The organism is Microcoleus sp. F10-B2 (assembly GCF_036704965.1).
In the GTDB taxonomy this organism is placed as follows: Bacteria; Cyanobacteriota; Cyanobacteriia; order Cyanobacteriales; family Microcoleaceae; genus Microcoleus.
In genome coordinates, this window is sequence record NZ_JAUBTB010000036.1 from 1 (window position 1) to 57,671 (window position 57,671).

44 protein-coding genes and 1 riboswitch (1 of these 45 running past the window's edge) are annotated in these 57,671 nt (G+C 45.9%); of the genes, 29 read left to right on the forward strand and 15 right to left on the reverse strand.

The genetic code is table 11. From position 1 onward, the window contains the following. Positions 1–82 precede the first annotated feature (82 nt). Both QUA99_RS15555 and QUA99_RS15560 read right to left on the reverse strand, forming a co-directional pair. On the reverse strand, positions 83–1,618 hold the full coding sequence (locus QUA99_RS15555; protein WP_333238203.1) for a mercuric reductase: 1,536 nt from the start codon (positions 1,616–1,618) through the stop codon (positions 83–85). A gap of 16 nt (positions 1,619–1,634) precedes the next feature. Continuing rightward, positions 1,635–2,366, reverse strand: coding sequence for a TVP38/TMEM64 family protein (locus QUA99_RS15560; RefSeq protein ID WP_333238205.1), 732 nt, complete (start codon positions 2,364–2,366; stop codon positions 1,635–1,637). Positions 2,367–2,443: 77 nt separating this feature from the next. On the opposite strand from QUA99_RS15560, the gene QUA99_RS15565 reads away from it, so the two are divergent. Next, entirely contained in the window at positions 2,444–3,472 is a 1,029-nt protein-coding gene (locus tag QUA99_RS15565; RefSeq protein WP_333238206.1) for an isochorismatase, read from the forward strand. Between the two features lie 170 nt (positions 3,473–3,642). After that, positions 3,643–4,131, forward strand: a complete 489-nt coding sequence (locus tag QUA99_RS15570; protein WP_333238208.1) for a hypothetical protein — start codon at positions 3,643–3,645, stop codon at positions 4,129–4,131. A 277-nt stretch (positions 4,132–4,408) separates the two neighbouring features. Here the strand turns inward: QUA99_RS15570 and QUA99_RS15575 are convergent, their stop codons facing one another. Beyond that, on the reverse strand, positions 4,409–5,431 hold the full coding sequence (locus QUA99_RS15575; RefSeq protein ID WP_333238210.1) for a cysteine peptidase family C39 domain-containing protein: 1,023 nt from the start codon (positions 5,429–5,431) through the stop codon (positions 4,409–4,411). Between the two features lie 39 nt (positions 5,432–5,470). Here QUA99_RS15575 and QUA99_RS15580 point away from each other — a divergent pair, with 39 nt between their 5' ends. From QUA99_RS15580 to QUA99_RS15590, 3 genes are all read left to right on the forward strand, one after another. Beyond that, on the forward strand, positions 5,471–5,782 hold the full coding sequence (locus QUA99_RS15580; protein ID WP_333238212.1) for a hypothetical protein: 312 nt from the start codon (positions 5,471–5,473) through the stop codon (positions 5,780–5,782). 97 nt (positions 5,783–5,879) lie between these two features. Continuing rightward, the gene (locus QUA99_RS15585) at positions 5,880–7,337 is read left to right on the forward strand and encodes a CHASE3 domain-containing protein (protein WP_333238214.1); all 1,458 of its coding nucleotides are present in this window, start codon (positions 5,880–5,882) and stop codon (positions 7,335–7,337) included. A 553-nt stretch (positions 7,338–7,890) separates the two neighbouring features. Beyond that, positions 7,891–8,118 carry a hypothetical protein gene (locus tag QUA99_RS15590; protein WP_333238216.1) on the forward strand — a complete coding sequence of 76 codons (228 nt, stop codon included), beginning with the start codon at positions 7,891–7,893 and terminating at the stop codon, positions 8,116–8,118. A 257-nt stretch (positions 8,119–8,375) separates the two neighbouring features. On the opposite strand, the gene QUA99_RS15595 is transcribed toward QUA99_RS15590, so the two are convergent. Together QUA99_RS15595 and QUA99_RS15600 are read right to left on the reverse strand one after the other, a co-directional pair. Continuing rightward, positions 8,376–9,509 carry a succinylglutamate desuccinylase/aspartoacylase domain-containing protein gene (locus tag QUA99_RS15595; RefSeq protein WP_333238218.1) on the reverse strand — a complete coding sequence of 378 codons (1,134 nt, stop codon included), beginning with the start codon at positions 9,507–9,509 and terminating at the stop codon, positions 8,376–8,378. 99 nt (positions 9,510–9,608) lie between these two features. Continuing rightward, the gene (locus QUA99_RS15600; protein WP_172185199.1) at positions 9,609–9,770 is read right to left on the reverse strand and encodes a hypothetical protein; all 162 of its coding nucleotides are present in this window, start codon (positions 9,768–9,770) and stop codon (positions 9,609–9,611) included. Between QUA99_RS15600 and QUA99_RS15605 the strand changes: the two genes are divergently transcribed. The 16 genes from QUA99_RS15605 to QUA99_RS15680 all read left to right on the forward strand — a co-directional run bounded on the left by QUA99_RS15605 (position 9,760) and on the right by QUA99_RS15680 (position 34,862). After that, positions 9,760–12,498, forward strand: coding sequence for a DEAD/DEAH box helicase (locus QUA99_RS15605; protein ID WP_333238220.1), 2,739 nt, complete (start codon positions 9,760–9,762; stop codon positions 12,496–12,498). The genes QUA99_RS15600 and QUA99_RS15605 overlap by 11 nt on opposite strands. A gap of 364 nt (positions 12,499–12,862) precedes the next feature. After that, positions 12,863–15,604, forward strand: a complete 2,742-nt coding sequence (locus QUA99_RS15610; RefSeq protein WP_333411438.1) for a family 10 glycosylhydrolase — start codon at positions 12,863–12,865, stop codon at positions 15,602–15,604. A 406-nt stretch (positions 15,605–16,010) separates the two neighbouring features. After that, positions 16,011–19,955 (forward strand): PAS domain S-box protein, encoded by a 3,945-nt coding sequence (locus QUA99_RS15615; protein ID WP_333238224.1) that lies wholly within the window; start codon positions 16,011–16,013, stop codon positions 19,953–19,955. Positions 19,956–19,962: 7 nt separating this feature from the next. Continuing rightward, on the forward strand, positions 19,963–21,387 hold the full coding sequence (locus QUA99_RS15620; protein ID WP_333238226.1) for a response regulator: 1,425 nt from the start codon (positions 19,963–19,965) through the stop codon (positions 21,385–21,387). 318 nt (positions 21,388–21,705) lie between these two features. Continuing rightward, the gene (locus tag QUA99_RS15625) at positions 21,706–22,098 is read left to right on the forward strand and encodes a response regulator (RefSeq protein ID WP_333238228.1); all 393 of its coding nucleotides are present in this window, start codon (positions 21,706–21,708) and stop codon (positions 22,096–22,098) included. After that, positions 22,095–24,656, forward strand: coding sequence for a response regulator (locus tag QUA99_RS15630; protein ID WP_333238230.1), 2,562 nt, complete (start codon positions 22,095–22,097; stop codon positions 24,654–24,656). Before QUA99_RS15625 ends, QUA99_RS15630 begins: the two co-directional genes overlap by 4 nt. Continuing rightward, a complete protein-coding gene (locus QUA99_RS15635; RefSeq protein ID WP_333238232.1) occupies positions 24,631–26,289 on the forward strand; it encodes an adenylate/guanylate cyclase domain-containing protein in 1,659 nt (552 codons plus the stop codon). The genes QUA99_RS15630 and QUA99_RS15635 overlap by 26 nt, the downstream gene beginning before the upstream one ends. A gap of 125 nt (positions 26,290–26,414) precedes the next feature. Next, positions 26,415–26,873, forward strand: a complete 459-nt coding sequence (locus tag QUA99_RS15640; protein ID WP_333238233.1) for a DUF1499 domain-containing protein — start codon at positions 26,415–26,417, stop codon at positions 26,871–26,873. 458 nt (positions 26,874–27,331) lie between these two features. After that, entirely contained in the window at positions 27,332–28,186 is an 855-nt protein-coding gene (locus tag QUA99_RS15645; RefSeq protein ID WP_333238235.1) for a DUF2382 domain-containing protein, read from the forward strand. Between the two features lie 215 nt (positions 28,187–28,401). Continuing rightward, a complete protein-coding gene (locus tag QUA99_RS15650) occupies positions 28,402–29,289 on the forward strand; it encodes a DUF2382 domain-containing protein (RefSeq protein ID WP_333238237.1) in 888 nt (295 codons plus the stop codon). 189 nt (positions 29,290–29,478) lie between these two features. Beyond that, entirely contained in the window at positions 29,479–29,964 is a 486-nt protein-coding gene (locus QUA99_RS15655) for a glutathione peroxidase (RefSeq protein ID WP_333238239.1), read from the forward strand. A gap of 562 nt (positions 29,965–30,526) precedes the next feature. Beyond that, positions 30,527–30,988, forward strand: a complete 462-nt coding sequence (locus QUA99_RS15660; protein WP_333238241.1) for a VOC family protein — start codon at positions 30,527–30,529, stop codon at positions 30,986–30,988. Between the two features lie 1,192 nt (positions 30,989–32,180). Beyond that, on the forward strand, positions 32,181–32,945 hold the full coding sequence (locus QUA99_RS15665) for a sulfotransferase domain-containing protein (RefSeq protein WP_333238243.1): 765 nt from the start codon (positions 32,181–32,183) through the stop codon (positions 32,943–32,945). A gap of 618 nt (positions 32,946–33,563) precedes the next feature. After that, positions 33,564–34,424 carry a 3-deoxy-7-phosphoheptulonate synthase gene (aroF, locus tag QUA99_RS15670; protein ID WP_333238245.1) on the forward strand — a complete coding sequence of 287 codons (861 nt, stop codon included), beginning with the start codon at positions 33,564–33,566 and terminating at the stop codon, positions 34,422–34,424. A 24-nt stretch (positions 34,425–34,448) separates the two neighbouring features. Next, a complete protein-coding gene (locus QUA99_RS15675) occupies positions 34,449–34,619 on the forward strand; it encodes a hypothetical protein (RefSeq protein ID WP_333343403.1) in 171 nt (56 codons plus the stop codon). A 42-nt stretch (positions 34,620–34,661) separates the two neighbouring features. Further along, on the forward strand, positions 34,662–34,862 hold the full coding sequence (locus tag QUA99_RS15680) for a heavy-metal-associated domain-containing protein (RefSeq protein ID WP_333238247.1): 201 nt from the start codon (positions 34,662–34,664) through the stop codon (positions 34,860–34,862). Between the two features lie 2 nt (positions 34,863–34,864). Here the strand turns inward: QUA99_RS15680 and QUA99_RS15685 are convergent, their stop codons facing one another. After that, complete coding sequence (locus tag QUA99_RS15685; protein ID WP_333238313.1) at positions 34,865–35,275, reverse strand: metalloregulator ArsR/SmtB family transcription factor; 411 nt, start codon at positions 35,273–35,275, stop codon at positions 34,865–34,867. A 146-nt stretch (positions 35,276–35,421) separates the two neighbouring features. Between QUA99_RS15685 and QUA99_RS15690 the strand changes: the two genes are divergently transcribed. Together QUA99_RS15690 and QUA99_RS15695 are read left to right on the forward strand one after the other, a co-directional pair. Next, the gene (locus tag QUA99_RS15690; RefSeq protein ID WP_333238250.1) at positions 35,422–35,589 is read left to right on the forward strand and encodes a metallothionein; all 168 of its coding nucleotides are present in this window, start codon (positions 35,422–35,424) and stop codon (positions 35,587–35,589) included. Between the two features lie 286 nt (positions 35,590–35,875). Continuing rightward, positions 35,876–36,136: a DUF7219 family protein gene (locus tag QUA99_RS15695; RefSeq protein WP_333238252.1), complete on the forward strand. Its 261-nt coding sequence runs from the start codon at positions 35,876–35,878 to the stop codon at positions 36,134–36,136. Between the two features lie 109 nt (positions 36,137–36,245). On the opposite strand, the gene QUA99_RS15700 is transcribed toward QUA99_RS15695, so the two are convergent. Beyond that, on the reverse strand, positions 36,246–37,295 hold the full coding sequence (locus QUA99_RS15700) for a metal ABC transporter solute-binding protein, Zn/Mn family (RefSeq protein WP_333238255.1): 1,050 nt from the start codon (positions 37,293–37,295) through the stop codon (positions 36,246–36,248). A gap of 90 nt (positions 37,296–37,385) precedes the next feature. Here QUA99_RS15700 and QUA99_RS15705 point away from each other — a divergent pair, with 90 nt between their 5' ends. Both QUA99_RS15705 and QUA99_RS15710 read left to right on the forward strand, forming a co-directional pair. After that, positions 37,386–38,105 carry a metal ABC transporter ATP-binding protein gene (locus QUA99_RS15705; RefSeq protein ID WP_333238257.1) on the forward strand — a complete coding sequence of 240 codons (720 nt, stop codon included), beginning with the start codon at positions 37,386–37,388 and terminating at the stop codon, positions 38,103–38,105. A gap of 192 nt (positions 38,106–38,297) precedes the next feature. Continuing rightward, positions 38,298–39,134: a metal ABC transporter permease gene (locus tag QUA99_RS15710; RefSeq protein WP_333238259.1), complete on the forward strand. Its 837-nt coding sequence runs from the start codon at positions 38,298–38,300 to the stop codon at positions 39,132–39,134. Positions 39,135–39,563: 429 nt separating this feature from the next. Here QUA99_RS15710 and QUA99_RS15715 read toward each other — a convergent pair whose 3' ends face one another. The 6 genes from QUA99_RS15715 to cynS form a co-directional block, all read right to left on the reverse strand. Beyond that, on the reverse strand, positions 39,564–40,619 hold the full coding sequence (locus QUA99_RS15715) for a WD40 repeat domain-containing protein (protein ID WP_333238261.1): 1,056 nt from the start codon (positions 40,617–40,619) through the stop codon (positions 39,564–39,566). A 189-nt stretch (positions 40,620–40,808) separates the two neighbouring features. Continuing rightward, entirely contained in the window at positions 40,809–41,780 is a 972-nt protein-coding gene (locus tag QUA99_RS15720; RefSeq protein ID WP_333238263.1) for a GTP-binding protein, read from the reverse strand. Between the two features lie 332 nt (positions 41,781–42,112). After that, positions 42,113–43,147 (reverse strand): cobalamin biosynthesis protein CobW, encoded by a 1,035-nt coding sequence (gene cobW, locus QUA99_RS15725; RefSeq protein WP_333238265.1) that lies wholly within the window; start codon positions 43,145–43,147, stop codon positions 42,113–42,115. 290 nt (positions 43,148–43,437) lie between these two features. Beyond that, positions 43,438–43,848 (reverse strand): DUF1636 domain-containing protein, encoded by a 411-nt coding sequence (locus QUA99_RS15730; protein ID WP_333238267.1) that lies wholly within the window; start codon positions 43,846–43,848, stop codon positions 43,438–43,440. A 22-nt stretch (positions 43,849–43,870) separates the two neighbouring features. Continuing rightward, positions 43,871–44,017: riboswitch (cobalamin riboswitch) on the reverse strand. A 148-nt stretch (positions 44,018–44,165) separates the two neighbouring features. Then, complete coding sequence (gene clpX, locus QUA99_RS15735) at positions 44,166–45,545, reverse strand: ATP-dependent protease ATP-binding subunit ClpX (protein ID WP_333238269.1); 1,380 nt, start codon at positions 45,543–45,545, stop codon at positions 44,166–44,168. Positions 45,546–45,904: 359 nt separating this feature from the next. Beyond that, a complete protein-coding gene (gene cynS, locus QUA99_RS15740) occupies positions 45,905–46,348 on the reverse strand; it encodes a cyanase (protein WP_333238271.1) in 444 nt (147 codons plus the stop codon). Between the two features lie 569 nt (positions 46,349–46,917). Between cynS and QUA99_RS15745 the strand changes: the two genes are divergently transcribed. Both QUA99_RS15745 and QUA99_RS15750 read left to right on the forward strand, forming a co-directional pair. After that, the gene (locus tag QUA99_RS15745; RefSeq protein WP_333238273.1) at positions 46,918–47,262 is read left to right on the forward strand and encodes a slr1659 superfamily regulator; all 345 of its coding nucleotides are present in this window, start codon (positions 46,918–46,920) and stop codon (positions 47,260–47,262) included. Between the two features lie 148 nt (positions 47,263–47,410). Continuing rightward, positions 47,411–49,546, forward strand: a complete 2,136-nt coding sequence (locus QUA99_RS15750) for an ATP-binding protein (protein ID WP_333238275.1) — start codon at positions 47,411–47,413, stop codon at positions 49,544–49,546. An 831-nt stretch (positions 49,547–50,377) separates the two neighbouring features. Here QUA99_RS15750 and QUA99_RS15755 read toward each other — a convergent pair. After that, positions 50,378–50,734, reverse strand: a complete 357-nt coding sequence (locus QUA99_RS15755) for a hypothetical protein (protein ID WP_333238276.1) — start codon at positions 50,732–50,734, stop codon at positions 50,378–50,380. 2 nt (positions 50,735–50,736) lie between these two features. Here QUA99_RS15755 and QUA99_RS15760 point away from each other — a divergent pair, with 2 nt between their 5' ends. Continuing rightward, entirely contained in the window at positions 50,737–53,322 is a 2,586-nt protein-coding gene (locus QUA99_RS15760; protein WP_333238278.1) for a PAS domain S-box protein, read from the forward strand. 409 nt (positions 53,323–53,731) lie between these two features. Here QUA99_RS15760 and QUA99_RS15765 read toward each other — a convergent pair whose 3' ends face one another. Continuing rightward, positions 53,732–54,088, reverse strand: coding sequence for a hypothetical protein (locus tag QUA99_RS15765; RefSeq protein WP_333238315.1), 357 nt, complete (start codon positions 54,086–54,088; stop codon positions 53,732–53,734). On the opposite strand from QUA99_RS15765, the gene hpsA reads away from it, so the two are divergent. Then, positions 53,979–57,671, forward strand: the 5' portion of a protein-coding gene (hpsA, locus tag QUA99_RS15770) for a hormogonium polysaccharide biosynthesis protein HpsA (protein ID WP_333238281.1). It continues 1,551 nt past the right edge of the window; only the first 3,693 of its 5,244 coding nucleotides appear in the window; it begins with the start codon at positions 53,979–53,981; its stop codon lies off the right edge, out of view. The genes QUA99_RS15765 and hpsA overlap by 110 nt on opposite strands.

Below are 57,671 nucleotides of genomic sequence, written 5' to 3' on the forward strand. Positions count from 1 at the left end.
TAACTCGTCCAATTTTTCAAAACTTTAACATCCCTGATTTTAATTTTTCATCTGCCTAGAGTGACAAAAGAGGGTTATTTACTTATCGCGTCCAAGCCAGCCAGCGATTAAACAAATTTTTCACAAACGGCGTCAAACGAGTGCGATTGTAAGCATCTCCGGCTTTCCGAATTGCATCAGCTTGTGTTGGATACGGGTGAATTGTGCTAGCAATCTTTCCCAAACCAATATTGTTAACCATTGCCAAAGTAATCTCGCCGATCATATCCCCAGCGTGTCGAGCTACAATAGTTGCACCTAATATTTTATCGCTGCCTTTTTTGACGTGAATTTTCACAAATCCTTCCTCTTCGCCGTCAATAATTGCCCGATCGACTTTATCGAAAGGAATCAAAAACGTATCGATATCAATGCCTTTTTCCTTAGCTTCGTGTTCCCCAATTCCGACGCGCGCAATTTCCGGATCTGTGTAAGTACACCAAGGTATCGTCAAAGCGCTGAGCTTTTTGCGCCCGAAAAATAGAGTGTTTTGAATTACCATTCTCGCGGCAAAATCAGCAGCGTGAGTAAATTTATGTTTCATGCAAATATCGCCTGCGGCATAAATGCGGGGATTAGTAGTTTGCAAATTGTCGTTGACAAATACACCTGTGTGTGTATCGTATTCAACGCCGATCGCCTCCAGATTCAATCCTTCGACGTTGGGCGATCGCCCTGTACTCACAATAATTTCATCTACTGTTACCGATGCTTCCTTACCTTGAGATTTATAATAAATTACTTTGCCTGCATTTGTTTGCTCAACGCACTCTATTTGGGATTCTAGTATTAGTTGAATTTCTTCCCGTACAAAAGCCTCCTGCACGATTTTAGCAGCATCCGCATCTTCCTTATCTAAAATCTGAGCATTTTTGTGCAGCAATACGACTTCCGAACCCAGCCGCCGAAAGGCTTGAGCCAATTCGCAGCCGATCGGCCCTGCACCAATTACGGCCAAACGTTGAGGTCTTTCTGTGAGGTTAAAAACAGTTTCATTTGTCAGATATCCAGCTTCTTGTAGACCTGGAATTTGCGGTTGTAGCGCCCTTGCACCTGTGGCAATTACTGCTTTTTTAAAGCGGAGAGTTTGACCTGCAACTTCTACTGTATTGTTGCTAGTAAAACGACCGGAACCTAAGAAAACATCGACTCCTAATTTGTGCTGGTAGCGTTGAACAGAATCAACATCGCTGATTCCCGCCCTGATGCGGCGCAGCCGTTGCATCACAGCGGCAAAATCCACTTCTACACTGTCAGAAACATTAACGCCAAATTTACTGGCATTCCAGATGTCGCCCGCAGTGCGGGACGATCGAATTAAAGCTTTTGACGGCACGCAACCGACATTCAAACAGTCGCCGCCCATCAAATGTTTTTCAATCAAAGCAACTTTCGCGCCCAAACCGGCAGCACCGGCAGCAACAATTAATCCAGCGGGACCCGCGCCAATTACTACTAAATTATAAGAACTAGCCGGCTGCGGATTTACCCAATCGGGGGGATGCAAATAGGAGACTAATTTCTGGTTGTGTTCGTCCATCGGGGGGACAGTTACGCGATCGACTTTTGACTGCGACATTGGCAAATTCTCCTAATTAAATACTTTCTTCCAAAGCTTTGCTGGCTATCCGAGTGATCGAGACAGTAACAGCGACAGTAGCCAGAAAACTGATAATATTAATCAACCATTTTACGGCGGCATCTTGAGGACTTGCATACACAGTTGCCGTGCCTATCGCAGCCACCTCTCCCACCAAAGAACCCGAGTAAACGTACATAATTGTACCCGGTATCATGCCAAAGGAACCCAGCACGTAATCTTTCAAAGAAACCTGAGTGATTCCCAGAGCGTAATTCAATAAATTGAAAGGAAATAAAGGACAAAGACGAGTCAAAAAAACTATTTTTAATCCTTGTTGGGAAACTGCGCGATCGAGAGCTTTAAACTTGGGGTGAGATTCCATATATTTTACCACGCGATCGCGGCACCAATAGCGCCCGATCGCAAAAGCAAATACAGCACCTAAAATGGACGCCGCAAATACGTAAACTGAACCCCACCACAAACCAAAAATCGCCCCCCCTCCCAGCGTCAGTACCGAACCCGGTACAAACAGCACAGTAGCCAAGTTATAAGTAGCGACAAAAGCCACTGGCCCCCACCACCCTAAATCCTCGATCCGCATTAACAGAGTTCTCAAAACATCTTGAACGTAGGCAGATCTAGTTGCTACAATCAAGAGAGCAAGCAAAAGGGCGATCGAAAAAAACAACACGATGCGTTTAAGTTTTACCCTAGCATAATCTTGGATTCGTTCTTTTGCCATGATTCACCCGCAAATATTTATCAGCATTATACTCGCAACTTAAATTATTACTGTAAACTACCCTAAAAGCGATCGTCATGACACAAAAAACCCAACTTCCAATCCCCGAACATTTCGACCCCAAAAAAGTAGGCGAAGTCTGGCGAGTCCCCTACCGAGAACGCGCCGCCCAAGCGAAAGATTGGGCAAAGCAGCACAGCATCCAGCCAGCCTCCAGCGACAAAAACCGCATTTGTTTGCTGATAATCGATGCCCAAAATACCTTTTGTTTGCCCGAATTTGAACTATTTGTTGGCGGGCGTTCCGGTAGCGGTGCAGTTGATGACAACCTGCGGCTGTGCGAATTTATTTACCGCAATTTAAACGCAATTACAACCATTGCGCCAACAATGGATACCCACACCGCCATGCAAATTTTTCATCCAATCTTTTGGATAAACGAAGCAGGCGAACACCCCCTACCCGCCGCCACTTCTATTACACTAGAGGATGTCCAAAAAAGCATTTGGAAAGTCAATCCCGCCATCGCCCACAGCATCAGCGGGGCTAATTTTTCAGCACTGGAAAAACAGGCTTGCCACTACGTCAAAAAACTCAGCGACGATGGGAAATATCCCCTGACAATTTGGCCCTATCACTCGATGCTGGGTGGCATCGGACACGCGCTGGTTTCTGCTGTGGAAGAAGCAGTATTTTTTCATACTATCGCCCGCAACAGCCAAGCACTTTTTGAAATCAAAGGCGGGAATCCACTGACAGAAAACTATTCGGTTTTGCGACCGGAAGTTTTAGATGGGTTCGACGGCAACCCGATTGCGGAAAAGAATACTAAGTTTATGGATAAATTACTCAATTTTGATGCAGTAATTATTGCCGGACAAGCCAAAAGTCACTGCGTTGCTTGGACAATTGATGATTTGTTAACGGAAATTTGGGCGCGAGATACGAATTTGGCAAAGAAGGTTTATTTGCTAGAAGATTGCACTTCGCCTGTGGTGGTTCCGGGTGTTGTTGATTTTACGGAACAAGCAGATGCAGCTTATCAAAAATTTGCGGCGGCGGGAATGAATATTGTTCAATCTACTGAGTTAATTCTGGGCGATTAAAGACGATCGTTTTCTGTTGGGGTTTTCAGTGCAAAAAAATATACATGATTAATCAGAGGCGGTAATTTTTGTTCCCTTGGCACTCTGCTGCGATCGCATTTAACTGATAGCTTATGATATCATATCGGAAACGCACACTGACTATATAAGTTTAATCAAGGAGTTTCCCGATGACTGAAAGCGAAATTTATAGTGTTGTTCTGTTTCGGGAGGCGAGTGTTCAAGCAATTTCAAAACTCTCGGTGGCCATCGCCACGACTCTTCTGAGCACATTTGTAACTGCAACCCAAGCCTACGCAGTTCCCGTCACCTACGATTTCACCATCACTGTTACCAAAGGCGGTTTAGCGGGCAATACATTCGACGGTTCTTTCAGCTACGATGATGCAAAATTGAAGGGAACGGGAGTGGAAGAATTGGGAATTACTGAGGGATTAACGACCTGCCTAAATTACCTGGGACGCACTTATCGCGAAACCGATGATACCAGTTATCCTAACTTTCCCACACTCAGATTTGAGGATGGTAAGATTACACAACTAAACTTTTGGATTCAGCCGAATCAGCGAGTTAATTGGTGGAATTTACCTGGATGGGAAGTCAAGCTGTCTGAGCCTAAAAGGAGCGATTCAACTGTTCCCAACTGTCAAAAACGGTGAGGCGCGGCTAAGGTGCGATCGACCGTAAGAATAGAGGAGGAATTAGATGCAACTGCCTACGCTTACGGTAATTTCATGCAGCCACGCTACCAAGCGATTAAAAGGGCGGGTTTTGGAGATTGGAGATTGTTGGCAGATATTTTTCGTGAGGGGATCCCCTACGGTATTAGGGGTAATAGACCGGACATAATATGATTCAACTATTGGTTGAAAAAAACTGCATGATTCATATTTTCTGTCGGTCAATAGTGCGTCTGCGGTTGATGATTTTCAATAACTATTTCCCATCCAATCTCGGAACACCCTCCAAAAAAGAGCCGCTCAACATTAATTCAGTCATCCTATCTAGTGTACCGCTGACTTGCAATTTTTTATCGGTTTGAAAGCGCTCTATATCTGCTTTTAAATTGCCGGTATTATATCCTAATAGACTCAAATAGTCAATAGCTTGTTTGTCACTTAACAAGATATCCGCAGACCGGAAAATCGGCACGTATTGATCGCGCCAAATCTGGGCAAAAGTTGCCCTATCTAAATAGAAAATCCTGCCCCGCGCCGGGTCTCCAATGGCAGCTACACTGTCATTCATTCCCAGCAAAGCCACCGCGTGCGGTAGCTTCCGAGGGCCGTCAAACAGCCAAACTGCTAGCACTCCGGGGCGATTAATTTGCTGAATTTGCTCCCAAGTTGGCGTTAGTTCGATCGCATTTACGCCCAAAGCTCTTGCTGCCACAATTATTTGTGGCATGGAAGTTCCCAAGCGACTCGTACCGGCAAAACGCGCTACACTCGATTCCGTCGCATCGATTCCCCAACGCCTTAACACTGTTGCTAGCGCCGCCGGCGCACAACTGCTGTTAGATGTTTGTCGAAACACACCGTTTGGCTGCAAATTATCGATTAAATCAGCATAAATTGGCGCCATAAAATAGTTTTCAGCGCCTGTAAATCCTGCCAATCCCAAGCAACCAATTAAGATTACTGCGATTACTTGCGATCGCGCTGTCAACCAACTTATACTAAACCCAATACCGCAGACTCCCATCAACATCGCCCTCAGCAAAGTCCAAGTAACTTGCATCCCGTGAAAGCGCCACTCGATAGGCAAAGCTGGCATTTGAGGTAGATTTAGAGCCAGTAGCAACAAGGCAATATAAAAACCCAAAAACAGCAGGGCGATGGAATTTCTGCCCTTAAACAAATCATTAGCCGTCACTCCAGAGCGAACTAACACCCGCCCGAACCGCATTCCCCAGACAAACAGCACCGAACCCAGCACCAGCGTCACAAGTATTTCCATAAGTTCAGAATATGGTCGCTTAACTAGGTTGTAACATTTATGCGATCGACTTGGAGGCAAATCAAGAGTGGGAGAGAGGAAGAGTGGGGGAGAGAATTTGACGATGTTTGGGTTTCGTTCCTCAATTTATCGCTACAATCGAATAAACAGGATTTATCCAAAATCGCAGCCGGTAAAACCACCATCAATCCTAAAGGCTTTGACCTGCATAGCTTGCTCGACATTAAGTTTTGCCAGATTTTTCTTGATCGGTCAGAGTCAATGGTTGAGTTAGTAAAGCAAGGAAAGCAAAAAGAAGCGCGGGAAGTTTTTTCCACCAAAAAAGGGGCATTAATTGTGAATGAGTATTAGGAATTAAATAACTACTTTGGTGAAAAAGAGCAGAAAATTATTGAGGCTGCAACTTCCAACGCAAAAGTAAACAACTAATTGAGGAGTAAAAATTTAAATGTCGCCAAACATTATTCGGCTTAGTAAAGTAGTTCCGTTGGGCTTCGGCTCTATTTTTTTGTTAATGATTGGTATCGGATTCACAACTAAATTGAGTATGGATAATTTAGCCGAATCTATTGAGTGGCAAACGCACACTTATGTAGTCAAGACAAATTTGCAAGCCCTAGAAAAAAATTTAGTGGATGCTGAAACAGGACAGCGCGGGTTTATCTTCACGGGTAAGGAGGAATTTTTAGAACCTTATAAAAAGGGGACAATCGCCTTTAATCAAATAGCAAATGAGACAAAAAAGTTAATAAAAGATAATCCAGAACAAGTTAAAAGATTAGAGCAAATTGAAAAATTGGCTCAGCAAAAACTAGATGAATTAGCGGAAACGATATCTCTGAAAAGAGCTGGAAAAGAACCTGAACTAAGAACATTGGTGATTTCAGGTAAAGGCAAGATATTTATGGATGAAATCAGGGATAAGCTGGCAGAAATGCTTAAGCTAGAAGATAATCTACTGCTTCAAAGAACAAAAATAGCAAAACAGTCGGAGCAATTAGCGACGACTGTTTCTATGGGAGGTACGGTTGTTGGTCTAGTATTGGGTTCATTTATTGTATTATTTATTTTTTATAAAATTATCCGACCAATCAATCAGGTAGCAAATTCGATCGCCAGTTCTTCCACAGAGATTGCTGCCACAGTTGAACAACAGGAACGCACCGCCGCACAGCAATCTAGCTCTGTAAATCAAACTACAATCACAATGGATGAGTTGGGCGCGGCTTCCCAACAATCAGCCCAGCAAGCCCAAGCTGGTGCGGAATCTGCACGGCAAGCTTTAAAGATCGCTGAAAAGGGAACCCTAGCAGTGGAGCAAACCCTGGAATCGATGAGAATTTTGAAAGGAAATGTCGGGGCAATGGCGGCACAAATTCTGCGATTGAGCGAACAAACCCATCAGATTGGCAATATCTCTAGTGATGTTACAGATTTAGCCAATCAAACAAATATGCTGGCACTGAATGCCTCAGTAGAAGCAGTCCGGGCGGGCGAAAACGCCAAAGGTTTTACTGTCATAGCCACAGAAATCCGCAAACTAGCAGATCAAAGTAAGAAATCAGCAGAGAAGATTAACCGCCTTGTCGATGATATTAAGAATGCGATCGATTCCACCGTAACGGCGACAAAGGAAGGTACTAAAACAGTAGAAGAAGGAACCAAAATTAGTCAAGAAACAGCAGCAGCTTTCTCGGCAGTAGCAAATGCTGTTAACAATGTGGTATTGAACAATCAACAAATTTCTCTAACTGCCCAACAACAAGCAGTTGCTATTCAACAAGTAGTCGATGCTATGAACAGCCTCAACCTAGCGGCAAAAGAAACCGCTAGTGGTATTACTCAAACCAAATTAGGCACTCAACAATTGAACGATGCCGCCCAAAATCTCAATTCAATTGTCTAAAGGGCGCTTAGTCTTTTGGGTGAGCCGACTAGCAATTGATAGCATTGAGTCATGAATTGATCTCGCTGCCATCCCAGCTTGTCAAACCGCCTGCATCCAAGTTAAAATGATCGCAGGCGATGGCATCGCGAAAGCCAGGGCGATGGAATTTCTGCCCTTAAACAAATCATTAGCCGTCACTCCAGATCCATTGGTGACAAGTTAAGACTTAATTGCATTTGTCAATCAGTAATATTACTCAAAAAAACTGCTTTTTTAGGAGTGGAAAATTCACGATTCGAGAGGGAGTAGGTATAAATATCACCCTCGGCAAGATCGCACGATCGCCCAAATCTCAGTTTTGAGCCCAAAATCCGAGTAAATCTCGAGCATAATTGCTGATTGACAAATGCTTTTTAGCTCAACTTGTTACCAATGCTCCAGATCGAACTAACACCCGCCCGAAGCGCATTCCCCAGACCAACAGCACCGAACCCAGCCCTGCCTTGCTAAGGGGGGGGAGTAATAGTTAGCCCCTTGCGGGGGAGTAAAAGTTTCTATAATCAAAAATCGAGTGGCTTGTTTGTATGTGATGATAACGGGATATTCCCCGCGAAGTTTGCAGGATCGAGACCCGTTTTTGGCGGTTTTGCAAAATGATGCTGTTTTTGTGCGCGATCGCACTTCTGCGATTCCCAAGCAGCTAACCACAGTTATCGATCGCGCTTTAATTGACAATCCTGAAATTTATTATCAAAGTGCGGCTGAATTTAAACAAGCCCTGTTCAATAGTATATCGTAAATTATGGTTCGACTACCAATAGGTTTTCAGAAACCCGGTTTCTTCAAAAAACCGGGTTTTTTGGTAGGGAACATCTCATATTTGTAAAAACACTTCTTCTGGCTCCTTCCTTCTTCCTCTTTCCTTCTTCCTCTTTCCTTCTTCCTCTTTCCTTCTTCCTCTTTCCTTCTTCCTCTTTCCTCCTGCCTGCTGCCTCCTGCCTTAAAACTCCAATTTCTAGCTTAACTGCAAAAGTGAGATGCTCCCTTTTGGTATTCTCAATCTGCCATCACACACAATACATACTCTCCTTGATTTACTGAGTGATTGGTCGAAACATCAAAAATGAAAAGATCCGACTCAGCACAAACATCAACCAAAGTCGGAAATTCCCCATTCTTATTAAAGCTGAGAATTTGATAAAGCCGATCGCCCTTTTTGACATAACTCCCCAATTGCACTCGATTTTGAATCATCCCGCCCGCCGGCGCATAGTAGGTGTTCAGCGAATGCTTGGGGGTGAAAATAACTTGATGATTCGCAGTTGCCGGGAGAGGGAATCCATCTATTTTCAATAAACCCTTACTTGCTAAGTAATTTTTGATGCCCCGCAAGCCATTCGCCACCGACTGGGGATTCATTTCCATCCCCGAACCTAATTCTAAAGTCCAAGCTTCCACGTCAAATTTGAGTGCACTTCCCAACTCTGCCAAAACCTTCTCCAAAGCCAGCCAAGGCTTGAGAAACGCCTCGTCAAAAGCATCGCCGTCGTACTCGTCCATCAAGATTGCGCGATCGAGCAAAAAAGCTTTTGCACTCTCCTCGCGGGAATTAAAACAGTAAAGGTAATCTAAACTTTGATTCGTAGAACTGTGCAAATCCAGCACATAATCCGCATCCAAACACAAAGATTGTAGCTGATATCGGTAAAGTTCGCTGTAGGGGCGGCAACTAGGAGCATTAATTTTTGCCAACTCTTTGGCAAAACTCAAAGCAATCGCTTTTCTGTAATTCACTTTGACAGTATCGGCATCGAGATGGATGTGAGACTTAGCAAAACCCAGAATATCTTCCCCTTGTTTTTCAAAATCCCAGAAAATCCGGTTCCAATTTACCCCATCATAAAGATTGTAGCGACCAGGAGAAAAATGGTGCGATCGCTGACTGACACCCACAGGATTGCAAACAGGAACCAGCCAAATTTCCCCGCTTAACTGACTGCTGTCCAAAGACCTTAAAAACTCAATTAATTGGTAAATCACAGCATTACCGCTAATCTCAGCGCCGTGGAGGTTAGATTGGAGATAAGCTTTTTTGCCGGGAATCGCACCTTGGAACTGATAGACTTGCAGTGAAAGCCGATCGCCCGAAGCAAGCTGCACCACAGGAATAGTCGAAATAACTGGAATCATAGAGAAGGAAGAAGAAAGAAGGAAGAAGGAAGAAGGAAGAGGGAAGACGGAAGAAGGAAGAAGGAAGAGGGAAGACGGAAGAAGGCAAAAATTTTTTCTTTATTCTGCCAACTGCCAACTGCCAACTGCCAACAGACTTATTCCTTCATAGCCGATTTGGTGGCGAAGGTTTAAAATCAGTACAGTCCTCTGCTGATTTGCTTTTAGCAAGATTTCAGCATACTTACCCTGAAACCTGATAATAATCCTTGTGCCAGACACTGCCCAGAACCGCCCAGAGCTGGATCTGAAGACCATATTTCCATTCGAGCTAGATAACTTTCAGAGAGAGGCGATCGCCGCCCTCGATGCAGGTAAATCCGTTGTCGTGTGCGCTCCCACAGGCTCTGGGAAAACGTTAATCGGGGAATACGCCATCCATCAAGCACTCGACCGGGGGCGGCGCGTCTTCTATACCACTCCCCTCAAAGCACTCTCCAACCAAAAGCTGCGCGACTTCCGGAGTCAATTTGGAGACGACAACGTAGGTTTGCTCACCGGCGACATCTCCGTCAACCGAGATGCGCCGATTTTGGTGATGACTACCGAAATATTTCGGAATATGCTCTACGGTACGCCGATCGGAGAAGTCGGTACTTCCCTCACCGGAGTCGAAACCGTGGTGCTAGACGAGTGTCACTACATGAACGATCGCCAGCGCGGTACCGTCTGGGAAGAATCCATCATCTACTGTTCGAGCGAAATTCAACTGCTCGCCCTCTCAGCAACCGTTGCCAATAGCGAGCAACTCACAGACTGGATTAACAAAGTCCACGGGCCCACAGAGCTCGTCTACTCAGACTTTCGGCCAGTGCCGCTGCAATTCCACTTCGCCAACCAAAAAGGGATATTTCCCCTGCTAGACGAGACCGGCAAAAGAGTTAATGTCCGGTTAGTCCCCAAAAAAAAGCAGCAAAAAGTAGAAAGAGGCAGCATCCCCACTCCAAGTTTGACCGATGTTTTGGCCCGGTTGGACGATCGAGATATGCTACCAGCAATTTACTTCATCTTCAGCCGTCGCGGGTGCGACCAAGCAGTCGCAGAAGTCGGCAATTTCTCCCTGGTTAACGAAGCCGAAACAGCCGAACTCAAACGCATCATTGACGATTTTTTACAGCGAAACCCAGAAGCAGAACGCTTCGGTCAAAAAGAAGCACTTTTAAAAGGCATCGCCGCCCACCACGCAGGCATTTTGCCCGCTTGGAAAGGTTTAGTAGAAGAACTCTTTGGCAGAGGTTTGATTAAAGTCGTATTTGCCACCGAAACCCTAGCAGCCGGGATTAATATGCCCGCCCGCACCACAGTCATTTCCACCCTGTCCAAGCGCACCGACAAGGGACACCGACTGCTAAACGCTTCAGAATTCCTGCAAATGGCCGGTCGGGCGGGTCGGCGGGGCATGGACAAGCTGGGGCACGTCGTCGCAGTTCAGACGCGCTTTGAAGGCGCAAAAGAAGCCTCATATTTGGCAACAGCCAAAGCCGACCCCCTCGCCAGTCAGTTTACGCCCAGCTACGGCATGGTGCTGAATTTGCTGCAAACTCACACTCTCGACGAAGCTCAAGAGTTGGTAGAGCGGAGTTTTGGTCAATACCTGTCTACCTTGTACTTGCAGCCGCAGCAAGCAGAATTAGACCGATTGCAAACAGAATTGGCGGTGCTGGAAGAGTCCCTGGCGGCCGGAGGAAATGTCTCCACCCTGGAAAAACACCTCGCCCATTACGAAAAATTGCAGGGAAGACTCAAAGAAGACAAACGTTTGCTGAAAACTTTATTGCAGCAAGCTGAAGAAGCCAGATTTAAGGAAATGTCCGTAGCTGTGGCTTTTGCAGTGCTCGGAACGGTTCTGAGCCTCAAAGGCAAGCACGTTCCGACAGCAAAACGATCGCACACAAATCCTGTACCCGCCGTATTGGTTGCCAAAATCGCAGGTTCCGGCCAAGCACCAAATTTGGTGTGCTTGGGCAAAGATAACCGCTGGTATGTCGTCGCCATTAGCGATGTCGCTACCCTGCACGCCGAATTACCCCGCTTGAGCGTAGCAGATACCTTGAACCCCCCGTCGGAAATGCCCCTGAGACTCGGCCAGTGCCGCTTGGGAACTGAAGAAACTGCTTCAATTGCTGCATCGATCCCACAATTGCCGACACCGGAACCGAGCCCAGAGGCGATCGAGCAACAGCAGAAAATCGCAGCCCTAGAAGCTAAGCTAGAAATTCACCCGGTTCTAGAATGGGGCAATCCCGGTACTTTGCTCAAACGCCAGCGCCGCCGGGAAGAATTGAAAAAAGAAATCCGCAAAAGCGAACAAGACTTAGAAAAGCAGCGAGCTCGCTACTGGGAGCAATTTCTCAACTTAATCGACATCTTGCTGAATTTCGGCTGCTTGGAAAGAGTAGTTTCGGCAAATGGAAACCGAGATGACTCCTCCGACAGGTTGGTACCCACAATCTTGGGCCAAGCTTGCGCCGCCATTCGCGGTGATAATGAACTGTGGCTGGGTTTGTCGCTGATGTCTGCGGAGTTTGACGAACTCGACCCCCACCACCTCGCTGCTGCTTGCGCGGCCTTAGTTACAGAAGTTTCTCGGCCCGACAGTTGGACTCACTACTCGCTGTCGCCAGAAGTTTTGGCACCTCTGGACAATCTGCAAAAAGGCTTGCGCCGCCGATTGTTTCAAGTTCAGTACCGTCATGAAGCTGCAATCCCGATTTGGCTGGAACGGGATTTAGTGACTTTGGTCGAACAGTGGGCTCTGGGCGTTGAATGGCTGGAACTGATTAGTCATACCAGTTTGGATGAAGGGGATGTGGTGCGGATTTTGCGCCGGACTTTGGATTTCTTGTCTCAGATTCCTCATGTTCCTCACGTCTCTGATTCTTTGCGGAGGAATGCTTGTCGGGCGATGCAGTTAATCGATCGTTTTCCGGTTAATGAAGCTGCTAGTTGAAAAATAGTTCACAGCCAACAGTTGACAGTTGACAGTTCACTGTTGACTGTTGTCCTGGAATCACTAATAATATCAAATCTGTTGGTATCGGAATTATTCATCTTTCTCTTCTGGCCCTCTGCGCTCTCTGTGACCTCTGCGGTTTAATAATTCAGAAATAACCGTAAACGATCTAACCTAATTATGTCATTCACAAGTGTTGCGAAGAATCTCAAACCCTTGCAATACCGCTAGAATGCGTAATTCTAGGACTGTTGACTGTTGAACGCAGCTTTTAATCTAAAATCTAAAATCTAAAATCTAAAATCTACTTGTGTGGTGGCTAATTCTCATATTTATGCAACAAATCAATAAGCCCGATCAAATGCCTGAGGCCTGCTCCCAGGCTCAAAAAATTCGCTTTTTTACTTTCTTGCAAAGAGTCTTAATTGGAACTCTAGCGAGTACATTACTCAATCTCTTCATCGTATTTCCGTCTCCCAGTTTCGCAGAAGTAGTTTTGGGCGTTGTTCGCAGTTCCGAGAATTCTCCCGATTGGGTGAAGATTACCACGCGCCTCTGGGAAAGCGGCATTGCTTACAAACCAATCAATCTCGAAGAAATCAAAAATTTGGCGGATTTAGCAGGCGTTAACGTGCTGTTTTTGCCCAACATTGAAACTTTGACTCCGGCGCAAATTAAAGTTTTACAAGCTTGGGCTTCCCAGGGCGGCCGCTTGATTGCTTCGGGCCCCGTCGGCCGCAGTTCTCCGGCATTGGTGCGCCAATCTTTGCGATCGCTCCTCGGGGCCTATTGGGCTTTTCCGTTAACCCAGCCGGCGACCCCGCAACCGCGCAGCCGCTGTCGGGATCTGGCTTGCACTACTTCTAGCAGTTGGGTGCCGACTGTACAACAAAATGCCTCAGTCCTAGGCGGTGTCTTGATTCCCGCCGACGCAAACAGTCAAACTGTCGCTACTTGGAAAGATAGTTCTGGTTCCTCGGCAGCCATTGCCACGGATCGCGCTACCTATCTCGGCTGGCGCTGGGGTAGCGACGGTTCGGCCAATGTAGACACGGCTTGGCTGCAAGCCTCGATCGCCCGCTGGGGAGGCACAATCGCTGCGCCGCCTGCTGCGCCGCCAACAGCGACCGCGACCCCACTCCCCAATCCCCCCTCCAGAGTCACTAGAAACACGCCTGGTTCGCCGCGCAGTACCCCGCTGAGCCGACTTTCTCCCTCGGGTGCGCTGCCCGATCCAGTACCTGCAACTTTTACAGACCCTTCGGATCAGTCAGCGCCGGCGGGTTTGGACGTGCAGGCAAATTCCAATAAGCCGATCGTCAGCATTGAAGCGTATTTGATGCGCCAAGAACTCACCAACCTCCTCGGCAGGTTTGAAAGCGCCCTGACAGCAGCTAATTCATCTAATACGCCTGTTAATCTCAATGCTGCTACCCCCCCTCAACTGGTGGCGGCAAGCAACAGTGCCGGCGGCCCGGCAGCCAGCCGCCCGCCTGTTCTGCAAGGGGCAACGGCGCGGGCGATCGCCTCTGCGCGGCAGGTTTTGCAAACTTTTGACCAACTCCTGCAAGAGCAAAAGTACGCCGAGGCTAGGAAGCAGTGGGTGGAAGCGCGGCAGTTGCTGTGGCAAAATTACCCGAAGGAAGGGCAGCGCGTTGGGGCGGAAATTCGCGCGGTTTGGCTCGATCGCGGGACGATCGTCGCAGCGCGATCTGAGCAGGGTTTGGCCTCGGTGTTCGATCGGCTCGCCGCCGCCGGTATCAATACCGTTTTCTTTGAAACTTTGAATGCCGGATATACGATTTATCCCAGTCAAGTTGCACCGCAACAAAATCCCCTGACTGTTGGCTGGGACCCGCTGGCATCTGCGGTTAAATTAGCTCACGAGCGAGGCATGGAGCTGCACGCTTGGGTTTGGGTTTTTGCCACAGGAAATAAGCGCCACAATACTTTAATTGGCCAGCCTAGTTCTTATCCAGGCCCGGTGCTTTCCGCTCATCCACAGTGGGCAAATATAGACAATAAAGGACGCACGCAAAATCCGAACGATGGTAAATTTTATCTCGATCCTGCTAACCCGGAAGCGCGGAATTATGTGCTGCAAATTGTCAGCGAAATTGCCAACAACTACAAAGTTGATGGGGTACAATTAGACTATATTCGCTATCCTTTTCAAGATGACAATGCGAATTTTATTTACGGTTACGGTATTGCGGCGAGGCAGCAATTTAGGCAGTTGACTGGTGCAGATCCGGTGAATATTTCCCCCAGGGACGGCAGTTTGTGGCGGCAGTGGGTTGAGTTTAAAACTAATCAAATTAATACTTTTGTAGCTGAAGTTTCTCAGCTTTTGCGGCAGAATTATCCGCGCACAATTCTGTCGGTGGCAGTGTTTCCGCATCCGGAAAGTCAGCGGATTTACAAAATTCAGCAAAATTGGGAAGTTTGGGCTCGTCAGGGCATTGTAGATTTGATTGTGCCGATGACTTATGCTTTGGATACTAACCGACTTCAGCGCATCACCGAACCGCTGGTAAAGGAACAAATGCTCGGTTCGGCTTTGATTTCTCCCTCGGTTAAGTTGTTGACTCTCCCGGAAGTTGTGGCGATCGACCAAATTCAAGCTTTGCGGGATTTGCCGACAGGGGGCTATGCTATTTTTGCGGTCGAAAGTATCAGCAGCGGGATGCAGGGGTTTTTTAACCGCACTCAAGGCCGGCCGGTGCGTTCCACTTCTGCTGCGGAGCCGATTCCTTACCGACAGCCGTTTGCAGCGGCGGCTTCGCGCTATACTGCTCTCAAGCAGGAATGGAGTTTTTTGTTGGCTAACAATCAGTTGCGGGTGTCGGAATCTGAACTGAAAGTTTTGCAAAGTCGATCGGACGAATTGGCGCAAGCTTTGAGCAAATTGGCGGCAAATCCTTCAACGGAAAGTTTAGCAACTGCTAAAAGATTGTTAAGGAGTTTTCAGTCTCAATTTCAATCTTCGATGCGCTTGCATTCTGCCGAAAATAGCTATCAAGTTCAAACTTGGCAAAATCGTTTGGAGAGTTTGGATATGCTGTTGCGTTACGGCGAAAGGATGGAGTTGAATCGCAGGTAAATGCAGGTTGTTGGGCGGAGTGCTCGTTAGCTACTGTTTGTTTAAACTTACATCTTGCACCATTCTCGCTTAACAGGCTTTCGGGCCAGTTCCGTGAAGAGTGAGTTTGATTGTCGGCCGTTGCTCTTCTAGCGGGCCCGTCCAAGACTTATTGAGAATGGTGCAATAAATCAGATGATTTAGACTTAGGTCGATCGCGCTTGGGCGATCTGTATCAGTAGTTACGAAAAAACTCTGATTAGAAATACGCTATTTTGATTGAAATCTATCGGCGGTACTGTTGTCAGTAAACTACAGCAGAAGGAGAAAAGGAAGAGCAAAGGGAAGATGATTTTCAATCAGAACTCAAAACAATTACCAATGCCCAATTCCCCATTTCCAATTCCCAATTCCTCTTAAGATGACTATGTTTTCTAAACCGCTCAATCGCTTTGCTACCAAAATTATCGGCAAAGCTCCATTACAAACTGTTTTCGTGGTTCCTTTTTTAGTGCAAATTGTCGGCACGGTAGGAGTTGTAGGTTGGCTGTCGTTCCAAAACGGTCAGCGGGCAGTCAACGATGTGGCCGCTCAGTTGCGGGGAGAAATTAGCGATCGCATCAAAGACCGCATGGAAAATTATATGTCAATTCCCCACATTGTCAATCACCTGAACGTTCAAGGTATAAAATTGGGGCAGTTGAACTTACAAGAAAAACAAAAACTAGAACTTCATTTTATCCAACAAATTCAATATTTTGATTCGATCAGCATCATTTACACAGCCACAGAAAATGGAGACCACTCGGGAGCAATCCGCACTAAAGACCAGACTTTGATATCGGCTGCTGACAGCTCTACTGGCAATAAATTAGCTCGATATACTGCCGATTCTCAGGGAAACCGCGTTCAATTAGTGCAAATTTCACCCAATATTTACGACCCGCGAACTCGCCCTTGGTACATAGCTGCCGCTGCGGGCAAAAAACCTATTTGGACTCCAATTTATACGGATTTTTTGACTAGGGAACTGGCAATTACTGCTGCTTTGCCTATTTACGACGACGCTGGCAAGCTGTTAGGAGTAGCTGGCAGCGATCTGCTGTTTTCCCGAATCAAAGAATTTCTCGTCAGCCTCAAAATTGGCAAATCGGGACAAACTTTTGTGATGGAGCGATCGGGGATGTTAATTGCCACTTCAACGGCGAGTCCAGAATTCGTGGTGGAAGGTAAAGAAACCAGACGTATCAAAGCTTCAGAAAGCGAGAATCCGGTAATTAGACAAACCGCACAGCATTTAGAGAAATCCTACGACAGCTTAGCTAAAATCTCTAATTCTCAACAGCTTACTTTTGATGTAAATGGCAAGCGAAATTTTATTCAGGTAGCTCCTTTTAAAGACGATCGCGGGTTGGATTGGCTGATTGTAGTAGTTGTACCCGAGTCCGATTTTATGGAGCAAATTAACCTCAATACGCGCACCACTTTTTTACTGTCGGTTGCAGCTTTGATTGGGGCGACAATTCTGGGGATTCTTACTGCTAAATGGGTGGTGCGGCCGATTTTAAGATTGAATGCGGCGGCGAAAGCTTTGGCGCGGAATGAATGGGATACAAAGCTCAGTCTGAATCGCAAAGATGAACTCGGAGAACTTGCCGCTGCTTTTAACAGCATGGCCGAGCAATTGCAGCATTCATTTACTTCTCTCTCGGAAAGCGAAAGCAGAGTCAAACAATTTCTTAATGCAGTACCGCTCGGAATTTTTATTGTAGATAAAAACGGTAAACCTCACTACATTAATCCTAGCGGCGAGCAACTTTTATCTCAAGGAATTGTGACCGCAACTGCCGAAAATTTACGTCAAATATACGGAATTTATTTAGCTGGAACTCAGAAAATTTACCCGGCGGAACGCGACCCAATTTTAAATGCTTTGCAGGGTAAAAGTGTAACTGTTGATGACATTGAAATCTCCTCCAGTGACAAAACGGTTCCCCTGCAAGTTTGGGGAACTCCTATTTACGATGCTCGAGGAAATGTTATCTACGGGATGTGCGCTTTTCAAAATATTACGGAACGGAAGCTAGCGGAGAAAGTATTAAGGGAATACAACCAAAATTTAGCAGTGCAAGTTGCAGAACGCACTGCCGATCTTGCTAAGGCTAAAGAAAAGTTTTCTAAAGCTTTTCGTTCCAGTCCGAATGCGATTACGATCACGAGAATTAGTGACGGGTGTCACCTAGAAGTTAATGATAGTTTTTGCCGGATGATGGGCTACAGTCAGGAAGAAATCATCGGTAAAACAGCGGTGCAGCTCAATTTCTGGGCGAGTTTGGAAGAGCGCGATCGCATGATTCAAATGTTAAAAGATAAGACAGCTATTCACAATTACGAACTCAGGTTTCGCAATAAAAATGGTACAGAAAGAACGGCACTGCTGTCGATAGAAACCATCGACATTGACGGAGAAGCTTGTTTTTTGTCGATTTCGAGCGATATTACCGATCGCCAACAAGCAGAAACTGCCCTCCGAGAAGCAGAAGAAAAGTACCGCAACATTTATGAAAATGCTTTGAATGGAATCTTTCAAACTGCTAGTGACGGGAAATACATCAGCGCTAACCCCGGTTTAGCTCAGCTTTACGGTTACGAATCGCCCGCAGAATTAATAGCAGCACAGCCCAATTTCAAGAACCAGCTTTACGTCAAGCCCAACCGCCGCGACGAATTTGCAGCGCTGATGAACGAGTACGGGATACTATCCAACTTTGAATCGGAAATCTACCGCAAAGATGGCAGCATAATCTGGATTTCGGAAAATTGTCGCGCTGTCTGCGATGAAGCCGGAAATTTACTTTACTACGAAGGTTTTATTAAAGACATTACTGATAACAAACAAGCGGAAATCAAAATGCAGCAGGCGAAAGAAGCGGCGGAAGCAGCAAACAAAGCTAAGAGTACGTTTCTCGCCAACATGAGCCACGAATTGCGATCGCCCCTGAACGCGGTCATCGGCTTTGCTCAAGTCATGATCCGCAGTAAAACTCTGTCTCCTGAAAATCAAGAAGATGTCGCAATTATCCTGCGCAGCGGCGAACATTTGCTGGCTTTAATTAACCAAGTTTTAGATTTGTCAAAAATTGAAGCCGGACGCACTACAATCTATGAAAAAAACTTCGATTTGTACAGACTGCTCGACGATTTAGAAGATATGTTTGCTCTCAAAGCTGAGGAAAAAGGCTTGCAATTAGTGTTCGAGCGGGGCGCGGAAGTGCCCCATTATATTTGTACCGATGAAGTGAAATTGCGCCAAGTTTTAATTAATTTGCTCAACAATGCAATTAAATTCACTTCACAAGGCGGAGTGTCCGTGCAAATCAAAGGAGGAAGGCGGGGTGTAGACCAAAATAGCCGCGATCGATTGCCCGATCGCTACTCGCTACATTTTGAAGTTCAAGATACCGGTGCAGGCATTGCTCCTGATGAAATCCATCAGTTGTTTGAAGCATTCGTGCAGACAAAAACAGGTAAAGATTCTCAGGAAGGAACGGGTTTAGGTTTAGCGATTAGCCGCCAGTTCGTGCAATTAATGGGAGGTGAAATTACTGTTACCAGCCACCTCGGAAAGGGTGCAGTATTTCAGTTTTACATCCAAGTTCGTCTGGTTGAAGCTGGTGACATTGAAAGCAAAAAAACTCAACGTCGAGTCGTTGCCCTCGAACCGAATCAGCCAAGTTATCGCTTGCTAATTGTGGACGACAAACCTTTGAACCGCCAACTGTTGGTAAAACTTCTCAGTCCACTTGGATTTGAGTTAAGAGAAGCTAATAACGGTAAAGAAGCGGTGGATATTTTTATGGAGTGGGAACCGCATCTGATTTGGATGGACATGAGAATGCCCGTGATGGATGGCTACGAGGCAACGAAACAAATTAAAACTACAACTGGCGGGCAAGCAACGGCGATTGTTGCCCTGACTGCTAGCGTTTTGGAAGAAGAACGGGCGGTGATTCTTTCGGCTGGTTGCGATGATTTTATGCGGAAACCATTCCGAGAGGAGGACATTTTTGTGGCAATGGAAAAACATTTAGGAGTACGCTATATTTATGAAGATCCAACCGCAGTCAGTGGGGCAGGTATAGGGGAGTCAAGTCAGGAGGTGCTGACACCGGAGGCTTTTGCCTCTCTTTCTCCAGACTGGATGACCGAATTCAAACAAAATATTTTGAGTGTGGACATGGAGGCGATCGCGACTTCGATCGCACAAATCCGCACTGTCAATCCCTCTCTTGCGGGTCGGCTTCAAGATTGCATTAATAATTTTGAATATGACAGAATTTTGAACATAATCGAGATTAGCGAGAACCCGTAAATACCCGATGACTTCAACTTTACCTAAAACCAATCGAGCTAATATTTTAGTAGTGGACGACACGCCAGAAAACCTGCGGCTGCTGGCAGGAATATTGAGCGAAAAAGGCTATCAAGTTCGCCCGGTTCCCAACGGCAAGCTAGCACTGTCGGCAGCTCAAAAAATGCCCCCGGATCTAGTGCTGCTGGATATTATGATGCCGGAGATGGACGGCTATGAAGTTTGTCAGCGCCTCAAAGATTCTCAAGTAACCAAAGACATTCCGGTGATTTTTATCAGTGCAATTAACGACGTGATGGATAAGGTTAAAGCTTTTGCCGTTGGCGGAGTGGACTTTATTACTAAACCGTTTCAGGTTGAAGAAGTTTTAGCCCGGATAGAAACTCATTTAAAAATTTGTTCGCTGCAACAAACTTTGCAAGAAAAAAATCAAGATTTAGCAACTGCGCTCCACCAACTGCAAGCCACCCAAGAGCAGTTGATTCAATCGGAAAAAATGGCTGCACTCGGACAACTGATTGCCGGCATTGCCCACGAAATCAATACCCCGCTGGGCATTATAGGTTCCTCTATTAATAATATAGCTAATTTTTGGGACTATAATTTAGACAAGATGCCTCATTTTTTTCAACAGCTTTCTGAAGAAAGTCAAGCTTATTTTTTAAGTTTACTGTACAGATCTACCCATCAAGAAACTTTATTTACCAGCCGAGAGAAACGGAAGTTTAAGCAGCAGTTGACGGGAGAGTTGATGGCAGAATCAGTTGAAAAGCCAGATGAAATTGCCGATACTTTAGTTGACATGGAAATCTACGACAACATAGAACACTTGTTGCCGCTATTTAAATTGCCGGATTGGGAAGTGGTTTTAAATACTGCTTACCAGTTTGCAAGCTTTAAAAAAAGTATTAGCCTGATCCAAAGAGCGACAGGGAAGTCGGGAAAAGTAGTATTTGCCTTGAAAACCTACGCTCATTTCGATAGCAAACCAGAAAAAGTCCAGGCGAACTTGCACGACGGCATTGAAACGGTGTTAACCCTTTATCAAAATCAACTGAAACACGGTATAGAAGTAGTTAAAAAATATGGAGATTTACCCAAAATTATGTGCTATCCAGATGACTTAAATCAAGTTTGGACGAATCTCGTTCATAATGCCCTGCAAGCGATGGATTATAAAGGTATTTTGACAATTGAAACTAACCAGGAAGAGGCAAATATTTTCCTCAAATTTACTGATAACGGCAAAGGCATTCCCCCAGAAGTTATTCCCAAAATTTTTCAGCCATTTTTTACGACTAAATCTGCAGGCGAAGGTAGCGGTTTGGGATTGGATATTGTGAGAAAAATTGTGGAAAAACACGAAGGCACAATTGCTGTAGATTCTGTACCGGGGCAGACAACTTTTACAGTCTCGCTGCCAATCTCTTAAACAAAAATTATTTGTAGGGGACTGATTCCCGGTGAAACTCGTCGCTGTCTCCCTGGCAAAGACAAGATTTAGGGCGATAAACCGAGTTTCTGTTCGGAAGTTCTATTAAAATAATACCACTTAAAAAAAAAATGTAACTGTAGGCAAGTTCCCAACTCTTATGAAATTATTCATTCCGCATCTCAAATCTCAAATCTCAAATCTCAAATCTCAAATGGTATAAGATAGGGGACAGATATCCTGCATCCCCGCCCGAAATCAATAAGGTAGAAGCAAGTCATGTCGGGAAACCACTAAAATGAAAGCAGAGAGGAAAAGATGAATAAGCCTGTAATTCTTTGCGTAGATGATGAGCCCGATATCTTGAATAGTCTCAAGATTCAGCTCAAGAATGAATTCAAAAATGATTACTTTTACGAATTAGCTGAAAGTGGTGATGAAGCTTTAGATTTACTTGAGAATTTCCAAGAAGAAGCTCAGGTAATTGTGGTTGTTTCTGATTGGCTGATGCCCGGAATTAAAGGTGACGAACTTTTAATTAAAGTTCACCAAAAATATCCTAAAATTATTAAGGTGATGTTGACGGGACAAGCTGATGCAGCGGCACTTCAGCGGGCAGTAGAAGCAGCAGATTTATACTGTTGTTTGTACAAACCGTGGCAAAGCAAAGACTTAATAGAAATTATAAAATCTGGGCTGGCTAAGTTATGAAAAAACCTGTGATTGTTTGTATTGATGATGAACCTGACGTTTTGAACAGTTTAAAGATTGAACTGAAAAAGGCAATCGGCGATCGGTGCATAATTGAAACGGCTGAAGGGGGGGTTGATGCTTTAGAGTTGCTGGCAGATTTGCAGGCAGATGAATACGAGATTGCTTTGGTGCTTTCCGATTATATCATGCCGGATATTAAAGGGGACGAACTGCTCCGAAAAATTCACGAAAGCTCGCCGGAGACGCTGACGATTATGCTGACGGGGCAAGCAGATTTGGAAGCCCTGAGCAATGCTATTAAGTATGCTAAATTGTACCGTTATATCCCTAAACCTTGGCAAAATGAAGACTTAAAATTAACGGTAGTAGAAGCTGTTCACAGTTACTTGCAAGATCAAAAGTTAACTGATGAAATTCATAAGCGTCAAGAAGTAAACGAGGAGTTAAAGCTAGTAAATGAGGCGCTGTCTGCGAGTGAAAGGCGCCTGAGTCAATTTTTAGAAGCTTTGCCAGTGGGGGTATCTGTTTATAATCCCGATGGCTCGATCGCCTATTTTAACCAGGCAGCGCGGGATTTGCTGGGTGCAGACACTATCCCGGAAAGCACTGCGGAACAATTAGCTGCCACTTATCAACTTTATGTTGCCAATACTGATGAGCTGTACCCGCCGGATAATCTGCCAATTTTGCGCGCACTGAAAGGAGAATTTGTCAAGGTTGACGATGTAGAAATTCGTCAAGATGGCAAAGTAATTGCGATCGAGATCAATACGACGCCGATTTTTGACGCTAGCGGAAATATTGCTTATGCGATCGCAGCTTTTCAAGATATTAGCGATCGCAAACAAGCTGAAAAAATACTAGCAGATTACCAGCAAACCTTAGAAGCCCAAATTGACGAACGCACAGAACAACTGCAACAAGCCGCATTAGCTGCTGAAGCCGCAAACAAAGCTAAAAGTACGTTTCTTGCCAATATGAGCCACGAGTTGCGCACCCCTCTCAATTCTATACTCGGCTTTGCACAAATCATGGAACCCAGCCCGGATCTTACTGTCGAAAACCGAGAAAATATGAGAATTATTCGGCGTAGTGGCGAACACTTGCTGACCTTGATCAATGAAGTCTTAGACTTGTCAAAAATCGAAGCGGGGCGGATGACGCTCCACCCGAAAAACTTCGACCTCTACCGCTTGCTCGACGATTTGCAAGATATGTTTCAACTGCGGGTACATAATGAAGAATTGCAGTTGCATTTCCAGCGCGATGCTGACGTTCCTCAGTACGTGCGAACCGATGATATTAAACTGCGGCAAGTGCTGATTAATCTTCTGAGTAATGCGATTAAGTTTACCCAAACAGGCGAAATCATCTTAAGAGTGAGAAAGTTAGAAAAATCTGGATTTCTGGATTTATTGGAGAGTCCCACAGCTTGCTTTGATACCACAAGAAGTATTCGGGAATTTTCGAGAACTAGCAGTGATTTTGCCAAGGTTGAATGCAGCGATGAGGCTGAGGATTTAACTGTGCCGGATTTTTTCCTTTTATTTGAAATTGAAGATACAGGAGTTGGCATTGCTCCCGAAGAATTGGGAAATATTTTTAAGGCTTTTGTGCAAACAGCTTCCGGTCAACAAATTCAGAAAGGCACGGGTTTAGGATTGAAGATCAGCCGTCAATTTGTCCGCCTGATGGGAGGAGAAATTGTCGTAGAAAGTCAACTGGAACTCGGCACCACTTTTAAATTTGAAATTCCAGTGGGTGCGGTTTATGCTGCCGATCTTCCCGATCCGCAACTTAACCGCGAAGTTACTGGGTTGGAACCAAACCAACCGTGCTACCGGATTTTAATTGTGGACGATCGCGAAGACAACCGCCAACTTTTAGTCAAAATGCTTTCTCCTTTGGGTTTCGGGGTGGAACAAGCCACCAACGGCGAGGAAGCAATAGAAAGGTGGGAAAATTGGCACCCGCACTTAATTTTGATGGATGTGCGAATGCCAGTGATGGACGGTTACGAAGCTACTAAACAAATTAAGGCCAGAATCAAGCAGAGAGAGCAAGGAAAGGGGGAAATGAATATTTCCCATCCCGACTCCCCGATTCCGAAGATTATTGCTTTGACAGCTAGTACAATTGAAGGCAGGCAAGCGTTTGCTTTATTGGTCGGCTGCGACGATTTTATTGGCAAACCTTTCCGCAAAACAGATATATTTGATATCCTCAACAAACATTTGGGGGTGAAGTATCTCTACTCTCATTCAACGGACTTTATCCCCACAGGCGATCGCAATAATTTATCTGGGTCGCTCCCTAATGCTGCGCTTGCTTATTTACCTGCACTTCCCGCAAAATGGATAGACAACATGAAACAGGTAATCCGCAGTGCTGATTTTGACTTAATTGTCAAGACAATCGAGGAAATAAGGGATGCTCATCCTGAATTTGCCGAAATCCTCCAGGGTCATCTCGATAATTTTGATTACCAGAAAATACTCAATTTAATTGCCGAGTCGGAGAAATCAGATAATGCAGATCCAGGCGGAACAAACTGAAAACTATCAAGCCGATATTTTAGTAGTTGACGATACGCCAGATAATCTGCGTTTGTTGATTAGAATTTTGCAAAAAAATGGCTATAAAGTTCGACCTGTTAATAATGGTTTTTCGGCGTTAGATGCTATTCAATCTAGCGCACCCGATTTGATTTTACTCGATATTATGATGCCGGATATTGACGGCTACGAACTATGTAAAAAATTAAAAGAAAAACCGCAATTTAGGGAAATTCCCATCATTTTTCTCAGCGCGCTAGAAGAAGGAATAAATAAAGCCAAAGCTTTTGAAGTTGGCGGAGCTGATTATATCACAAAACCTTTTCAGGTGAAAGAAGTATTGGCGCGAGTGAGCAATCAACTTACTGTGCGTTCGTTGCAAATGCAATTGCAAGAAAAAAATCAAAAATTGACCGCTCAAAACGTTCAGTTGCACCAGGAAATCGCTGAACGCCACCAGGTGGAAATGGAAACAAGATTGCTGCTCCAGGCCACTCAAGCTATTAGCAAATCTGAGGATTTTGAGTCGGCTATAGATGTGATTTTAGGTTTGATTTGCAAAACTATTGAATGGAATCTGGGCGAAGCTTGGATTCCTTGCAGTGAGGGCTTTTTAAAATGCGCTACAGGCAGGTACCTCAGCGACTTGAGTTTTGCCCAATTCCGACAAACAAGTTGGCAGTTAATTTTTGCTCCCGGTGTGGGACTCCCAGGTAGGATTTGGCAGTCGCAGCAGTCAGAATGGATCGAAGATGTTTCTACTGCACCGGAACAAGTTTTTTTACGAGGAGAAATTGCGGTGAGTGTGGGATTGAAAGCGGCTTTTGGGGTGCCAATTTTGGCGGACAATCAAGTGTTAGCTATTTTGATTTTTTATCGCGAAAAAGTTCTTAAATGTCAGCCTCGCTTGTTGGAATTAGTGAGCGCGGTTGCTACGCAGCTAGGTTCGTTGATTCAGCGAAAACAAGCTGAAGCAGCGCTGAAAGTGCAGCAAGGACAAACAGAGAAATTGCTGCTGAATATTTTACCGAAACCTATTGCGGATCGCTTGCAAAAAGAGCAAAAGTTGATAGCGGATCATTTTGATGAGGTGAGCGTCTTGTTTGCTGATTTGGTGGGTTTTACAGAGTTTTCGGCTCACAAAAGTCCGACGCAGTTGGTAGAAATTTTGAACGGGATTTTCTCGGAGTTCGATAGGTTGTCTGAATTGCACGGGTTGGAAAAGATTAAGACGATTGGGGATGCTTACATGGTGGTTGGGGGTTTGCCGACGCCGCGGCAGGATCACTCTGAGGCGATCGCACTTTTAGCTTTGGAGATGCAGGCCGCTTTGAGGAGGTTTAATAGCAAAATGGGAGAAAATTTTCAATTGCGGATCGGAATTCACAGCGGTTCGGTGGTGGCGGGAATTATTGGGATTAGCAAATTTAGTTATGATTTGTGGGGGGATACTGTTAATGTTGCTTCCCGCATGGAGTCGAACGGATTGCCTGGTAAAATTCAAGTGACGGTGCAGACTTACGAGCGTTTGAAAGAGCAGTTCGTTTTTGAAGAACGGGGTCATATCCCGGTTAAAGGTAAAGGAAGAATGTTGACTTACTGGTTGATAGAACAACAAAGTCAATATATTTAAATTTTTGATGTTAATTTGAATTAATATTAAACTTATACAGAATTTACACTTTCAAGAGGGCTAATCCTTTGCAAACAGTTGAAACAAAATCGCCGACAGCATTGAAAAGAGTCGTTGTTCTTTTAATGTCATTGCTAGCAGTAGCGCTACTGTCGATCGCTACTTTTATCGCTATACCCGGAGAAAAAACAATGTTTGCTGGAAAAAGACCTGCTAATATCGGTATTGTGTCAGGAAAACTCGCAGCGTGCCCGAGTTCCCCCAACTGCGTCAGCAGCTTCAGTCAAGATGCCGAACACAAAATTGAGCCTTTGGCATACACTTCGTCCCAGAGTGAAGCGATGGCAAAGCTCAAAGAGGCGATCGAGTCCTATGGAAAAACTAAAATTATCACTGCAACTGATAACTACCTCTATGCGGAGTTCACCAGTGCTTTGATGGGGTTTGTTGATGACGTTGAATTTTTGGCAGATGATGCAGCAAAAGTCATCCACGTGCGATCGGCTTCGCGTCTGGGAGAGTCGGATTTAGGAGTTAATCGCAGCCGGATAGAAACTATCAGAACTCAACTAAATCAACTCTGAAATTAAAATTTCTAACTTTCCCGAAGCCCCTCTCCCGCAAGATGAGGGGCTTCGATTTTTGTATATAACTATGTAATGTTTATTTGTAACTATCTAGTTAACAATTATTAACAGTAGGGACACGGCAATGCCGTGTCCGGCGCGGGGACTAGGATACGGCAATGCCGTGTCCGGCGCGGGGACTAGGATACGGCAATGCCGTGTCCGGCGCGGGTAGTAGGATACGGCAATGCCGTGTCCCTACGGTTTGTTTTGACTTTTAATACTTGTTATAAGATTGACGATTGTAGAGTTTTACAATCTTTAAAATAGCTGAGCGCGCTAGCACAGAAGAAGAGATGCCTTAGTATTCCTATAGTATTAAACGCCCTAAATTATACACTTCCGACTTTAGGGAGAGGGAAGTCAACGAATTAATTTCTACTATTAATTTAAGTAGAGCGAAGAGGAAAAAACACATGGCACTTCAAAGATTAGCAGAATTTTATCCTAACTATCAGGAAGAAATCTTTGCTGGAGACGACATCAAGGGATTTGATGTTTATGCCGGCGACTCTGATGAAAAAGTAGGCACTGTTTATGATGCTTTGGTCGATGACACTGGTCGTTTCCGCTATCTGGTAATTGATACCGGTATTTGGATTTTTGGCAAAAAAGTATTGTTGCCAATCGGCTCGGCCCGCTTCGACTACGGAGCCCGTCGCGTGTACGCAACAGGCCTTCGCAGCAAAGCTCAAGCAGAACAATTGCCGGCTTACAATGAATTAGAAGCAGTAGATTACGATCGCGAAGAACAGGTAAGAGGCGTTTACCGCAATCAAGGAACAGCAGCCGCAACCACTGCAACTCCTGCTAGCTACGATCGCAGCAGCTACAGCTACGATATCGATCGCCCCCTCTACGACACCAACGAACAGCAGCACCAAAATCTCAAGCTTTATGAAGAACGCTTGATTGCCAACAAACACCGCGCAAAAACAGGCGAAGTAGCAGTTGGCAAGCGCGTGGAAACTGAAACAGCGCGAGCTTCAGTACCCATTGAAAAAGAACGAGTCGTAATCGAGCGAGTAACGCCGGTAGAAGCGGGTCGAGTAGTTTCAGTAGGTGACGCTGACTTCCAATCAGGGGAAGTTGCACGCATGGAAGTCTACGAAGAAACGGCAGACATTCACAAAGAAGCTTTCGTGCGCGAAGAAGTCAACGTCAGAAAAGAAGTTGTTCGCAGCACGGTTGAGGGCGAAGAAACTTTGCGCCGTGAAGAATTAGACGTTAAGAGCGATGGAACTGCGGTTGTAGATAATAAAGATATCTAACGCAACCGCAACAGGTATTGCATAGGAATTGCGCATTAATGACATAATTCTGTCACCGCGCAGGTTTGATTTGTGGCATCGCGCAATTCCTATGTGACGGGGCGGGTGGGGTACAAAACTTGTCTGGCTTTGGCAAAGTTTATGCACTTTCCCCGCCTTGACCCATTTTTCCTTACCACTTCATAATAAAAATCATTCAGCAGGCAAGTTTAAAAATGAACGTTCAAGCATCAGCAGAAAAGATAGCAACTGCCAAATCTATTACCCGTCTCAACCGGGTGCCAGAAAAAGTTAGAACCAAGCTAAAAAGTTTTACTGTCAAAGACAACCAAGGTCAATTGGTAGGTAAAGTTAAAGATGTCTATTTTGATGATAACGGTCAGTTAAACTTTGTGGTTGCAGGGCTAGGCAGTGAAAATACCCGCATTTTTTTACTAAGTATCAAGCTGCTAAAAAAAGTAGATTATCACCAAAAAGCGCTGTTTGTAAGTATTAATTCCGAACAAGTCGATATGCTGCCAGGAGTTTCAGCAAATGCGGGCAGTCAGTCTTTAGAAAATGCTTCGGAACCGCATAGTGAATTTAGTAACAGCGAGTTAACGAATCCCTCAACAGTTATGTCAAATCTAACAGATGCCGATCTCACAGATGAAAATTTGGAGACAAATGAGGAAGAGTTGGATATTGTCGATCGAGAAGTAATTCGCCTGCTAGAAGAAAGATTGGTGATCAACCGCAGCAAGCGCAAAGTCGGCGAAGTCATCGTGCGCAAAGAAATTGAAACTCGGATGGTACAAGTGCCGATCCAGCGGGAAAAGCTGATTGTCGAACAAGTCGGTGAAGATCCGAAGGTGTTGGCAGAAATAGATTTGGGCGAGGGAAACATCACCGGTATAGATTTGACGGAGGTTAAGAACGATCGCCAGGAACCGACAGTTAAGGCGGAATTTACCTCTGTGCAGAAAGCTAGCAAAATCTTAAATTCGATCGCCTCTCAACCCCGCCACGGTTGCGTTAAAGTCCGCCTAGAACTCGTTCTGGAAGACAAGCAACTTGAGGATACTTACCAAAAATGGATGGCGGAACACCACTCAGAGAGTTAAAATATTCCTCCTTTTCCCTGTAGATTTTAGCTATAGCAGAAGGCAGAAGGCAGAAGGCAGAAGGCAGAGGTAATAATAGCAAGGGGTAAGGTGTGGAGTGCGTACCCTACGGATCGGCGATCGGCATCTAGACAAGATTGTACCCAATTGCGGTAAAATTGTGGTGGTCAAATTTAAAAGTATTTGAAAATGCCCAGCACAATCTCCGACATTAAAGTAAAAACGATCGCAGGCGAAGACAAGCAGCTAGGAGAGTACGCTGGCAAGGTACTCTTGATAGTTAACGTAGCTTCCCAATGTGGGTATACACCGCAATATAAAGGACTCGAAGAATTGAGCAAGAAGTACAGCGCTGCTGGACTTCGTGTTTTAGGATTTCCCTGCAACGATTTCGGAGCTCAAGAACCCGGAAGTAATTCAGAAATCGTCAATTTCTGTACTACAAAATACGGCGTCACCTTTGAATTATTTGACAAACTACACGCCAAAGGCAGTCAGCAGCACCCGCTGTACGCTAAGCTTACGAGTGCAGCCGATCCCAAGGGTGAGGTTTCCTGGAATTTTGAGAAATTCTTAGTTAGCAAACAGGGTGAAGTGGTTGGTAGGTTCCGCAGCAGTGTTGGTCCGGATTCGCCCGAACTGATCGCTGCTATCGATCGAGAATTGGCAAAATAAGAAGTTCGGCAACTAAGCAGTGTACGGAATTTAACCGATTTAACGGATGGATGTTTAGGAAAGAGAGAAGAACTTAATAGGCTTTTTTTTGAGAAGTTGAAATATTATTTTTTTCTTCTCTTTCCCATTCATTGTTTGCCAGCACTCAACCATGAACAACTACCGATGATTTTATTTAAGGGGAGAAGGGTTTAATTTAATGGAAAATACATCGGGATTAGATTTAGTTGTAGGTGTACTTGCTTTCGCAATTCTTGCAGGCGGTCTGGCAATGCTATTTGTAGGCATGGCATCGTTCCCTAAAGAAAAATAACAATACTTGATATTATGTGGGATTGTTGAGAAACCGGGTTGTTTCACGAAAAGACGGGTTGTAGACCGCACCCAAGCTAAAAAAACCGATTTCACCTGCCCCGATGCGTCCACGACTGAATACTTGATATTATGTGCGATCGCACGACCATAATAAAAGTTTTCACTAGCAACTTAAAACGTTTATTTTCCAGGGAACGATCGGAATAAATCTAAAAGCATTCAATTTTAATATTCGCAATTGACAATCATGCAAACAACCCAAACCACAGTCAAAATTACCCTCGCGCCTGGGAATTTGCGTCGCGTTCACCATATTGCTTTAAACGTGCGCGACATGAAAGCTTCCCGCCACTTCTACGGTACAATTCTCGGCCTGCACGAACTAACAGGTGCAGAAATTCCCGCAACTTTAACAGAAATGGTAGCCGCCGGTAAAGTCGCTAATTTTGTCACTCCAGACGGCACTGTTATTGACTTGTTTTGGCAGCCGGACTTGGAACCGCCAAACCCAGACCCGGAGAAAGCTTTTACCCGCGCCAACCACTTAGCCTTCGATATCGATCCGGCTTTGTTCGATCGCGCTCTGGAAGTGCTAAAGTCAAATCAAATTGCGATCGACAGCGGCCCCGTCACTCGCGCTACAGGACGCGGCATTTACTTTTACGATCCCGACGGATTTATCATCGAAATCCGCTGCGATCCCGTTTAAACAGCAGCTATCTGTATCTCCGTCTTCCGTGCGCAGCCTGCATTTACTGTTTGCAGTCAGTGTAGCAGTATCTCACATTTAACGAGCGTCCACAACCAGCTCAAACTTAGGATCGGTCTGCTGTTTGACGATTAGGTTCGCTTATCCCCCCAGCGCCCCTTAAGAAACAGGGCTGTTTGATTCTAATACTAAATCGGGAAAATAAAAAGCGATCGCCCTGAAGCAGATTAGATAGCCATCGCCCATATTTGAATAATTAATAATACGCACCTTCTCATCGAATCTCTAAAAAAACTCAAGGATTTTATTCTAGTGCAGAGACAAAGACATCCATATAAGATTTATTTTACCGATATTCATACCATTTGAGATTTTATCTTAAACAGTTACACTAAGGACTTCAGGTCTGACAAACAAAGTATTTACGGGGAGGCTCTGCATTGTCAAAAATCAACTCTTACAGTATATTTCATCTATATTTGGTACACACGATATTGTATTAAGTAAGGTGCGCCGCCTCGCCATCAACAATCTGCAATCTGCAAGTTTGATTGAACCATTGAGCAGCGACGCCCCCTACATAACAGATACCACACAATATAGCTGCTACTGTGATTCATAAACCTGGAATATGCTGTAATTTACTTCCTGCGAACGAAGTTTTTTCGTAAAAAAACCCGGTTGCTGGGCCCCATGCGTAACTCCTAAGAATATAAATTTCCCTTACCTTAATTTGGGCCTGTGATTAACTTTTCAATTCTCTCAGCTACTATTGCTGTGAATCTTTTCCGAGTTGTGAGCTTTCGATGGGTAACGGAAGGCCGAAGATGGCTCCGTGATTGGTTTTGGCGGTTGATGATTTTGCTAGAATGAAACAGCCCTGCCCGCGAGGAGGGCGCTGGGGGGAGCTAGATGATTTTGGATTAAAACAGCAGACCGCTACTACATTTGATGTTAAGTTGACATCACTGCCAAAAAACAACAACCCTGGGGACTTACTTCGATTTGGGCTATTTAATCTCGACTCTAAGCTAGATCGATCGACACGACGCTTAAATTGACACCGATATCCATATACAGCAGATTCTACGTTTATGAAGTACACCCGCCTATCGTTCGATTCCCCTAGGGACACGGCACTGCCGTGTCCCTACACTCCATAAACCTGGAATATGCTGTATTATCACAAACCATGAAACAAACTCCAAACCCCCCCGATTTCATCATCATCGGCGTCCAAAAAGGCGGCACAACATCCTTGTACAATTACCTGATCCAACATCCCGAAATCGCCGCCGCCACCCAAAAAGAAATCCATTATTTCGACCTCAACTTTGACCAAAGCGCCGACTGGTATTATTCGCAATTTCCCCAGCCGGAAAGCGGCGAATACCAGCTAACAGGAGAAGCCAGCCCATACTATATTTTTCATCCCCGCGTCCCCCAGCGAATCCACGATTTATGTCCCAAAGTTAAAATCATCGCTTTGCTGAGAAACCCTGTCGAACGCGCAATTTCCCACTATCATTACTATATAAAAATCGGATACGAATCGCTGTCCCTAGAAAGTGCGATCGCCAGCGAACCAGAAAGACTCAAAGGCGAAATTGAAAAACTCCTAGCCAGCCCAACTTACTACAGTTACGAACACCAACACCACAGTTATCTAACCCGCGGCATTTACGCCGATCAACTCCCAGCCTGGATGCAGCTATTCCCCAAATCCCAACTTTTAATCCTCAAAAGCGAAGACTTGTACACCAATCCCTGCGGCACATACAATAGCGTGTTAGAATTTTTAGACTTGCCGCCCCACCAACTAGAAACCTACGAAAAGTACAACTCGAATCAATATCCCCCAGTCAGCGAGACCGTATACGAGCAATTAAGAGTATATTATCGATCGCACAACCAAAGACTAGCCGAATTGTGCGATCGAGATTTCGGCTGGGATTAATCATTTCGGGAATTGTAGGGGCGGGTTTTACCAACAATATCTAACAAATACAAACAATCTAAATAAACCCGCCCCCACCCCACCAATAACCTACACGAACCTTGATTTCCTCGGAAAACGAGGTCGATTTACCGTTGGGTGGGGGCGGGTTTACGAGATTGTGGATTATTGACGATTATTGTTGGTGAAACCCGCCCTGCAAATCTTTTTCTAAAAATAGCTTGACATCCCAGTCTCCCTGTGCTAGCTTGTCGAATAGTATTGTGTTTAATCCACAAATCGCAGCACTTCACCTATGTTCACAGCCAACAGCTATTTTTATTTTTGGTACAGCCAAGTTCGCCCGGAGTGAATTTATAATTCACTGTGAACATCCGGGCGAACCGCAGATTAACACCTGCGGTTTTGTTTTTTCAAGTTCTTTTCCCAACAACCAATCGAGTACAAGCGAAAACAGCGATGACATTATTCAGTAACTGGTATTACGGCTTTTATTTTTGGCCCCACAGGAGTTCTGGGTAAATTGTCGCGCTGTCTTTTCGCACCAACCCGGAACTCTTAAAAGTTCCGGGTTTTTTGTTGTCAACCACCCACTTTATTTTCCTGGAAAATACCCTCATGTTAGAAGCCAAACTCGTAACCAAATCTCATCCCGAACACCAAACAATTGTTCAACTCTCAAACACAGTCTCTGTCGGCGGCACAGAATTATTAATCATCGGCGGCCCCTGTACCGTGGAAAGTTCCGAACAAATGGAAACAGTCGCCAGCAAACTCTCCGCAGCATCAGTGCAAGCTTTGCGGGGGGGAGTCTACAAACCCCGCACTTCTCCCTATGCTTTCCAAGGGATGGGAATTGAGGGACTCGAAATTTTAGCCGATGTCAGCCGGCGTTACGGTTTGCCGGTGGTGACAGAGGTAATGTCGATCGCCCAAATCGAGCCAGTTGTCACCTATGCTGATATGCTGCAAGTAGGCAGTCGGAATATGCAAAACTTCGAGTTACTAAAAGCGATCGGTCAAGCCGGAAAACCCGTCCTGCTAAAACGCGGTTTGTCAGCCACAATTGAAGAATTTGTGATGGCCGCCGAATACATTCTCAGTCACGGAAATCCTGATGTAGTTTTGTGCGAAAGAGGCATCCGCAGCTTCGATAATTACACGCGAAACGTGTTAGATTTGGGTGCAGTCGCAGCGCTGAAACAGTTAACTCATTTGCCAGTAATTGTAGACCCTTCTCACGCAGTCGGCAAGCGAGAATTAGTCGCACCACTAGCCAAAGCAGCGGTTGCTTGCGGTGCTGACGGATTAATTGTTGAGTGTCACCCGCAACCGGAAAAATCGGTTTCTGACGCGCGGCAAGCTCTTTCTTTAGCGGATATGGTTGATTTAGTTGTTAGTTTGCGCCCTGTAGCCGCCGCCGTTGGGCGGTGCGTGCCAGATACAAATTTACAGTCAAAGGTTCTAAATGTAAGGTGATATTGGTAGGGAAACGGCACTGCTGTGTCCTCCGGCACCGGACACGGCAATGCCGTTTCCCTAACCAGAGGACGGGATATTTGTAGGGACACGGCAATGCCGTTTCCTCCGGCGCCCGTTGCTTTGAAAAAATGGTATGAGATTAAAGAATTGGATGAAAAATCTCAAATATCAAAGGAAATTAGATTAAAATAAAAGCACAATCAATACTGTCATCTACAATATTTGGCTTTTATTATGGCACTCCTACTTAAAGTTCCGTCGATCGTCTGTTCTGGCTGCGGTGATACAATTACCAAAGCTATCCAAACTGTTGAATCCGATGCTTCTGTCAAGGTGGATGTAGCAGCTAAGACTGTTACAGTTGAAGCCAAAGCTTCTGAAGAGTCAATTAAACAAGCTGTTGTCGCTACAGGCCACACCATCGAAGGAGAATAATATTAGGCTTCGTCTAAGTGTTCGGCGACTGCTTGGTAAAGTTCAAAAACGTGGCGATCGAGTAAACTATAAAAAACTTGTCTCCCAACCTTGCGGTAACTTACCAACCGCATCGCCCGCAATGCCCGCAACTGGTGCGATACTGCTGACTCGCTCATACTCAACGCTGCAGCCAAGTCGCACACGCACAGTTCTTGTTTTGCCAAAACCGACAGCAGCCGCAGGCGATTCGCATCTCCCAAAAGACTGAAAAACTCAGCCATCCGCTGCGCTTTTGCGGTGTTGAGAACTTGTGTTTGGATGTCGCCGGCGGCCCGCGAACAGTCAACTAGGTGCGAGGGATCGCACGTTGGTGTATCGTTTTGTTCGTGAAGCTGACTTATCGCTCCGTTAACAGCAGAGTTGGGTGACATCTTTTCCAGGCTTGTTTTAATTCTCATTTTCATTTTAGTGCGATCGGCAAACCTTTTGTAACAAAACTTTTACATTCCCTTGACTAATACATGAATATATGTTCAGGTATTGGTATAGACAAATAACCCCACCAGGAGAATCTAAAATGACTACCGCCACCCAAACAAAATGTGCCTGTCCTTCATGCTCGTGCGTTGTCAGCCTCAGCGAAGCCATTGAAAAAGACGGCAAACAATACTGTTCCAGTGCTTGCGCTGAGGGCCACCCCAACGGCAGCGGCTGCGGCCACAGCGGCTGCGAGTGCCACAAATAAATATTCGGCTTCAAAAAAGGTTAATCAACTGCAAAATATATCTAAAGGGAGATGCGAACAGCGCATTTCCCTTTTTTTTTGCTTTTAGGTTAAAGAAAAGTTAAAATAAAGCTAATTTAAGGTTAAGACTGCATTAATAGACTCAGTAGAGAGCGAAAAAGCACAATTGCTACTTACGCAATACAATATAAGCCTGTTAGGGTCGCTATACTGACTACAAATAGTGCTATTAACAGCAGAGACCGAACCACAAGTTGAATACCAAAAGTTAAATTAGGAGGGGGCAATGAAAGAGCGGGAAGATTTTTTACATCCTCGCAATCGCTACTACGGTGATTTCACGCCAGAAAACTTGGCCTTTAATGCCAACTTGCAGGAATTTGCTCAGAAAATAACTTATATTTGCTCGCTCGAAACTGGGGGAAAAATTAGCGCTGAGAAAGCCTATAAAGATATTAAAGCGCTTTGGAAAGACTTAAAATCCTCTAAGAAGCAATTGGGAATTGGGCAAAAACCCCCCAGCACCGATGGGGAAAATTCACCCTAAAGCCATCGAAGCAAACGCAGCGTTTGCCGTCGAAAACCCCTGCGATTGCGAGCGCTGCGTTTTGCTGCGTACCCAGCAAATGTAAGGTGCTTGCTGCACCCTACGAAGTCTATGGTTTGGGACTTGGTGTTGCTTCTCCTGCAAATGCAGTACAATTACCGCCGAGGCCAGAAGCAATCGCGCAAGTATTAGTTTTCAGCATCCCCTGATATGTATCAGCACCGGTGCCGGGGCCGCCCAACTCGTCGCTGTAAAGTTCCTTGTCCGAAATTTTGACATTTGCCTCCCTCGCTACAGTCTCCATCAACTTCGGATTAGTTGTAGTTTCGGCAAAAATTGTCGGAACTCCTGCGGTCTTAATTTCTGAGGATAATTCGGCAATTCTAGCTGCTGTGGGCTGTTCCTCTGTCGTCACACCCTGCAAAGCCCCAGCAATTCCCAAACCGTAAGCATCGGCATAGTAACTCAGAGCATCGTGAGTTGTGACTAATTTGCGTTTTTGGGCGGGAATAGTCGCAATTTGAGCTTTGATCCAAGTATCTATTTTTTGCAACTCATCTGTTAAGCTTGCTGCATTTTTGGTATAAAGTTGAGCATTGGCGGGGGAAACTTCGATCAATTCATCCCGAATTGTTTCTACCATACGGATGCCATTTTGAGGGTTATGCCAAACGTGAGGGTCAGGGACTTTTTCGCCTTCGGCGTGGGGTTCGTTTTCCGCTTTCTCTTCGCCGTGTTCGTGCTCGTGTTTGCCCATCAGCGGTTTGGGAACAGCGAGTTCGTGTACGGCGATTTTGGGTGCAGAATTACTGCTAGATTGAATCAACTTAATGATGCTGGGTTCGTGGTTGTAGCCGCCGTATAAAATCAGATTTGCTGTTTCAATCGCTTTGCGGTCTTCCGGCTTGGTTTGGTAGGCGTGGGGGTCGTCTCCGGGCTTGATGAGACAGGTGGTGTCGATCGAACTTTGAGCAATTTGTTTAGTTAGGTCGCAGATAACGCCAGTCGTGGCGACGACTTTTGGCAAGTTGGCGGCGGGACTCTCTGGCGCCGGAGTGGTTGCGTTCTGTCCTCCACTGCACCCAACCACTCCGCAGCCAATTGCCAAAACAGCCGCACCGCAAAATCTGCGGGTTTTTCCAGGCAACTTCTTTAACATTTTTACCTTTGGAACGATAATCGTTATTGCTTTTTCGAGTTATCCTATTCTAGTAGGTACGAACAAGAATCGTTCTCAAAAGCTTGAATTATGCTGGAAGTGCAAGACTTAGCTGTCAATTATCGAGGAATTTCGGCCCTCAGCAGCGTGAATTTCCATTTAGAATCCGGGCAATTAACCGGTGTGTTCGGCCCCAACGGCGCGGGGAAAAGCACGATGGTGAAAGCGATGCTGGGATTGATCCCGGCCTGTCGCGGTTTGGTGAAATATCAGGGGCGGCTGCTGAAGGAACAGTTGTCGCGGGTGGCTTACGTGCCGCAGCGATCGCAAATTGACTGGGATTATCCGATTACGGTGTGGAATGCGGTGATGATGGCGCGAACTGTCCAGACTGGTTGGTTTCGCAGTCCCTCGAAGCAGTCGCAAGAATTGGTGAAAGCTGCTTTGCTGCGGGTGGGAATGTGGGATTTGCGCGATCGGCAAATTGGCGAACTGTCTGGCGGACAGCAACAGCGGATTTTCTTAGCAAGGTCGATCGCCCAACAAGCCGATTTATTCTTCTTCGACGAACCTTTTAACGCGATCGACAAAGCAACAGAAGAGATTATTTTCGATATTTTTGCCGAACTCAAATCAGAAAATAAAACATTGCTAGTCGTCAGCCACGACTTAGGCGAAACTTTAAAACAGTACGACAATTTATTATTGCTAAATAAGCAGTTAATTGCAACAGGTTCCTGCCGAGAAGTTCTCACCGCAGCCAATATTCAAAAAGCTTATGGATACGATTTAAGTTTAGTTTCAGCGTAAGCAAAAAAAGATTTATCTTTAAAATTGATTGTGGCACGGGCGTCCCGCCTGTGCAGTGAATGGTGGTACGGGCGTCCCGCCTGTGCAGTGAATGGTGGCAAGGGCCTCCCGCCTGTGCAGTTGATGGTGGCACGGGCGTCCCGCCTGTGCAGTTGATTGTAGTGGAAAAAATCCTATTATTGACCTAATTCAATGTTAAACCTACTAATTGAGCCGCTAAAATTCGAGTTTATGCGAAATGCGATCGCCGTCGGCATTTTGCTAGGAATTCTCTGCGCCGTTGTTGGATCTTATTTAATTGTACAGCAAATGGGAATGATGGTTGACATGATTGCCCATTCAGTATTAGCAGGATTGCCAGTAGCTTTTTCTTTAGGTTTCAATATTTCGATCGGCGCGTTTATATCGGGAATTATCAGCGCGGTAATTATGGCGTGGATTCAATCGCAATCGCGCCTCAAAATAGATGCCGTTATGGCATTAATTTTATCTACATTTTTAGCAATTAGCGTCACCTTGATTAGCCTGTTGCGGGCAACCAAATTAGACCTAGACGGTTTTCTGTTTGGGAATATCTTGTCAGTTGCACCTGCTGACGTGCAGCAGACTTTTGTCATAACTTTGATAATTTTGGTGGCGGTTAAACTCCTTTACAAAGAACTGCTATTCTATACTTTTGACCCGCTGGGGGCGCAAGCGTCCGGTTTACCTGTAAACTGGATTTATTTCGGGATGATTTCGGCGATTACGCTGACGATTGTTGCGAGTTTGCAAACTGTGGGAGCGCTGTTAGTAATTTCGCTGTTAATCGGGCCGGGAATTACGGCGTATTTGTTGGTAAAAGAGCTGCATTTAATGATGGGATTGGGAGCTACTATTGGAATTACCGCTAGCGTGACTGGTATGTATCTCAGCTATTATTTGAATATGCCCTCTGGTGCGGCAATTGTATTAGTTGTTTTTGGGTTATTTTTAGTAGCTTTGCTGTTCAGTCCCAGTCAAGGGATTTTAACAAGAAAGAGAGGATAAAACTCCTGGATGCACAGGCTCTATCTGTTGTGCATTTTTTACGCTTACTTACGCAAAAAGTAATTTAACGCCCTACTTATAGCAATCCTAAATCATTTGCATAATTATTGTAGGGGCAATCCCACGCCCGGTTCCCCGATAGATAGGGGGTAGGCAAAGAAAGGCACTACCCCTACAAATTTATCTGAATCATTTAGGATTGCTATATAGTAATCTAGGATTTTGTAAAGAGCAAGTTCAGTCCAGGACGCAATTCGACGCTCAGAAACCGGGTTTTTTACTCGATGCAGTCTGCAACGAAGTAGACGCTCGAAAAACCAGGTTTCTCGGCACCCGTGGGTAAGTCCTAAAGTTTTCAATTTTTATGTTTTGGTCAAATGGATGCCTATGCGAACTTAGCGCCGCCCGAAGCCTTTACCGCCCATAGATTTATGACCAAACCAGAAATTCGCCTCGACAGCCGCCAGCGACCAGAAACTGGCCTTCGGGATGCCATTCGAGACAGGAAAAACCGCCCTCTGCACCTTCTAGAATTTGCAGCAATTGTTCTGCTTCGTACCACAAACAAACTTGACCGTCTGCGGATGCGGAAGCTAATAAAAATGTGGTAGGTTGAAAGGCGATCGCATTTACCACTTTTTCATGCACCTCTAACCCCCAACCTTCCCAACCGACTCTTTCATCAGCGTCTCTTTCCCAGACAGAAATGCCTTGAGAACTCGCAGCAGCTAACAAAGGTGCACCCAAAGAATTAGTTTTATCCGACCAAGCTAACTCCCGAACTTTCCCCGGAAAACCCTGCATTACCCACGGTTCAAAATTGCCCCATTCATTAACAATGAGAGTATTGTCCATATTGCCACAAGCTAAATATTCCCCTTGTGGCGACCAAGCAATTGCGCCGGTTGCAGAAGGTACTGATAAAATTTCCGGGTCTTCGTCCCAGTCTTCGCCATGCCAAACTTTGACGCCTTGATAGCCGCTAACTGCCAGATATTGAACCATAGGATGCCATGCTAAATCTAAGATAGATGATGAGTCGAAATTCAGCGTTACTTCAACAACATTATCCTCAGCATTCCAGACTTGAACGCAGCGACCCATACTGAAAGCTAACTGATTGCAGTTGGGACTCCAAGCTAACTTATCAACCCAGACGCGCTGGTTATCCAAAGCAGCAATTAATTCCCCAGAGTTAACGCGCCAAATTCGCACTTTTCCATCTTGTCCGCCAGCAGCTAGGAATTGACTGTCGCGGGAAAAAGACAAGCAATCGGCTGATTTACCCGTGGCAGTTTGTAGCGGTTGCAAGGACAATTCATTAACTGCCCCTACTGCCGCCAGCATCACTTCGCCCGCAGCGGAACAGACTCCTAAAGTTGTACCGTCCGGCGACCAAGTAACAGAAGTTACATAGTCAGACAGCATTTCTTTAGCGTGAAATTGCAGGGTTAGTTCACTTTTATTTGTCTTTTTGTTACCCATATTTATTGAATCTGAGATGTTGCAATATTCTTAAGAACGGGCAAGATGCCCGTTCCACAAAAGATGAATTTTCTGCTTGTGGAACAGGCATCTTGCCTGTTCCGTTTCACAAAAGATGAATTTTCTTTTTGTGGAACAGGCATCTTGCCTGTTCCTAAAATGCTTATTAAAAATGCTTCAATATGTCAGTTAAACCAGACATTTACAAAAATCCTCTCGCAATTGATTTTCATTTAAGTTGCGACCGATGAATACGAGTTCATTTTTCGGAGTTTCGGTAGCTTTCCAAGGTCTATCCGCCCGGCCATCGAACACCATATGTACTCCTTGAAAAACAAATCGCTTGTTGTCTCCGGCGACATTCAAAATGCCTTTTGTCCGAAAGATATTCGGCCCTTGAGTTCGCAACAATTCCTCAATCCAATCGCTGAATTTGTTGCCATCAATAGCACCGGATTCTACTATTGCTACGGAAGAAACTGTTTCGTCGTGTTCGTGAGTGTGTTCGCCCAAAAAGTCGGGTTCGATTTCTAATGCCCGGTTCAAATCAAATGCTTTGACGCCCAACAAAGCATCCATTTGTAATTCAGCGTTGCGGGTGCGGTGAATTTTTGCCATTGCATTCATGGCGCGAATTCGCTTTTCTAATTCTGCCAATTCTTCCTCTGTCACTAAATCAGTTTTGTTGAGCAAAACTACATCCGCGAAGGCAATTTGTTCTTGAGCTTCGTCTGCGTCCCAGTGCTGCCAGATATGCTTGGCATCGACTACGGTGACAACTGCATCTAGCAGTAATTTGTCCCGCATATCTTCGTCTACAAAAAATGTTTGAATTACGGGTGCGGGGTCGGCTAAACCTGTGGTTTCGATGACTATGTGGTCGAATTTGTCTCGCCGCTTCATTAAGTTGCCGATAATCCGAATTAAATCGCCTCTGACTGTACAGCAAATGCAGCCGTTGTTCATCTCGAAAATTTCTTCGTCGGCATCTATTATCAGTTGGTTGTCGATGCCTACTTCGCCGAATTCGTTGACGATGACTGCAACTTTTTTGCCGTGTTCCTGTGTTAAAATCCGGTTCAGTAGCGTAGTTTTGCCTGCGCCGAGATAACCCGTGAGAACGGTAACAGGAACTGATTCGATCGCACTAGCAGTCACCATACTTGACCTCGATTATTGTACAATGATAACCATTATCGCTATTTTATACCAAACTTGCTGCTAGTAGCAAGTATATTAAAAAATGTTAAGAGTTTTTAACTAGAGGAATACGCAGTCTTTGGTTCAAGGCTTACTCATGGGGCTAGAAACCGGGTTTCTACGAGTTTTGGGAACAGGAACGAGAAATATAGGAAGAAACCCGGTTTCTGAGGTCTACCCATGGGGCTAGAAACCGGGTTTCTACGAGTTTTGGGAACAGGAACGAGAAATATAGGAAGAAACCCGGTTTCTGAGGTCTACCCATGGGGCTAAGGATTAATGACTCATGACAATTAATTGTTAATCATAGCTGCAATTTGCTCTCGTTCTAACTCTCGACCGATCAGCACTAATTTGGTTTGGCGGAGTTCGGAAGGTTGCCAAGGACGATCGTAGAAATATTCTATGCGATCGCCCACACCTTGCAACACCATCCTCATCGGTTTCTTGGGAACCGCTACAAACCCTTTAATCCGATAGATTTCCTCCTGCTGCATCAAGGATTGCAGTTTTTTCACCAAAGCTTCAGGTTCAAATTCGCGATCGGCAATAAAGTAAGTTGAGTTAATATCATCATCGTGTTCGTGTTCCTCCTCAGTGTCGTGGTGACTTGGGCGAGACTCCAAATCATCCTCAACCGCCGCATTAAATCCCATTAGCACATCAGGGTTAATTTCGCCAGCTTTGCAGGGAACAATTTTCACACTCGGACGCAATTCTTGCTGCAACCAGCTTTGAACTTTCTTGTGAGTTTCCGCATCTACCCGATCGACCTTCGTTAAAAGTACCATATCGGCACAGGCTAACTGGTCTTCAAACAATTCCTCGATCGGAGTTTCGTGATCTAAACTAGAATCAGCCTGCCGCTGTGCCATCAAAGCATCGATATCACCGACAAAAGTACCGCTAGCAACAGCTTCGCAATCGACAACAGCAACAACACCGTCCACAGTAGCACCGGTGCGAATTTCCGGCCAGCGAAAAGCTTGAATTAAAGGTTTAGGAAGTGCGAGGCCCGAAGTCTCAATTAAGATACAATCAATTTGTTCTCTGCGCTTCAACAATTCCTGCATAGTCGGCAAGAATTCCTCTTGAACAGTGCAGCAAAGACAACCATTTGTTAGTTCAACAATATTGCTGCTAACATTTTCTTCTTCGTCGCAAACTTGGCAATCGCGCAGCAGTTCTCCGTCAATTCCGATTTCGCCAAATTCGTTAACCAGAACAGCAATGCGGCGACCTTGATTATTTTGCAATAAGTGGCGAATTAATGTAGTTTTGCCGCTACCGAGAAAACCAGTGATGACAGTAACAGGAATTTTGTGCATTGATAATTTTGTGCTTATTTGGTGATGGGATATCTCGTTCCCAGGCTATGCCTGGGAATGCTAATCTGTAGCAATCCTAAATCATTTTTGAATTTCTTACTCCCTCCCCTTAGTAAGGGGAGGGTTGGGGTAGGGTAAAAAATTTACTACTCATTTAAAATTGCTATAAAGGCTCTGCCTCGCTGGAACAAAGGAGCGCTTTTAATACGAGGCAGAGCCTCTGCGTATGCGTTAGCAGGCAAAGCCTGGGAACGAGAAGCAAAAAACTAAAGCCCTTACTACAAACCTATCTAATTTGGTAGTGGTGGAATCTTTGCTAAAACCCCTTTTTTCAGAGCTTGAGGACGCTCAGACCAAGGCAACAAACCGTCCGGTTTAGCATAGTATTGACCCGCGCATTCGAGTACCGCCTCGACGCTTTCCGACTCATTTGCTGGTAAATCGCCAAACAGATAAGTGTACTTTCCGACAGCAGCAAAAGACACCGCACAAGAGTGACTGCAAGCACTCATGCACTCAACTTCTTGAATCTCAAATTTATCGGAAAACTCCCAATCTTTAGCGAGTTGCGACAAATTTTCCATTAATTGTTGACCGCCGCTTTTGCCTTCTCGCTTGCCGTTTTTCCAAACACTAGCGCAAGCAGTGCAAACAAATAGACTGTGCTTTGTGCGTACAGCCGTGTTAATTCCATCCATCATCCGTACCTCGCAGATGCGTTCAAAAGTGAGTTAGATATCGGCGGGCATTCTGACTTAAAAAACCCTAACGGTTTCCTTACAGTTGCGGGACAGCGCCGGACTTGCACCGAACTTTCCCCGTTTCCTCTAGCGGCTGCTCCCCGCTAGAACCGATCGCGAAATCACATCATACCGCACTTGCCGCCAATCGATTTTAGATTTTAGATTTTAGATTTTAGATTTTAGATTTCAGATTGGAGAAAGCGACCGCAGGGATAACTCTGGGGACTGATTTAGTAGTTTGTAGGGTGCCAGGCGCGCACCCTGCAGACTATAAATCAAGCAGTTTCGTGCTGCCTCCATGCGGGATGCCACAGCAATTCAGCAGTCGATCGCTTCTCGACCATTTCAGGAGTAATCTTACAGTGAGCCACATCCTTGCGAGAAGGCAACTCGTACATCACATCTAGCATTAACTCCTCTAAAATGCTGCGGAGAGCTCTCGCGCCGGTTTTGCGCCGGTAGGCTTCCTGGGCTATTGCCCGCAGCGCTTCCGGCTGGAATTCCAACTCCACGCTGTCCATCTTCAACAGCTTTTGATACTGCTTCACCAGCGCATTCCGGGGCTCGGTCAATATCTGCATCAAAGCTGCTTCATCCAGCGGCGAAATCACCGTCACGACCGGTATCCGCCCGACAAACTCAGGAATCAAACCAAACTTGACTAAATCGTCCGGCTGTACCTGCTGCAAAATATCAGCGGCCCGCTTGTCTTTCGCCGGCAAAGTTGAGTTGCTGTCGCTTTCTGTTGGCTGAATAAAGCCTAAAGATTTTTTGCCCAAACGCTGTTCAACTATTTTTTCCAAACCGACAAAAGCACCGCCGCAAATAAATAGAATTTTGCTAGTGTCAACTTGAATAAAATCTTGGTAAGGATGTTTGCGGCCGCCTTGCGGGGGCACGTTAACCACCGTTCCTTCCAACATTTTTAGCAGCGCTTGCTGCACTCCTTCTCCCGATACATCCCTAGTGATCGAAGTGTTTTCGCTTTTGCGAGCAATCTTGTCAATTTCATCAATATAAATAATGCCCCGCTGCGCTGATTCGACATCAAAATCGGACATTTGCAACAACCGCAGCAAGATATTTTCTACATCGTCGCCGACATATCCAGCTTCAGTCAGCGTCGTCGCATCCGCTACAGCAAAAGGGACTTCGAGCATTTGCGCCAAACTTTGCGCTAACAAAGTTTTACCGCAACCTGTGGGGCCCACTAGCATGATGTTGGATTTTTGCAGTTCCACATCGCTGTCGGGGGAAGGCTTGTCGCTATCTTTAACTTGGTCAACGCTCAAGCGCTTGTAGTGGTTGTAAACTGCTACAGAAAGGACTTTTTTTGCTGAGTGCTGGCCGATGACGTGGTTGTCTAAATGCTGCTTGATTTCTGTCGGTTTTGGAATTTGACCTAAAACAATTTTCGATTTGTTCGATCGACCCGGGCGCCGCGTTCCTTGTCCCTGAGACTCTCGCACCTCTGATTGGGGAATCTGTTGACCAATTGTTTTGCTGGAGTCAAAGAACTCCTCCTCTAAAATTTCATTGCACAGTTCCACGCATTCATCGCAAATGTAGACGCCGGGCCCAGCTATTAACTTGCGGACGTACTCTTGCGACTTGCCGCAAAAGGAGCATCTCAGATGGGAGTCATATTTTGACATATTTGCCTCTTACTTTACGGTTGCGGTTGCTTGTTTCTACTGGGGAAGTTGCCGCGCGATCGACCTTAGCTTTGCCCTAGAAAGGTTTCCCGATCCGACACCCAAGCCAGTCAGTCGATTTTAGATTTTAGATTTTAGATTTTAGATTTACTCCACAGATAAATTTTGGAGCTGAACTAGGGTCTAAAATTTGGGTATCTGCACGACTTAAGTCGGGGGCTTGTCTCCGTTTTTTGGCGGAGTCAAGCTTCGCGATCTCTATTTCTAACTTAACACTTTTGAGGCATTAGTCATTAGTCATTAGTCATTCGAGCAAATTTGAATTTTTAATTTTCACTTGAAGGTAAAGTGGCACGGGCTTACCATTTTTTGTATTCCAAAAATTTTCCCGACATAATTATTTTCACTCGATCGCCTTTTGGGTCTGCTTCTTTCTCGACATCCATAGTAAAGTCGATCGCGCTCATAATCCCGTCACCGAATTTTTCGTGTATCACTGCTTTGAGCGGCATCCCGTAAACCTGCATAATTTCATAGAAACGATAAATCAGAGGGTCAACTGGAACGGAGGCATCCAAAGAACCTTTTAACGGAGGTTCACAGAGAACCGCAGCCGTCTGACTGTCTAGTCCCAAAGCCGAGACAATTTTCTCGGCTTCATCTTCTGATGCGGTTGCTTGACGGTAAAAAACCGCCGCAATCCAAACTTCGTCGCGACTCAAAACTTTTTCCAAGTCGGCAAAACTAATTCCCTTAGCTTTTTTAGCAGCCAAAAGTTTTTCTGTAATTTCTGAAATTGCCATTAAATCTTCTCCAACTAACTACTGTGCCAGATGTTAAATCTTTCTCATGTTTTGGTATTTTTGTCAATACCAAGCTGAGAAAAAAACAGAATTGATAACTCGGAACTTCAGCAAAAGCAGCTCTCATCAACGGGAGCGTCTCATATTTGTAAAAACACTTGTTCTGGCTCCTTCCTTCTGCCTCTTGCCTCGCAGCAAGAGAGCCTCAAAACAGAGATTTCTAGCTTGGCTGCTTTCATTGATCTCCTCCCTCATCACCCCCCCACAACTCATACAATTTTTGATTTTAGATTGTAAATTTTAGATTGGCAACGACTGATGACTGCCAGGGTTGAGAGCTACTCAACAGTTGCATTCTTTTTTTAACCGGTATCACAACGGATAAATCCCAAAAAAATAACTCATCACTTCCCTGGGGCAATGGTACAGTTAGCAGTATATGCAGTACAAGTTACACAGGGAAAGGCAGTCGGCAAGCGACCGAATTTTTATCGTGCTAGCGTGAAGCTCAATCTTCGCTCCCACAGCCAAAGCCCCTTTACCTCTGACAATCGGCAACTGACAAAAGTATGGAGATTCAGACCAAAGATTACACCATCCTGTACGATCGCGCTACCCAAACAGTGACCTGCTGCGGCTCGTTCCGGCTCAGCCAGATGGAAGAATACGCGCCGATCGTCGATCTGCTCAACGAAGTGGCTGAATCCTCGCCAAACACAATTACTCTAGACTTGCGAAAACTAGAATTTTTAAATAGTTCTGGAATTAACATTGTCTCAAAATTTGTCATCAAAGTGCGCCAGCAAAAAAATATTAAAATCGCCATAAAAGGCTCTAAACACATACCCTGGCAGGGAAAATCCCTCAAGAACTTGCAGCGGCTGATGCCTTCCTTGCACTTAGAATTAGAATAGTAAATCGAAAAATGTAAAAATCAGTGCAGGCTAAGTCCGAGCACCAAGATCTGGGCGACCCAAGTTAATGGGAATAAGTCACAGTTAAGTTACCACCAAATCGTAAAAAAACTCTCAACAGACTAAAAATTACCAATTGTCAATTGCTATGCAGGAAGAACCATCGAGAGAACAGCTACTTTTGGACGTTCAGCGACTGAGTGCGGAACTTGAAAACTTGAAGGGCGAAAAGGCTGACCTAGAAATTTTGCTGCAGACTACCACCGAACATTCCGATACCATGGAAGCTGACTTGCTCGGCAAAGCTAAGGTGGCAGCGCTCTCAAGCGAAGAGCAGTTTCGGGCGATCGCCTCAGCAACTCCCGTTCCGGTATTGGTTTCTCGCCTCTCGGACGGCTTAATTCTGTATGCCAACGCTCAATTGGCTTCTCTGCTGAACATGCCCCTCGAAGAATTGATCGGCAGCAGCACCCCAGACTTTTACGTCAACCCGAGCGATCGCCCGAAGATCATAGAGGAAATTACCACAAACGGTTATGTCAAAAACTACGAACTCCATTGCAAAAAGGCAGACGGCACTCTCTTCTGGGCGATGATTTCAGTTCAGTCCCTTCAGTTTAACGGCGAACAGACCGCATTGTGCGCATTGTACGACCTCACCCAGCGCAAGGAAGCAGAACAAACCCTCCAAGAGAGCGAAAAGCGGCTCCGCCGCCAGAGTCTGGCTTTGTTGCAGCTAGGTAGGCAGAGAACTTTCAACAGCGGTGCGCTGAATGTGGGAATTCGCGAAATTACCGAGGCGGCAGCCCGCACTTTGGAAGTGGAAAAAGTCAGCGTCTGGCTTTACAACCATTTCAGATATGGAACTCGCTACCCGACAGATCCCCAGCTAAGTTTTACAGAGAGAGCGCTCGCCCACAACCAAACAGAGGCAATCGATACAGACGCAGCCCCAGAGCAAGAGGAGGGGGGCAATCATTCTAAGTTTAAAATCCCCAGCCTCAAATTAGTTTGTCTCGACTTGTACGATCGCACCCGCGAAAATCATTTGACCAGCGAATCCATATCCGCAAGCGATTTAAAATTTTCAATTTTAGATGTCGAAGGCGACGCACCGGGCGAAAACTTGCGATCGGACAAAGCTTTAGAACCTGCGCCAAACACTCCAAACCCTCTAAAAACAAATTTGTCCCGCTCATCTGCGGTAGCGGAACCTTCCGCTGTGCTGCCGAATGCCACCAAGCCCAATTCATCCATATTAAATGTAGCAATTAGGCTCGGCGGCAAGATCGTGGGCATCCTCTCTCTCGAACATATCGGCGCGCCCCGCCAGTGGGCTCTGGAAGAGCGCACCTTCGCCGATTCTTTGGCAAATTTGGTAGCACTGGCGATCGAAGGATTTGAACGCCAGCGGGCTCAGGAAGCCCTCTCCAAAGCCAAAGCGCAGCTAGAAATGACCGTCGATCAGCGCACCGCTCAACTCACCGCCGCCAATAAACTGCTCCGCATCGAAATTGCCGAGCGCAAAAGAGCCGAAATAGCTTTGCAAGAAGCCTTACACAAAGCTGAAGCAGCTTCCAGAGCTAAAAGCACTTTTTTAGCCAATATGAGCCACGAGCTGCGGACGCCGCTCAATGCCATTATCGGTTACAGCGAAATACTACAAGAAGAAGCACTGGAATCTGGACTCGAAAACATCATTCCCGATACCCAAAAAATTTATAATGCCGGCAAACATTTGCTGACTTTAATTAACGATATTCTCGACCTTTCTAAGATAGAAGCCGGTCGGATGGAGCTTTATTTAGAAAATTTTGACCTCGGCAACTTAATAGAAGAAGTCGTTGCAACTTTGCACCCTTTGGTCGAAAAAAATCACAATCAATTGCAAGTTTCTTGCTCGGGGAATTTGGGAGCGATGTATGCAGATTTGACTAAAGTCCGGCAAATTCTGTTTAATTTGCTATCCAATGCCTTGAAGTTTACCGAAGGTGGCACAGTGGTGTTGAGCGCTACTCGCAAACCAGTAGAAGGCAGCGATTGGCTTTATTTGCAGGTATCTGATACGGGGATAGGGATGTCGGCAGAACAGCAGCACGGTTTGTTTGAACCTTTTATTCAAGGGGATGCTTCGACTACTCGCAAGTACGGGGGCACCGGTTTGGGATTGGCCATTAGCCGCTTGTTTTGCCAGATGATGGGCGGCGATATCTCTGTTGAAAGTCAGTTGGGTGTTGGATCTAGTTTTACTGTTCACTTAAAGGCAAAAGTTGATATTAAGTAGAACGGCGTAAATATTTGTAGTTGGAATGAGGCAGGAGGCAGCTATGCTGAAGGCAGGAGGGAAGAGGGTTTCAGCCTCATTTATTGTTCTTAACACAGTTGTGTTTTTTCCCACACACTTACTTAGTTAGAAGGAAGAGGGAAGAATCATCGATTCCCAATTCGCAATGCCCAATTCCCAATTCTTATTGATACAGCAGATTCCACGTTTATGAAGTACCCCGCTTATCGTTTTATCCCGGTAGGGACACGGCGAAAGCCTTTGTCCCTACACTTCATCAACCTGGAATACGCTGTAATTGTGACGCCGATCGCGATCGACCTCTGTTGCTAATCACAAAGTAGCATTTTTTCTCAGCCTAGAATACCTATATTATCCCAAACTTGTGCCGCAAACAGGATATGGCCTCTGGCTGCATTCACGAGTCGCACCTCAACCTCATGCAGGGAGAGGGTGTTGCTTGTAGAAAGGCAATTTGGTAAAAGTAATCAGGACTTACCATCGGGGCCCGTGCGAAACCGGGTTTTTTACCGAATCTGGCGTCTACAACCCGTCTTTTCCCAAAAAAACCCGGTTTCTCAACAATCGTGCGTCAGTCCTAAGTAATGCTATGGTCGCTAACCAGTAGCAGGCAAAAGTTAACAGGAAATCAGGAATTATCAAAGGTCTCTGGACGCAGAAACACAATTCTGCTTTTTGCCTTTAAACTGCTGCTTCTACTGGCGAGATAGCAATGCCACTCAAAGCTGCGTGCAAATTCTCAGAATCAAAGGAGTGCATCTACATGATTAAACCTTGCAGTCAACCGCTAAAAATAAATCCTTTCACTTGTTATCGCGATCCTGCTACAGGCAGGTGGATTACTGTAGCTACAAATGTTGAGAGCGCTTGCGAAACAGATTCTAGTTTGAAAGCAACAGCCGAAGGCGAAAACCAAGGTAAAGTAGAAACGAGTCTTTCGCCTTCGCCTGCAGTCTCGCTGCCGAAAAAACGCCTTTCCTTCTCCTTGCCTCCCCTCAAAAAGCTTGCTAAAAAATCTGCTGTCACTGTTAGCAGGTAGCCATCGCAGGGGCCTAATCTAGTTTCCACAGTTAGTCCCCGGCGATCGCCAAACAAAAAAAACGAACTTATCCATAGCATAAATTGCCAAAAATTGATATACTGCCAGCAAACTTTCTCCTTCAACATCCGTGAAGTATTTGCTCGATCGCTGCCTGCAATTTGTCTGGACAGACCGACCGATTCGCCAGCGGGGAACAATCATCGTTGCTATCCCCATGATTTTTCTGTTTGCTTCACTGCTAGCAATTGCAAGCCTCCGGCAGATTACCCTACAGATAAGAGAGCGAGCAGATACTAATAGAGCAATACTTCAGGAAACTAACCGCTTGTTAACCCTGGTGGTGGATGCGGAAACTGGCATTCGAGGTTACGGGTTGACGAAGCGCCACACATTTCTCTCACCCTACTTAGAAGCCAAGAAGAGTTTGCCTCCGCTGCTGGCTGAACTCCAGGTTATGGTTCGAGAAAACAAAGTGCAAGCTCAGCGATTTGAAGATATAAAAAAAAGTACCGAACAGCATATAAATTTCTTGCAAAACACTTTGAATAAGCTCGACAGTTCGGCAACAAGCGTGCAGTCGCCGGAAATAATTGAGGTGTTCGCTCAAGGCAAATTGAGGAGGGATAACCTGCGCGCAAAAATCAATGTGTTTGCTAATGCCGGCGAAGCCTACCAGAAAGCTCTAGATCTGCAAAGACGGGATTTGATAGATTTCACTAATTTTGTGCAAGTTGCTGGTTTGCTTTTCGGCTGTTTGGGTGCAGGATCTTCCTGGTATTTATTTGATAGTTTAGAGAAAGAATTGAGGAAGCGGGAAGCAGGCTTGGAAGAAAGTAAAAGTCGCATTCAAGCTGTGGTTGACAATGCGGCTGACGGGATTATTACTTTGGACGCACGGGGAAACATTGAGTCTTTTAATCGAGCTGCAGAAAAGATTTTTGGGGAGAAAGCCGATCGCATAATTGGCTCTAACCTGCGGCGGCTGATCGCTCAACCGCAGCCGTACAGCAGCGTGGGGGATTATTCGGTCGAATATTTTGTGTTACATCCAGATACTACGCTGAAGACTTACCAGCAAGAAACAGTTGGAATTCGCCACGACGGAACTAAGTTTCCGATGGAGTTAGCTATCAGCGAAATGCGTCTGGCAAATCAACACTTGTTTATTGCGATTTGCCGCGATGCCAGAAGAAGGAAAGAAGCTGAGGAAACTCTGCGCAAGCAAGCGCAAATGCTGGATTTAGCGAACGATACGATCGCCGTACTAGACTTGAACGGCGCGATTTCTTATTGGAATTTGGGGGCGAAGTGGCTCTACGGGTGGCGGAAGTCGCAAGCAATAGGAAAAAATATTCACAAGCTTTTACAAACAGAATGGGCCCAACCTTTTGAGGTAATTCAAAAAGTATTTTTCGAGAAGGGTTCTTGGCAAGGAGAACTGGTGCGAACTAAGAAAGACGGGACAAAAATAACGGTGGCCAGCCGGTGGACTTTGCAGCGCGACGATCTAGATCGACCGGTTGCTATTTTGGAAATCAGCAACGATATTAGCGATCGCAAACGCTCAGAAATGGCTTTAGCCCAAAGCGCCCAGCGGTTTCGCGCTACTTTTGAGCAGGCGGCAGTCGGCATGGTTCAAAAGACTGTGGAAGGTAAATTTCTGTTAGTCAATCAAAAAATTTGCGAGATTTTGGGCTACAGCCGCCAAGAATTGGTGGAGAAAACATTTCAAGAGATTACTTTTCCCGAAGATTTGGCAAGCGAACTGGAACTTTTGCGCCAACTGTTAGCAGGAGAAATTGAAAATTTCTCTCTAGAAAAGCGCTATGTCCGCAAAGATGGAGAGTTGGTGTGGGCCAACTTGACTGTTTCGCTGCTGCGAGAACAAGATGGCAGTCAATTTCTGATGAGTGTGGTAGAAGATATTAGGGAACGAAAACAAGCTGAGGAATCGCTGCGGTTGCGCGCTCAAGAATTGAGGTGGACGGCACAAAATCTCGCTCAAACGACGAGTATTTTGAGAAAGCGGAATCAAGAATTAGACCAGTTTGCTTATGTAGTTTCTCACGATTTGAAAGCGCCGCTCAGGGCGATCGCAAATCTCAGCAGTTGGATAGAAGAAGACCTCAGCGACTCGATGACAGAGGAGACTCTGCACCAAATGAACCTGCTGCGCGGCAGAGTTCACAGAATGGAAGGTTTGATTGAGGGACTGCTGCAATATTCCCGCGTCGGACGGATTCAAGCAGCTTCAGAACTGGTAAAAGTTGAGAATTTATTAGCAGAAATTATTGATTCGCTGGCACCCCCGTCTGGATTTGAGGTGAAAATTGAACCGGGAATGCCAACTTTTGTGACCGAAAAATTGCCGTTACAGCAGGTTTTTTCTAATTTAATCAGCAACGCAATTAAGCACAACCGAGCTGAATCCGGTAACGTCACAATATCGGTTAAAGAGTTAGATGATTTTTACGAGTTTTCTGTGGCGGATGACGGGCCGGGAATTGCTGCTCAATATCACGATAAAGTTTTTGTGATTTTTCAGACATTGGAAGCGCGCGATAAAGTTGAAAATACTGGCATTGGTTTGTCGTTAGTGAAGAAAATTGTCGAAGGTCAAGGGGGCAGTATTTCGCTGGAATCTGCCGAAGGTGAGGGAGCAACTTTTCGGTTTACTTGGCCCAAGCAATCTATTAACAAACAGGTTAATTAAAAAAACTGTGATTCTTGGTGTCAACTTAAGCAGGAATTACGCCAGGAATCATTTTTTACACTATCTGTAGTGGTAAGGTGCGCAGTGCTCACCCTATAGGTAGAGTCTGTGCGTCCAAGACTGTTAAGGTAAACGATCGACTCCTATGTAAATGGTAGCCGTTCTTGAGCGGGGCTAGGGAGGCTCGCACGGTACAAAAACAGCACTTTCCATGACTTGGCCGCTGGGGGAGCATCTCATATTTGTAAAAACACTTCTTCTGGCTCCTTCCTTCTTCCTCTTTCCTTCTTCCTCTTTCCTTCTTCCTCTTTCCTCGCAGCCTCGGGCCTCGGGCCTTAAAACTCCAATTTCTAGCTTAACTGCAAAAGTGAGATGCTCCCGGTCACTGGGCACTGACATCTCGATCGAACTAGACTAGAGTGGAGTTCCCGAGCACTAATCTTTGCCCTGCAAATCTTTCGCTGAAAAATATATTATCGGCGGTGAGCTTGGTGGCGGGTTTGTGGGTTTTATTTTTCAGCCAAAGTACAGATTGAAATTTGTGCAAGAGGCTGATATGCAAGTTGCGGAAAATGGGAACAATATAAAGATGGGATTGTACTGTCAAGCAGTAACTACCTGCAATACCATCTCTGAAATCATTCAGGAAGGCGTCAATGTTTAAGAGCAAATTATCCAAAGTTATCGTATTGCTGCTGCGGCGGGTTCTCCGTGTGACTCGATCGGGGGCGAAGCGGCTGATGAGAGCAATGCTACGATCGCTCATGGCTATGGGCCGCAGGGCGAGATTGCCAGTGGCGGGCTTTGTGTTGCCGACGGTGACGATGGTGTTGCTGGTAGTGATCTTGTTGACTGTGGCGATTACCCTGCGATCGTTCGATCGGGCGAACACGGCGCGTAACGTGCGCGTGAACCAGCAGGTGCTGGCGGCCGCGACTCCCGCGCTCGATCGGGCAAAAGCAAAAATTGAATATATGCTGCGGGAAGACCCGCAAAGACCGACGGCGACTCCATCCGATGCAGAAATGTACCGGATTATGTCTTCCTATCCCGCCAACCCAACTGCTGCCGACCCAGACTTTTATACGTTCGCGGGTGAGGAACGCCTGGTACTCAGAGCCGATTTAGATGACAACGGCACTCCCGACCCTACCCCTGCGAACCTAAGAAGCTCGCTTTTTAGCGCACCCAACAGAGAAAATGAAGAGCTAAATACTGCCTGGAGATATCCCGTCGATACCAATAACGACGGTATATTTGACACTTTTACTCTTTACGGAATCTACTTTCGTACCCCAAAAACTACAAGAACGAGAAGGGAACTGGATGCCAGAACACCGCCCATGCGAACAGGAACTATCAACCCAGCCTGTACTCAAGGACAGGGTACGGTTGCAAGTTTGGTAGGGGACTCCGGTTGGGAAAGACTAAATGGCAGGTTCCAGAAAAGTTTCTTTGTTTACACGGTTAACGTACCGATTACACAGGACGATATGGCAAACGGCTTGAACGCCAACCAGTTTCAAGTTTTCTCTGGAACCCCCAGCATATCGGCTCTCGAATACCAGCAAGACCAAAGCCGTATTCCCCTCAGCAACAATGCCGTGGTATATGAAGACGACTTAGAGATATCTCCTGGGCCCAGCTTCAATCTAAACGGGCGGATATTTACAAATAGTAATTTTTTGGTGACAGTCTTAAATTCGGCAAATACTGTACAACTATATCAAGTCAGTAGCAAGCAATCTTGTTTTTACGATCAAGAAAATAGCAGAATAGTCGTAGGCGGTAATGTTGTGAATGGGTGGTCGGACAACACTACCGACAATGCCCAGATAAATCCCGTGCGAGTAGATATTTTCAAAAGCCAAGCCGACACAGACGAACCAAATGCAGATGGGCTAACAATTAACAGCGCCACCAATCAATCTGTAGCGGAAAACAGCCTTGCGGTACTATACAACAACAACGCCTACTCCCAGCGGTTAGCTGCTCTAGTAAACGCTCAACTAGCAAATGCAGCAGGTACTGACCCGACTTCAGTTCAGCAAGCAATGCTGGCCCCCAAAAGCCAGAGTCGCGCTCAAGCATTACAAGATTATTTTAAAGAACGGCTGCGGAAAGTTCCTTTTGCAGAAAATGCGGCCCTTCCTCCCCCTCCCTTCATAGAAGGAGCCGGTGACACCCTCAGACCCAGAGATGCTCTGAACTGGAGCATTCCTAATGGAACTGCGACAGTAGGCAGTGTCGCCGGGCCGACGGGACTTACTATTCGTCCAGATCAGCTACCAGCCGAAGACCCCGCTAAGTTAAAACTTACTGACAGCGAAAATTTCTTGGGCAATCGAGTCACGGTAGGCAACAACTTGCCAGCACTGCGGTGGAACGGCACCAGCTTTACTAATGAGGATCAGCAAGTAGATGGCACCACTACATGGGCAAATAACGGCCCAGTTCGCACCCGCACACCCCAAGTAACCAAAATTGCTGACGTGGGAGCAACAGACCGCGGCAACGGTGTCGGCGAAGCACCCAACCCCGCAAATCCTTTCCAAGATGGTTTCTGGGAAAAAAGCGCCGCTGAACAACCGAGAACTCCCCTTGACGGTGTTGGTGGTCTGCGGGTAATTACCAGCGCCGGAGTGTACGATCGCACTAATTCCTTCCTGCCGCCACCTACCTGGATAGATGGTACCGGTACATTGAGAACGGGCCCCGCATCCGTTGCTATCCCTCCCGTTGCTACCACCAATACTTACGACGACCCGGAAACTGCTGCTGTGGAAGAGTACCGTGTCGTGTGGCCCGACTCCATGCCGATGTCTCCTTTGGGCCCGGGTTCTCAAGTCTGGAACAACGGTACTGCATTGGCGGGTGCGCCTGCTGTTGCTCCTGGAAATTGGGTAAACTGGGACACCGCAACTTGGTCGCCACCGGTGGCACCCCCAGCTCTGCCAGACGCTACGGGCTTGCCTGCAGCAGACACAAATCCTAATAATAATTTTGTTGCTGAAGACCCCGCCACGGCTCGCAAATTTGCCAAAGGTGACTTGCGGATGCGGGCAACGGCAGTTTATCACTATGCAAACAGCGGCTTCAACCCAGTAGCACTAGCAGCAGCACCAGCCGGAACCCAACCAACTCAAGCCCCCTTCGCCTGTGTCAGCAGCTACTACGACCCCAGCAATGCTTCCACAGCCAGAAACATCTTGACAGGAGCGCTGCCCGATGTCAGCGGACAGGGAGCGCTTGCACCAGATGTGGCAACACGCGACGCAGGACTGGGAGCGCAGCAGACTTTTATAGGCTCTAACAACGGCATCACCTACAACCCCCCGACGAGATTGCAGTCGGCGGTTCCCGCTTCAATCCTGAACCCCGCTACAGGCTTGCTGGGCGGTGGAGACGTAATTTTGGAGGCCCAGGCAAATATGGTTTTTCCAGACGGTAGGTTTGCCAACGGACCGTTGAGAACCGCTCTCCAAGTTGCTCCGGCGGCTCGCACCCTAGCACAACAAGCAGCTATTGACTCAACTAATTGTGCCCTACAAATACTTGACGCCTCGATCGTTCCCAATTCTGCACTGATTCCTAACGGGGCAATTCAAGAAGTAGCATTTATCAACGGCAGAGAAGTCAAGGCGGTCGATCGCGACGACCCGAACACGATCGTCAACGAAGCCTTTACCCTCAGCAGTCCACTGGGTACAGCCGCACCAGCAGCACAATTAACAGGCAATTACAACCAACCCCTAGAAGAACGGGAACCCTTAGAAATTCGGGCCACTCAGTTAGACATCAATGCCTTGCGCGGAACAAACATTGCAGGGCCAAATACTACGGTGACGGAATGGCTGCTGCCCAACAGCGGGATTATTTATGCTGGCCGAGACGACGCGCTGCCCGATCGCAGCTCTCGATCGACAAATTCATTGACAGACAAAACACTCAGTCCTACAGACAACCGACTAGATCCAACCCGCAAGCCTAACGGCATAGTCTTAATTAACGGTCAGGTGCTATTTCGCGGCGCCGGCAACACTCCCATAACACCAACGGATCTAAATGCTGTAGTCAGAGAAAAAGGGTTGACCCTGGTATCGAATTTGCCGGCTTACATCAAGGGAAACTTTAACCTTCACGGCAACATCCCGCCCGCAGATCCTGCGAATCCTACACCCGAGTTTACACAAGTGGAAGAGTTTACGGATACTGTGGACCCTGATTGGGGAAATTTTTATACCCGCACCGAGCTTGACTCCAACTTTGCCTGCCGCGCGGGCGATCCGAGGCTTCCGAACTGTACCGTGGGGGACTTTTGGAGACAGGCAACAGTGCTGGCAGATGCA

Coding starts and splice junctions, on each gene's coding strand:
- QUA99_RS15555 (WP_333238203.1), bottom strand. CDS start 1,618: ATGTCGCAGTCAAAAGTCGATCGCGTAACTGTCCCCCCGATGGACGAA.
- QUA99_RS15560 (WP_333238205.1), bottom strand. CDS start 2,366: ATGGCAAAAGAACGAATCCAAGATTATGCTAGGGTAAAACTTAAACGC.
- QUA99_RS15565 (WP_333238206.1), top strand. CDS start 2,444: ATGACACAAAAAACCCAACTTCCAATCCCCGAACATTTCGACCCCAAA.
- QUA99_RS15570 (WP_333238208.1), top strand. CDS start 3,643: ATGACTGAAAGCGAAATTTATAGTGTTGTTCTGTTTCGGGAGGCGAGT.
- QUA99_RS15575 (WP_333238210.1), bottom strand. CDS start 5,431: ATGGAAATACTTGTGACGCTGGTGCTGGGTTCGGTGCTGTTTGTCTGG.
- QUA99_RS15580 (WP_333238212.1), top strand. CDS start 5,471: ATGCGATCGACTTGGAGGCAAATCAAGAGTGGGAGAGAGGAAGAGTGG.
- QUA99_RS15585 (WP_333238214.1), top strand. CDS start 5,880: ATGTCGCCAAACATTATTCGGCTTAGTAAAGTAGTTCCGTTGGGCTTC.
- QUA99_RS15595 (WP_333238218.1), bottom strand. CDS start 9,509: ATGATTCCAGTTATTTCGACTATTCCTGTGGTGCAGCTTGCTTCGGGC.
- QUA99_RS15610 (WP_333411438.1), top strand. CDS start 12,863: ATGCCTGAGGCCTGCTCCCAGGCTCAAAAAATTCGCTTTTTTACTTTC.
- QUA99_RS15615 (WP_333238224.1), top strand. CDS start 16,011: ATGTTTTCTAAACCGCTCAATCGCTTTGCTACCAAAATTATCGGCAAA.
- QUA99_RS15620 (WP_333238226.1), top strand. CDS start 19,963: ATGACTTCAACTTTACCTAAAACCAATCGAGCTAATATTTTAGTAGTG.
- QUA99_RS15625 (WP_333238228.1), top strand. CDS start 21,706: ATGAATAAGCCTGTAATTCTTTGCGTAGATGATGAGCCCGATATCTTG.
- QUA99_RS15630 (WP_333238230.1), top strand. CDS start 22,095: ATGAAAAAACCTGTGATTGTTTGTATTGATGATGAACCTGACGTTTTG.
- QUA99_RS15635 (WP_333238232.1), top strand. CDS start 24,631: ATGCAGATCCAGGCGGAACAAACTGAAAACTATCAAGCCGATATTTTA.
- QUA99_RS15640 (WP_333238233.1), top strand. CDS start 26,415: ATGTCATTGCTAGCAGTAGCGCTACTGTCGATCGCTACTTTTATCGCT.
- QUA99_RS15645 (WP_333238235.1), top strand. CDS start 27,332: ATGGCACTTCAAAGATTAGCAGAATTTTATCCTAACTATCAGGAAGAA.
- QUA99_RS15650 (WP_333238237.1), top strand. CDS start 28,402: ATGAACGTTCAAGCATCAGCAGAAAAGATAGCAACTGCCAAATCTATT.
- QUA99_RS15655 (WP_333238239.1), top strand. CDS start 29,479: ATGCCCAGCACAATCTCCGACATTAAAGTAAAAACGATCGCAGGCGAA.
- QUA99_RS15660 (WP_333238241.1), top strand. CDS start 30,527: ATGCAAACAACCCAAACCACAGTCAAAATTACCCTCGCGCCTGGGAAT.
- QUA99_RS15665 (WP_333238243.1), top strand. CDS start 32,181: ATGAAACAAACTCCAAACCCCCCCGATTTCATCATCATCGGCGTCCAA.
- aroF (WP_333238245.1), top strand. CDS start 33,564: ATGTTAGAAGCCAAACTCGTAACCAAATCTCATCCCGAACACCAAACA.
- QUA99_RS15680 (WP_333238247.1), top strand. CDS start 34,662: ATGGCACTCCTACTTAAAGTTCCGTCGATCGTCTGTTCTGGCTGCGGT.
- QUA99_RS15685 (WP_333238313.1), bottom strand. CDS start 35,275: ATGTCACCCAACTCTGCTGTTAACGGAGCGATAAGTCAGCTTCACGAA.
- QUA99_RS15690 (WP_333238250.1), top strand. CDS start 35,422: ATGACTACCGCCACCCAAACAAAATGTGCCTGTCCTTCATGCTCGTGC.
- QUA99_RS15695 (WP_333238252.1), top strand. CDS start 35,876: ATGAAAGAGCGGGAAGATTTTTTACATCCTCGCAATCGCTACTACGGT.
- QUA99_RS15700 (WP_333238255.1), bottom strand. CDS start 37,295: ATGTTAAAGAAGTTGCCTGGAAAAACCCGCAGATTTTGCGGTGCGGCT.
- QUA99_RS15705 (WP_333238257.1), top strand. CDS start 37,386: ATGCTGGAAGTGCAAGACTTAGCTGTCAATTATCGAGGAATTTCGGCC.
- QUA99_RS15710 (WP_333238259.1), top strand. CDS start 38,298: ATGTTAAACCTACTAATTGAGCCGCTAAAATTCGAGTTTATGCGAAAT.
- QUA99_RS15715 (WP_333238261.1), bottom strand. CDS start 40,619: ATGGGTAACAAAAAGACAAATAAAAGTGAACTAACCCTGCAATTTCAC.
- QUA99_RS15720 (WP_333238263.1), bottom strand. CDS start 41,780: ATGGTGACTGCTAGTGCGATCGAATCAGTTCCTGTTACCGTTCTCACG.
- cobW (WP_333238265.1), bottom strand. CDS start 43,147: ATGCACAAAATTCCTGTTACTGTCATCACTGGTTTTCTCGGTAGCGGC.
- QUA99_RS15730 (WP_333238267.1), bottom strand. CDS start 43,848: ATGATGGATGGAATTAACACGGCTGTACGCACAAAGCACAGTCTATTT.
- clpX (WP_333238269.1), bottom strand. CDS start 45,545: ATGTCAAAATATGACTCCCATCTGAGATGCTCCTTTTGCGGCAAGTCG.
- cynS (WP_333238271.1), bottom strand. CDS start 46,348: ATGGCAATTTCAGAAATTACAGAAAAACTTTTGGCTGCTAAAAAAGCT.
- QUA99_RS15745 (WP_333238273.1), top strand. CDS start 46,918: ATGGAGATTCAGACCAAAGATTACACCATCCTGTACGATCGCGCTACC.
- QUA99_RS15750 (WP_333238275.1), top strand. CDS start 47,411: ATGCAGGAAGAACCATCGAGAGAACAGCTACTTTTGGACGTTCAGCGA.
- QUA99_RS15755 (WP_333238276.1), bottom strand. CDS start 50,734: ATGTTGAAGGAGAAAGTTTGCTGGCAGTATATCAATTTTTGGCAATTT.
- QUA99_RS15765 (WP_333238315.1), bottom strand. CDS start 54,088: ATGAGCGATCGTAGCATTGCTCTCATCAGCCGCTTCGCCCCCGATCGA.